Source organism: Enterococcus sp. DIV0167, from assembly GCF_050541555.1.
In the GTDB taxonomy this organism is placed as follows: Bacteria; Bacillota; Bacilli; order Lactobacillales; family Enterococcaceae; genus Enterococcus; species Enterococcus faecalis.
Map to the genome: position 1 here is coordinate 907,672 of NZ_CP172933.1, position 57,671 is coordinate 965,342.

Below are 57,671 nucleotides of genomic sequence, written 5' to 3' on the forward strand. Positions count from 1 at the left end.
CCGTTTAGTGGTGGAAGAAGGGTATCGGTACAAAGAAATTCAGGTGTTGACTCGTGATTTAGATTGTTATGAAAATTTATTAGAACCGATTTTTGCGGAACACGAGATTCCTGTTTATGTCGACCGAGATATGGCTATGGATCGGCATCCTTTAGTCGAATGGATTGAATCTTTATTTGCTATTCATTCGTACAATTATCGTTATCGCGATGTGCTCCGTTTTTTGAGAACGGAATTATTTATGCCAATGAATCAACTCGCTACTTCTGAAGAAAGCTTGACTGATTGGTTAAACCAACGGAACGCTTGGCGCAGAAAAGTTGATATTACCGAAAATGTAGTCCTGGCATACGGCTATGAAGGTTATTATTGGTCGCAAGAAAAAGATTGGGAATTTATTCGGTATGATTTTGAAGCGGAAGAGCAAGAAGATGTCGCTACGATGGAAGAAGAGTCAAATGCGATTCGTCAATCGCTTCAACGGCTGCTACCTAGTTACTTTCAAGCAATGATAAGTGCCAAAACTGGTTTGGAAGCAGCGACCGTCTTCTATCACTTTTTACTGCAAAGTGGTGTGGCAACACAATTAAAAATGTGGCGCTTACAAGCTATCGAAGCAGGTCAACTAGAAACAGCTCGTAACCATGAACAGACTTGGGATGCATTGATGTCGTTACTAGATGAATACGTCACTGTTTACGGAGAAAGTTCGTTTGATTTTACAACGTTTCAAGAAATATTTGTTAGTGGCTTGGAAGGTTTGCACTATAGTAAAGTGCCGACAGCGATTGACCAAGTACAAGTTCGCGCAATGGATTTAACTCGACCTGGCGCTGCCAAGGTTACTTTTGCTATTGGGATGACGGAAGAAATTTTTCCACAAAAGATTGAAAATAAAACACTATTGTCTGATGAAGAACGTCAGGCAATCAATGATACTTTAACGGAAAACCAATATTTACGTGGGACAACCGGACGCAAAATTGCGCAAGAACCTTATGTTGCGTATCTTGTCTTTTCTTCAGCGCGAGAACGGTTATATTTAACCTATCCAAGTGTTAAAGATACCGCTCAAGAAGTCAAACCGTCTCCTTATTTTAAAAATATCCAAAAAGATTTAAACTTGCCCGTTTTTGAAAAAAATGAAACAACTATTTTCGATGATGAAACGACCAGTTTAGCCCATATTAGTACGTATCGGACGTTAATCGGTGAATTAACGCGTTTGAAAAGACAACGGAAAGAAACACAAGAAGGACTGTTGCTTTTCTGGTTAAATATGGAAAAAGCGCTAATGAACCAATCAATTGCGCCGCTAGCCAAGCAAGTTTTCGAAAGTTTAACGCATCAAAATATTCCTGAAAAGATTGATGAGGTCTTAGCAGAACCTTTATATGGTAAAGATATTTATACGTCCGTTTCTCGGATGGAGAGTTTTTATCGGTGTCAATATCAATACTTTTCTCGCTATGGCTTACGTTTGAAAGAAAGAGATGTCTTTGGGCTTTCGCCAGCAGCTACAGGGGAATTTTTCCATGAAGCATTGGATCAGTTCTTTAAATTATTGATTATGAATCAACGGAACTTATCTGAATTAACCGATCAGGAAGTCAATTTATTGGCGGAGGAAGTGCTAAATAGTATTTTAGGGGATGCGCGTTTTTCTGTATTAACGACCTCTAGTCGCATGAACTATATTCGCTATCAATTGAGTCAAACAATTAAAAAAGTCAGTTGGGCGCTGAAACGCCAAAGCCAACGAAGTGGCATGACGACTGTTCAAACGGAAGTGTTATTTGGCCAAATTGCCGCTAAAAAAGGAATTTCTGGTTTGGAATTACCATTAAAAAATCAAGGGAAAATTCATGTTCGGGGAAAAATCGACCGGATTGATCAATTGGTTACCCCCGAATCAACCTATTTAGGTGTGATTGATTATAAATCGAGTCACCGTAAATTTAATATGACAGAAGCGTATTACGGCTTAGCCATGCAAATGCTGACGTACTTGGATGTGGCTTTAATGGATGCTGTACAATTAGTTGGTCAAGAAGCTAAACCTGCTGGCTCACTTTATCTGCATGTACACAATCCTACGTTATCTTATGAAGGCAAAGACGACATTGAACAACAAATGCTTAAAAAATATCAGTTTGATGGTCTTTTGATGAAAGACCCAGATTTATTGGATCATTTAGACACGAGTCTGCAAGCTAAACAAAGTTCGTTGCTGTTTCCAATTGAAGAATCCGCCAAAGAACAAATTAAACCTGGTCGTCGCCAAGAAGATAAATTTGTGACAGAACCAGAATTAGGCGCGTTGCTTTCCCATAACCGAAATAAATTTATTGAAGCGGGAAATCAAATTATTGGCGGCGAAGTTCAACTTAATCCCGCTTATCAAGGCAAGGAACGGATTGCTTGTCGCTATTGTCCGTTTCGAAGTGTCTGTGATTTTGATGTGATGTTAAAAGAAAATAATTATCATCGTATTGAGAATTTATCCAAAGAGGAAATTATGGCGCGCTTGTTAAACAAAGATGAGGAAGGAGCAACCGAAGATGAGTAAAACAATTCCACTACGTCCAGCCAATGAGCAATTCACCGACAGTCAATGGCAAGCGGTGTTTGATGGCGATGAAAATATCTTAGTTTCTGCTTCGGCTGGCTCAGGAAAAACCACTGTTTTAGTCCGCCGTGTCATTGAAAAAGTCAAAAGCGGCGTCGATATCGATCGTCTCTTGATTGTGACGTACACTGAAGCCGCCGCCCGTGAGATGAAAGAACGTATCCAAGTGGCTTTACAAAAGGCAATGAATGAAGAACAAGATCCAGAAAGAAGACGGCATTTTTCTCGTCAAATTGCTCTTTTGCCAACAGCCAATATCAGCACGTTACATGCCTTTTGTTTAACTGTTATTCGTCGTTTTTATTATTTAATTGACATAGATCCAGTTTTTCGGATGTTAACAGATGAAACAGAAACATTGTTATTAAAAGAAGATGTTTGGGATGCATTACGTGAACAATTTTATGCGGAAAATCAAGAAGAATTTTACCAATTAACAGCGAATTTTTCCAATGATCGTAGTGATGACGGACTCACTAACTTAATTTTTTCTTTTTATGAATTTGCCAAAGCCAATCCTGATCCAGAGGCGTGGATTAATGGCTTAACACAAGCCTACGAAGTAGGGGATCAGCTAGGCGAATCAACGTTATTTCAGACGTATTTAAAACCGCTAGCTGTTGAGACGTTACAACGAACTCTTCAGCGTTACGAAGAAATGGTGACCTTAACAGAGGGCGAAGAGAAACTTCAAAAGATTTGGTATTTAGCTCAAAATGAAAAGGAACAAACAAAACAATTTTTACAATTTTTAGAGAGAAATGATTTAGAGAGCGCCTATAATTTGACTGAATTGTTGAGCTTTGACCGCTACCCAACGGTTCGTGCCGAAGAGTTGAAACCAACCGCGGAACAAGCCAAACAGTTACGAGAACAAAATAAAAAAGCGTTAAATGATTTGAAAAAGCAACTGTTTACACTTTCTCCAGATGCCATGAAACAAGTCTTGAAAGAGGCCACGCCCATTGTTCAAGAAATGGCTCACGTGGGGAAACAATTTATGGAGGCCTATGGCGCAGAAAAACGGCTTAAAAATTTAGTGGATTTTAACGATTTAGAACATTATACGTTAGCTATTTTAGCGAAAAATCAGGCAGATGGCTGGCAAGCATCAGAAGCCTCTCTTTACTATCGCGAAAAATTTGATGAAGTGTTAGTCGATGAATACCAAGATATCAATCAATTACAAGAATCTATTTTGTATTGGTTGCGCCGCCCGCTTAGCGCAGAAGGAAACCTTTTTATGGTAGGGGATGTGAAACAGTCTATTTATTCTTTCCGCTTGGCAGATCCTACATTGTTTATTGAAAAATACAATCAGTATGGGCAAGGCAAAGAGGGCAAACGAATTATTCTAGCTGAAAATTTTCGTTCCCGCAAAGACGTTTTAGACTTTACGAATTTAGTATTTAGTCAATTAATGGATGAGCGAGTGGGCCAAATTGCTTACGATGAGTCAGCCGCTTTGGTTCATGGCTTTGATCAATTTTCGGAGGCGGCTGATTATTCAACTGAATTGCTAATTTATGAAAAAAAAGCAACAGAGTCAGTTGAATTTCCAGAATTACAATCCCCTGAGTTGTTGATTGAAGATAAGACAGAAGGGGAACTTTACGTTACTGCTTTGAAAATTCGTGAATTAATTGACCAAAATTTCTTAATTTATGATAAAAAGCTGAAAACGGATCGACCGATTACTTATCAAGATATTGTCTTATTAACGCCTACGAAGAAAAATAATTTAACTATTTTAGATGTTTTTAAATCATTAGAAATTCCAGTTCAAGTCAATGATGCTCAAAATTATTTCCAAGCAACGGAAATTCGTACAATGATTGCCTTGCTTCAATTGATTGATAATCCCTATCAAGACATTCCTTTGGCAGCTGTGTTACGTTCACCAATTGTTGGATTAAAAGAAAACGAATTAGTGCTTATTCGTTTGGCTAATAAGGAAACCAGTTACTACGAAGCATTTTTAACGTTTAATCAAAAGATGGAACCAACCATGGAGGAAGCAGTTGTTCAGGAAAAAACTATACGTTTTGCTGAATCATTAGAAAAATGGCGGGAACAGGCTCGACGCAACCAGATTAGCAACTTGCTGTGGACGATTTATCGTGAAACGGCCTATCTTGATTATGTTGGCGGGTTGCCTGTTGGCAAACAACGCCAAGCCAATTTATATGCGTTGGTGGATCGGGCCGCGGCGTATGAAAAAACAACCTTCCGCGGATTATTTCAATTTGTTCGCTTCATCGAAAAAATGCAAGAAAAAGACAAAGATTTAGCAGAACCAGTCGTTTTAAGTGAAGAGAATGCCGTACGCGTCATGACGATTCACGCTAGTAAAGGGTTAGAATTTCCGGTGGTATTCGTTTTAGATATGACCAAAGAATTTAATGTCAGTGATTTGAATGAACGCTATATCTTTGAAGAAAATTTAGGGGTAGGCATTCGTTATTTACAACCTGAAGAACGAGTTATGTACGATACTTTACCATTTTTGGCGATTAAACAAGTACGATTGAGAAAATTACTATCCGAAGAAATGCGGAAGTTATATGTGGCGTTGACACGTGCAGAACAGAAACTTTTTCTGGTAGGCTCCTATAAAGACCAAGCGGCAATGTGGAAAGAGTGGCTGAAAGTTGGCGATGTAGAAACACTGGTGCTACCAGCTGAAAATCGCTTGCAAAGTAAAAGTAGTTTAATGAATTGGGTTGGGATGACATTGGTACGTCATCAAAAAGCCGATGAATATCAGCAAGAAGTAGTAGTAAGTAACGTTCCGCAAGTCAAGAAGCACCCAGCTAACTTTCATATTCAGTGGTTCAACCAAGAACAACTACGAGCAGCCATTCAGCAATTACAATTGCCAGAAAGACAAGCAGAGGATTTAGCCGAAAAAGCGCAATTATCTGCTGACAAAATCAATCGTGGTCTTGCACGGTTAAGTTTCAATTATCCGTTTGAAGTGGCTACTCGGACCACCAGTTATCAGTCTGTTTCTGAAATCAAGCGAGTATTTGATGACCCCGATAACAAAGAAATTGGTAAAATTGAGATTCGGGAAGACAATACTATTCAAGCGCAACCGTTGATTGTCAATCGAATGATTGAAGGAGATTTAAGTAAGCCTAAATTTTTAGATACGGTTCAAGCGCCCTCAGCAGCTGAAATTGGGACAGCAACTCATTATTTATTACAACTAATTGATTTAAGTAAGCAACCTTCTTACGAGGAAGTGCGAGCTGTTCAAGAACGCTTAGTGGAAAATAAATTGATTTTACCAGCAATTGCTGAAAAAATGAATCTGGAACAAATCGTGGCCTTCTTTGACACCGCCTTAGGAAAACAATTGATTCAACACCATCAAACCGTTAGAAGGGAACAACCTTTTTCTATGCTGATTGAAGCAGAAGAGCTCATTCAAAATTATCCAGAAACGACACAAGATGATTTATTAATTCATGGGATTATTGATGGCTATATCGAATTAGACAATCAATGCATTTTGTATGACTATAAAACCGATCATGTAAAAGGCACCTCTCCCCAAGCGATTTCTGAAATTGTCGAACGGTATCGCGGACAGATGAATCTTTATCGTAGAGCGCTACAAGAGGCGACGCATAAAGAGGTGTCGCACGTCTATTTAATTTTATTAAATGGAGGAGTAATTATTGACATGCAGACAGGAAATGTTGTAGATTTTATAAAGTAGAAAAAATTAGAAGCAGAAACACTTACATTTTGTAAGGAATGTGCTATACTCATTGAAGAGGTGAGGAAGATGGAAAAAGTAAAAACAGAATCGTTTGTACTTTGTCCCAAATTTGAAAAATCATTTTCAATACTTGGTAAAAAATGGAATGGTTTAATTATTGATGTTTTATTAGAACGAGGTCCTCAACGTTTTGGCGAATTAAAAGAAAAAATTCCAATGTTAAGTGATCGTGTCTTAGTAGAGCGATTGAAGGAACTAGAAGCTGAAGGAATTATCACCAAAGCTGTTCGTTGCGGTGAAGGAAATCGCTTAGAATATTTCCTGACCGAAAAAGGCGAAGACTTGCAATTAGCAATGGAACAAATTCAACATTGGGCAGAAAAATGGGTAAAAGACGAAGAATGCAGTTGACCGCAAGCAAAACTTCTTGTAAACTAAACGTAATTAAATAACTAAAAAAACAGTGATGGAAACAAGTAGTTTGAATTGACGTGTTTTAGGGAGAGTCAGCCAGAGACTGGAAGCTGATTTACACAGTCACCAAGCGAAATTCACTTCCTGAGTTTGTTTGTTTTCAAGAAGAAAGCAAACCGGTAATTGCCGTTAAATGAAATGAGTGCATGACAACAATTTGTTATGAATTAGGATGGTAACACGATAGCTCGTTCCTTTGAAAGGAATGGGTTATCGTTTTTTTTAGTTTAAATAAAAGATAGAGGGGAACGCATAATGACATTACAAGCGCAATTAGAAGCTCTTAGAGACAATACGCTCAAAGAAATCGCACAAGTTGCTACTTTAAAAGAATTAAACCAAATTCGCGTAGAAACATTAGGAAAAAAAGGGCCAATCACCGAAGTATTAAGAGGCATGAAAAACCTTTCACCAGAAGAACGACCAGTGGTGGGGGGCTTTGCAAATGAAATTCGTGATTTATTAACAGAAGCAATTGAAGCGCGCAAAGTTGTTTTAGAAAACGAAGCGTTAAATGCGGCACTAAAAGAAGAAAGTTTAGATGTAACTTTACCTGGGAAACAAATGCCTCAAGGCACACGTCATATTTTGACACAAGTTATGGAAGAGATTGAAGATATTTTCTTAGGCATGGGTTATCAAGTAGTGGAAGGATACGAAGTAGAATCGGATCACTATAATTTCGAACGCATGAATCTACCAAAAGATCATCCGGCACGCGACATGCAAGATACGTTTTATATTTCAGATGAGATGTTAATTCGTACGCATACTTCACCAGTTCAAGCTCGAACAATGGAAAAACACGATTTTTCAAAAGGTGCATTACGAATGATTTCTCCTGGGAAAGTATTCCGTCGTGATACAGATGATGCGACACATAGTCACCAATTCCATCAGATTGAAGGCCTTGTTGTCGATAAAAATGTCACAATGGGTGATTTAAAAGGGACGTTAGAAGTCATGATGAAAAAAATGTTTGGTGAAGATCGTAAAATTCGTTTACGTCCTAGCTATTTCCCTTTTACAGAACCTTCAGTCGAAGTAGATGTTAGCTGTTTTAAATGTGGCGGCGCAGGTTGTAACGTCTGCAAACATACAGGTTGGATTGAAATTTTAGGTGCGGGGATGGTTCATCCAGATGTGTTACAAATGTCAGGGATTGATCCAACAGAGTACTCAGGCTTTGCCTTTGGCTTAGGACCAGATCGCGTTGCTATGTTACGTTATGGTGTAAATGATATCCGTAATTTTTATCAAAATGATTTACGTTTCTTAAATCAATTCAAGGTAAAGGAGTAGTTGAAAAATGTTAGTTTCTTATAAATGGTTAAATGAATATGTTAATCTTTCAAACGTTACTCCGCAAGAATTAGCGGACAAAATGTCTGTGACAGGTATCGAAGTTGAGGGCGTTGCTGTACCTGAAGAAGGATTAAAGAAAATTGTTGTCGGTGAAGTAAAAGAATGTGTTCCTCACCCAAACTCTGACCACTTATCAATTTGCCAAGTAGACATCGGTGAAGAAGAATTGTCACAAATTGTTTGTGGAGCACCAAATGTAAAAGCAGGAATTAAAGTCATCGTAGCGTTACCTGGTTCAAGAATTGCAGGAAATCAAAAAATTAAAAAAGGTAAAATGCGTGGCGAAGTCTCTAACGGAATGATTTGTTCGTTAGAAGAGCTAGGATATTCAGATAATGTCGTACCAAAAGCCTACGCTGAAGGGATTTATTATTTACCTCAAGAAGCAGTGAATGGAACACCTGTTTTCCCTTATTTAGACATGGATGATGCGATTATTGAATTATCAATTACACCAAACCGTGCAGATGCATTAAGTATGAGAGGGGTAGCCTATGAAGTTGGCGCAATTTATCGTCAAACGCCTCAGTTTAATGATCCCGAACTCAAAGAAGATGCTTCAGATAACGTGGGAAATTACGTAACAGTGACTGTTGAAGATTCACAAGATGCGCCAGCGTATCAAATTCGTGTTATTAAAGATGTGACGATTGCAGAAAGTCCTCAGTGGTTGCAAAATCGATTGATGAATGAAGGAATCCGTCCGATTAACAATGTGGTGGACGTGACAAATTATATTTTATTATTATTTGGTCAACCATTGCATGCATTTGATTACCAAAAATTAGATAGTAAAGAAATCTTGGTTCGTCGAGCAACAGCAGCAGAAGAACTAATTACATTAGATGGTGAAACACGTCAATTAACAGAAGAAAATATCGTCATTACGAATGGAAAAACGCCTGTCGGCTTAGCCGGTGTAATGGGTGGGGCTAATTCTGAAATCAGTCAAGAAACAACAACTGTGGCTTTAGAAGCGGCATTGTTCAATCCATTGTCTATTCGCAAAACGTCTAAACAATTCAATTTACGGAGTGAATCTTCAAGTAGATTTGAAAAAGGCATCAACCAAGCGACAGTTGGGCTAGCTTGTGATGTGGCAGCCGCAATGATTGCAGAGTTAGCCAACGGAACAGTGGTCTCAGGCACTGCAGTTGGTTCTGAAGTGGACGTTAAAGAAGCGCAGGTAGCTGTGACTTTAGAACGAATCAACCAATATTTAGGTACTTCATTAGATGAAGCAACGGTGAATGAAATTTTTGAAGCACTCGGTTTTGCTTATGAAGTAAATCAAGGCGCATATGAAATTACGATTCCACCAAGACGTTGGGATATTGCGATTGAAGCAGATATTATTGAAGAAGTGGCCCGCATTTATGGATATGATTATTTACCTTCAACATTGCCAAGTGGAGAAACAGTTGCTGGAAGTCTAACCAAAGCACAACATGTTACGCGCCAATTAAAGAGCTTACTGGAAGGTCATGGTACGAGTGAAGCCATCAGCTATGCGTTGACAACAGAAGAAAAATCCCGTCAATTTATGATGAAAGAAAGTCAAACAACACGTTTGCAATGGCCAATGAGTGAAGAGCGTTCTGTGTTACGTATGAACTTAATTTCTGGTTTATTAGATGATGTCGCATACAATGTGGCGCGTAAAAATAATAATATCGCCTTCTACGAAGTAGGACGCGTTTTCTACCAAACAGAAGATCCAACAAAAAATTTACCTACAGAAGAAAATCACTTAGCACTTGCTTTAACTGGTAATACAACGGTTAAAGATTGGCAAACAAAAGCAACAGCCGTTGATTTTTATACAGTAAAAGGCTTAGTGGAAAGTATTGTAGCTGTTTTAGGATTAACAGAAAAAATCAGCTACCAAGCGACAACGGCGATTCCAGAAATGCATCCAGGCCGGACAGCATGGATTTATTTAGAAGATGAAGTGGTTGGTTTTGTCGGACAAGTTCACCCAACGACAGCAAAAGCGTACGATATTCCTGAAACATATGTTGCTGAATTAAACTTGCAACAATTAGTAGCCACAGAAGCAGGCGGGGTTACTTATGAAGCAGTTTCTAAATTCCCAGCAGTTTCTCGAGATATTGCTTTATTAGTCGATGAAACAGTTACTAATCAAGAACTAGTTAAAACTATTTCAGATAACGCAGGTAAATATTTGAAAGAGATTCATTTATTTGATGTATATCAAGGTGAAAAACTAGGCGCTGGCAAAAAATCAATGGCGTATAGTTTAACTTTCGTTAATGCAGAAGCGACATTAGTGGATGAAGAAATTAACCGTTCAATGGAAAAAGTTGAAAAAGCGTTAATTGAAAAACATCAAGTAGAAGTAAGATAAAATAAAAACAGGAAAGTGGGGCATAAGTCGAAATGACTTATGCCCCACTTTCTAAATCTTAAGATAATCAGCTGAACAAAAGCAGCTCCTTCGGAAATAAGCCGAAATTCTCCAAAAATTAAAGAACAATTTTCGGAAATTCCTTCTTATTTCTTGGAGCTAAACACTTTTGTCTCAGCCTCCTGTTTTTAACTACATTAATAACTTTTCGCCCAATTTCGTGAAAGCCAACGTGAAAATTGTGAGATACTAAAGTTAATAATGAAATAAATAAGGGCGACGATTCCGTAAATAGTGAATACTTGTCCTGTTTGTGCGTAGCGCCCCATTAAGATATAAGATTTGCCAAAGAGTTCTTGTAAAGCAATTACGGAATACAAGAAACTTGTATCCTTGATGACAGTAACAAACTGAGAAACGATCGCTGGTAAAACATTGCGAATTGCTTGAGGCAAAACAATATGATAAAGAATTTGCCAATTTGAAAAACCTTGAGAACGCGCCGCTTCAATTTGGCCTTTATCGACCCCATTTAAACCACCACGAATAATTTCCGCTAAAGCAGCGGTGGTAAACACAGTAAAACTCACAATTCCAGCAGGTGTGGATTTGATTTTGAAAATCAAAAAAATAACATAAATCCACAATAAGTTTGGAATATTACGCACCACTTCTACATAAATACTGGCAAGTAACTTCAGTGGTCCATGGGTTTGATTTCGCAAAACGGCTAGAATGGTGCCAAAAATCGTACTCAAAATAATTGAGACGAAGGAAATATAGAGCGTCAATTTTAAGCCGTTAAATAGAAATTGAAAATTATTTGCTGTCAGTAATTGACGCATTTCTTCTGAAAAAGGCATCTGTTTTCCTCCTATCTACTATATGCTTTCTTATTTTTTTCTTCCATTTTTCTAGCCAAATTCGCTAATGGGAAGCAAAGAATGAAATATAAGAAACCAGCAAGCGCAAAGGCGGGAATATAGTTCAAGTTGACAGACGACCAACTATTGGCAGCAAACATTACGTCTGCGCCAGAAATAATGGCAACTGTTGACGTATTTTTAATTAGGTTCACGACTTGATTGGTTAAAGGCGGTAACATAATCCGCCATGCTTGTGGTAAAATCACATACCGCATCGTTTGACCATACGTTAATCCTTGGGAGTAAGCCGCTTCAAATTGCCCTCTTGGAACAGCTCCGATTCCTGAGCGAACCACTTCAGAAATGTAGGCGCCATGATAGAAGCCTACACACAGAATGGCAATCGTAGTAATAGAAAATGAAAGCAGCGGGCTTAGCAGAGGAAAGCCATAATAGACAACGATAAATTGAATCAACAAAGGTGTGTTTTGAAAAAATTCTACATAGACACGACTAATTGCGTGTAAAAGTTTACTTTTGGTCGCTGATAAACTGCCAAAGAAAATACCTAAAGCAAAGGCAACTAAGATCGCTCCTAAAGAAAGCAGAATAGTATAGAGAAAAGCCTGACCAAAAATTCGCCAATCTTGAAATAAAGCCTCCCAACGATATAAGGCAAATGGCCCTTCTTCAAGCCAGGAAATATTGGCTAACAAAAACATAAAAATCCCTCCTAAAATTTTTGATTCTTCAAGTCTTAGGAATGATTAATTTTTTAAGCCCCAGTCTTGATAAATTTTTTCTAGTGTGCCGTCTTTTTCCCATTTTTCAATTAAACCATTTAGATAATCATTTAATTCAGTATTTGCTTTCTTTGTGGTAATTCCATATTCTTGTGGCGAAAAACCATCTTTTAAAATTTCTGTCTTGCCATCCACATAGCCAGATAGGATTGATTTATCCACTGAAAATGCATCAATTCGTTTAGAAGTTAACGCTGTTTTTAATTCTGGATAAGAACCTAATTCTTGATAAGTAAATTTGATTCCTTCCTCTTGCGCTTTTTTCTCTAAGTTTTCTTTTGTCGTAGCAGATTGTGCAACGCCGATTGTTTTTCCGTCTAAATCTTTCATACTGGAGAAGTTATCCTCTTTGCGCACAAGGAAACCAATCTCATCTGTATAATAGGGAGTTGTAAAATTATAAGTCTTTTTACGTTCATCAGTAATTGTAAATGTAGCAATTACCATATCTAGTTCACCATTGTCTAAAAGGGGACCGCGCGTTTTCGCTGTCACGCCCACAAATTCCACATTCTCTTCGCTGCCGGTAATTTCTTTCGCAATCAAGCGTGCAATATCTGGTTCCATTCCTTCATTTTTATTTGTATCAGGATTCATATAGCCAAAATTAGGAATGTCTTCTTTGACACCTACTTTAATTTTCCCCGCTTTTTTTAATTGTTCTACTGTGACCGTTTTGTTTGATGAAGCACTTTTGGAAGTTGAGTCATTGTTGCCGCTACCACAGCCAACAATGATGCCTGCTAATACAAGTAAGGAGAGTCCAGCTAGCCATTTATTTTGTTTTTTCATTGTTCATTCCTCCAATTTTTTGTTTTTTTATTCATTACCCGTTATGAATAATTTTGCTTAGAAATTCTTTTGCACGAGGGTTTTCAGTGCTTGTAAAGAAATGTTCAGGTGTTCCTTGTTCAATAATCTCTCCTTGGTCCATAAAGATTACACGGTCAGCCACTTGACGAGCAAAGCCCATCTCATGTGTGACACAAACCATGGTAATATTTTGTTTGGAAAGATCGACCATTACATCTAAAACTTCTTGAATCATTTCTGGATCAAGTGCCGAAGTCGGTTCATCAAAAAGGATAATCTCAGGATGCATATTTAAGGCACGAGCAATAGCGACCCGTTGTTGCTGCCCGCCAGAAAGCTGCGAAGGATAAGCAGAAGCTTTATCAGCTAAGCCGACCCGTTCTAAATACTCCATGCCAGTACGAACCGCTTCTTCTTTGGGAACGCCCATCACTTTAATCGGTGCTAACGTTAAATTATCAATAATCGTTTTGTGAGCATATAAGTTAAAATTTTGAAAGACCATGGCAACTTTCTGGCGAACCTTTTGAATGGGTGCCTTCGGTTTGGTGATGTCGATGTTATCAATTACGACGGAACCATCATTGACTTTTTCCAATTGGTTCATACACCGAATTAATGTACTTTTGCCAGAGCCAGAGGGTCCGATAATGACAATTTTTTCTCCTTGTTCTACATTTAAAGTAATATCTTTTAAAACGTGATGCTCCCCAAAATACTTATTTACATGTTCTAAAGAAATCATAGGCAGTCTCCTTTGCAATCATTTGGTAGAAAAGATAACAGAGGATTCGGTGAGAAACGTGTTATTTAAATTAAATTAACCAAATGTATTTCTAATTGTATTCTCAATGTTAGGAATTATAACATACAAAAAAATGAATTACTAGTTTTTTAATCGAAAAAGATTTCCTTCAAAAAAAGAAATAAATGAGAGCAAAACAGGAAAAATTGACAATAGTCCTTAAAAAGTAGAAAATAAAGGCAGTGAATAAAAGGCAAAGGTAGGATGAGAATGAGCAATCAAGAAGCCATTGGATTAATTGATTCTGGCGTTGGTGGATTAACTGTTTTAAAGGAAGCGCTAAAACAATTACCAAATGAACGATTAATTTATTTAGGAGATACAGCCCGTTGCCCATATGGCCCACGACCAGCCGAACAAGTCGTTCAGTTTACTTGGGAAATGGCCGATTTTTTATTGAAAAAACGAATAAAAATGCTAGTAATCGCATGTAATACCGCGACGGCTGTCGCATTAGAAGAAATTAAAGCTGCCTTGCCAATTCCAGTTGTCGGTGTTATTTTACCTGGCGCACGAGCAGCCGTTAAAGTCACAAAAAATAACAAAATTGGTGTCATAGGTACGTTAGGGACAATCAAAAGTGCTTCCTATGAAATCGCCATTAAAAGTAAGGCACCAGCAATTGAGGTGACTAGTTTAGCTTGCCCTAAATTTGTCCCCATTGTTGAAAGTAATCAATATCGTTCTTCCGTAGCAAAAAAAATTGTGGCAGAAACACTTCAAGCATTACAATTAAAAGGACTTGATACGTTGATTTTAGGTTGTACCCATTACCCGTTGTTACGTCCGGTGATTCAAAATGTGATGGGAAGTCATGTGACATTAATTGACTCAGGAGCCGAAACAGTTGGCGAAGTTAGCATGCTTCTCGATTATTTTGACATTGCACATACACCTGAAGCAACTACACAGCCCCATGAATTTTATACAACTGGTTCTGCAAAAATGTTTGAAGAGATTGCAAGCAGTTGGCTTGGTATAGAGAACTTAAAAGCACAACAGATTCACTTAGGAGGAAACGAAAATGATTAGACATGATAGTCGTGCACCAAAAGAATTGCGAAAGATCACTATTGAAACCAATGTTTTTAAACATCCAGAAGGTTCGGTGGTTATTTCGTTTGGCGATACCAAAGTAATTTGCTCAGCCACTGTCGAAGAAAAGGTTCCCCCATTTTTACGAGGCGCGGGAACAGGTTGGGTAGCAGCTGAATATAGCATGCTCCCTCGTGCGACGAACACAAGAAATATTCGGGAAAGTGCGAAAGGAAAATTAACAGGGCGAACAATGGAAATTCAACGTTTGATTGGGCGGTCATTGCGAGCTGTTGTTGACTTAGAAAAGTTAGGGGAACGGAGCATTGTTGTCGATTGTGATGTGATTCAAGCAGATGGTGGAACCCGTACTGCTAGTATTACAGGCGCTTTTGTTGCTCTACGCTTAGCAGTTAATCATTTATTGATGACTGGTGCGCTAGCGGAAGACCCAATTAAAGAGCATTTAGCTGCTGTCAGCGTGGGTATTTTACCCGATGGTTATTGTGTGCTGGACTTAGATTACGCAGAGGACTCGAATGCTGCAGTGGATATGAACATCGTGATGACCGAGTCTGGTGAATTTGTGGAAATTCAAGGAACGGGTGAAGAAGCTACCTTCTCAGGAGATGAGTTAAATGCCATGCTCTTTTATGGAAAAACAGGGATTGAGGAATTAATTGCGTATCAGAAAGAAGTGCTTTATGCTTTAGCCTCTGAAGAAGTCCCTTCGCAAGATTCAGAAGAGAAAGTGATTGTCATTGCAACTAGAAATCCTGGTAAAGCGAAAGAGTTTAGTTCAATTTTTGGTGAAAAAGGATATACAGTTAAGACGTTATTAGATTATCCGAATTTGCCAGATGTAGAAGAAACTGGTCGAACATTTGAAGAAAATGCTCGTCTAAAAGCTGAAACAATTGCAGAAATTTTACAGAAACCAGTATTAGCAGATGATTCAGGATTAATTGTTGATGCGTTAGGGGGAATGCCAGGAATCTATTCTGCTCGTTTTGCTGGTGAACCAACTAACGATGCTTCAAATAATGCGAAACTATTGCATGAGTTAACGGGCGTGCCAAAAGAAAAAAGACAAGCGCGTTTCCATTGTACATTGGTTTTTGCTGAACCAAAGAAAGAAAGTCTGGTGGTCGAAGCTGAATGGCCCGGAGAAGTCGGCACGATTCCTCGTGGTGAAGGAGGCTTTGGGTACGATTCACTTTTCTATGTCCCAGAGCTTGGTAAAACGGCAGCTGAATTGTCTGGAGAAGAGAAAAATAAAGTTAGTCATCGTGGACAAGCAGTGGCAAAATTAAAAGAACAATGGGAAGAATGGCTAAAAAAATAGGAGTTGAAACGTATGAAAATCTTGGTAGTAAGCGATAATCATGGCGACCGTGACTGTTTAGTTGACTTAGTGAATCATTATGAAGGACAAGTCGATGCACTCTTTCACTGTGGTGATTCTGAATTAGAACCGACAGATGAACTTTGGCAGAAATTAATTGTAGTCCAAGGAAATTGTGATTTTTATGATGAATTTCCCAAAACTGTGACTAAAAAAGTGGGAGATCAAGTTATTTATATGACACATGGTCATTTGGCCAATGTTAGAATGGGGCTCACGACACTTGCTTTACAAGCGGAAGAAGCAGGAGCGACAATTGCCTTATTTGGTCACACTCATGTACTCGGCGCAGAGCGACACAATAACATTCTCTTTGTTAATCCGGGAAGTATTCGTTTACCTCGTGGACCAGTTCAAGAGAAAACATATGCCATAATTGAAAGTACACCTGAACAATATCTCGTTCAGTACTATAACAAAGAGCACCAACCGTTGGAACGATTAAAGGCAACGTTTACGAAGTAAAAAAGTCGATTTTTTACCTGATAGTAGAACATAAGCCAGCGAGGGAATGTTCTACTATCAATTTTTTATTTTTTAAGAAAGCGTTCTCTTTTTTTGGGGAGAATAGAACAAAACGTTAATTTTCGTTTGTTAAGTTATGAAGAATTTGCGAATTCCAAGACTTTTTTCGCAGAATTAGGTACAATAAGTTACGTGTTAAAGAATTAGAAATGGAGGCAACCCAATCATGATAGGGACTGCTGTAAAAGAATTATTATTAGAAAAACAAGAAACGTTTTTAGTACCTGCCGAAAATGTCGCCAATGTAATGTGTTTAAATCCTTTAAGTCACGCGGCATTAGTCTTATCGCAAGTTCGCTATTCCAAGATTCCTGTGTTAGATAAGGGAGATCGCTTTGTTGGCTTAATCGGCTTGACAGACGTTGTAGATAAAATGTTTGATTTGACTTCAGTGGATTTTGAAAAATTGAATGAATTTACTGTGGCCGATGTAATGGAAGTCAATGTTCCTGTAATTGGTGAATCGTGGGATTTAGAAGAAGTGTTACATTTATTAGTAGATGCTTCTTTTTTACCAGTGGTTGATGATAATCAACGCTTTAAAGGTATCATTACACGCAAAGAAATTTTAAAAGCGGTCAATCATATGGCGCATGAGTTAGAAAAACATCATCTTGTTCTGCCTAAATCAGAAGAAGAAATGAAAGTAATTTAAATAAAACGCAAGAAACTCTTTACTTTTTTCTCATAAATGCGTTATTCTGTATGATAACACGAAGTAAAGGAGTGCTGTGATTGGACGCATATGAGATTATTCAGTATATTGGCGATGCCAAAAAGCAAACGCCTGTTAAAGTAACACTGAAAGGGCAATTAAAAGAAGTCACGTTTCCGGAAACAATTAAGGTCTTTAATAATTGTAAAACTGGGACACTGTTTGGCGATTGGGCTGACGTAAAACCTTTTTTAGAAGCAAACAAAGAAAAAATTGAGGATTATGTTGTAGAAAACGATGCACGTAACTCTGCAATTCCTTTTCTTGATCTGAAAGACATTAATGCTCGGATTGAACCAGGTGCTTTGATTCGCGAAAAAGTTGAAATTGGCGATCAAGCGGTGATTATGATGGGGGCTATTCTAAATATTGGCGCCGTCGTTGGTGCAGGGACTATGATTGATATGGGCGCTGTTTTAGGCGGTCGTGCAACTGTAGGGAAGCATTGTCATATTGGCGCAGGAACGGTTTTAGCTGGTGTCATTGAACCACCAAGTGCCGCACCTGTGGTTATTGAAAACGAGGTTGTCATTGGAGCGAATGCGGTCGTACTAGAAGGGGTTCGTGTTGGTGAAGGTGCCGTTGTGGCTGCTGGGGCAGTAGTTGTGGAAGACGTTCCAGCGCATACCGTTGTCGCAGGCGTGCCAGCAAAAGTAATTAAACAAATTGATGATAAAACCAAGAGTAAAACAGAGATTTTAGAAGAATTACGTAAACTCTAAAAATAAATTAGTCAGTCGCGATGAAGAAACTTCTTCATGGCGGCTTTCGATTACCCCAAAAATGAAGGAGTGGCTTTTGTGGAGCAAGAAGAATTAATTGCGATTAGACGGCAACTACATCAAATACCTGAAATCGGTTTAGAAGAAAAGGAAACACAAGCCTTTTTACTTAATGAAATTGATAAAATGAAGCAACCTTATCTGCAAGTTCGAACATGGCAAACGGGGATTTTAGTCTTCATAGAAGGCAAAAATCCTCAGAAAACTATCGGCTGGCGTGCTGATATTGATGGTTTACCTATTCAAGAGGAAGTGGTTTCTGCTTTTCAATCAAAACGACCAGGGTTTATGCATGCCTGTGGGCACGATTTTCACATGACAATTGGTTTAGGGGTTTTGAAAGAATTAAGTCAACAGCAACCAGACAATAACTTTTTATTTTTATTTCAACCTGCTGAAGAAAATGAAGCAGGGGGGATGTTGATGTATGAAGACCATGCGTTTGGTGAGTGGTTACCTGATGAATTTTATGCGCTTCATGTTAATCCTGATTTGCCAGTCGGAACTATTAGTACCAGAGTAGGGACATTGTTTGCTGCCACTTGTGAAGTGAACATTACCTTAAAAGGAAAAGGTGGACATGCGGCTTTTCCGCATCAAGCAAATGATATGGTCTTAGCGGCCACAAATTTAATTCAGCAAGCGCAAACGATCGTTAGTCGAAATGTTGATCCTGTGATTGGGGCAGTCGTTACTTTTGGGACTTTTCATGCAGGGACTGCCTGCAATGTGATTGCCGAAGAAGCAACTTTATCTGGTACAATTCGCACATTGACAGCAGAAACGAATGAACAAACGCAGCGAAGAATTCGCGAAATTAGTGAAGGTATTGCGCAATCTTTTCAATGTGAAGTAACTGTTCATCTTGATCAGAAAGGGTATTTACCTGTAGTGAATGAGCCAGCATGTACCACGAATTTGATTGAATACATGAGCAAACAAGCAACAGTTCAATTTCAACAAGCACCGGTTGCAATGACAGGTGAAGATTTTGGCTATCTATTGTCTAAAGTCCCAGGCACGATGTTTTGGTTAGGCGTGGCAAGTCCTTATAGCCTTCATTCTGCCAAGTTTGAACCGAACGAAGAGGCGTTATTGTTTGGAGTGGAGGCAGTTAGTGGGTTTTTAAAATCATTGGACAATTAGAAAAACAGCCACCAGATAACTAATAAATATCTGGTGGCTGTTTTTTATTTTGCAATAATGGGCGTATTGGGAATCGTAAAACCGGCCTCTGTTAATGCTTTGATATATTGAGCTAGAAATTCTTCTTTGACCGCAAATTGTTTGCCGTTTAGTACATACATGGTCGTTCGCACCGCAAAGTTGCCATTGCCTAAATCAACCATACCAAAAATATCTGGCCCAGTTTGAATACTTTCGATATACTTTTCTTTTAACGTTTCATTGACTTCTGTAATCACTTCACAAATTTTTTCATAACCTTCTTCAGGATTGATGCGGACATCAATTAACACTTGCATATTGGCACGAGACAGGTTACTGATTGTGGTGATGTTTCGGTTTGGAATAAAATGAACAGTTCCATCAACCGCTTTAATTTGAGTGGTTCGTAATCCGACAGAAGTAACTGTTCCTTCAATATTTAACGCCAATAAGCGAATATAATCGCCTACATCCATTTGTTGTTCTAAAATAATGAAAAATCCGGTAATTAAGTCATTCATGAATCCTTGAGCCCCTAAACCAATGGCAACACCGGCAATTCCCGCTCCGGCTAATAATGAGCCAACAGGCACACCGACAATGGTCAAAAGAGAATAGATGAAGAAAAAGAACAGCGTATATTGAAATGCATTAATAATTAAAGTGTGTAACGTTTTTAAACGGCTTTCACTAAAATGTTGCTTTTTACTATAATTTGCATAGGTGCGATCAATTAAATATTTCCCGATTCGCTGAATAATAAAAAATAGAAAAATTAAAAATAAAATTGATAAACTTTTTTCAATTAAGGTAGCGACAATGGCATCCCAATTAATATTGTTCCAAAAGCGTTGTAGCGCGCTCACTTTTTTTACGGTCGCTTCTGCTAAATCAGGAGCAGAAGAATCGACTGTTTCAGTACTGGCTAAACCAAGTATCAACATAAAAATCCAACTTTCTCTAAAATTTCTTCTTTTAGTATACTAAATCTCTCGGCGAAAGGGGAAGAAAATAGAAAGTTTTTTTTAAGACTTAACATGTTTTTTTAGGAATGTTATAATTTTGTAAATAAATAATATATTTTATAATTTTGTTAAAGGTTGTGAGTGCTGCGTGAAAGTTTCAATTGAATGGGCAAAAAATGATTTACTTTCTAAATTACCTGTAACAATTTTTATTGATGAACGATGTGCCACTCGCTTGACGGCTGACAAGCGACGAACATTCATCTTCCATAATCCAGTCGCTTTACGATTAGGAAGTCGTTTTTTTAGTAGTCAGATAATCGAAGTTGCGGAATCATGTACATTGAAAGTTTCCTTTAATTGGTCCTGTGTTTATCTCTTTTGTATCTGGTTACTTGCAGTTAAACTGTGGATTGGAAGCGTTAGCGGTCGAACAATTGTAGTTGTGGCACTAATCGGAGTGCTGACTTATTGGCGTCGTTATTTATTAAAAATAAAGAAAATGACCTGACAAGTCGTGATTGTTTCGTGAAAGAAGAATGCGTAGTATACTAAAAGTAATGAAAATGAAGGGACTGAAGAAACACATGACTTTGGATAAAACAAAAAAATTAGCAAATGGCAATGAAATGCCACGCCTAGGTTTAGGTGTTTGGCGTGTAGAAGATGGCTCAGAAGCAACAAATTCAGTAAAATGGGCTTTAGAAGCGGGTTATCGCTTGATTGATACGGCAGCCGTTTATAAAAACGAAGTAGGGGTGGGCGAAGGCATTCGTCAATCGGGTATTCCCCGCGAAGAAATTTTCGTGACGACGAAATTATGGAATGAAGATCAAGGCTATGAAAATGCGATTAAAGCATTTGATAAAAGCTTAGAAAAATTAGGGTTAGACTATGTTGATTTATATTTAATTCACTGGCCTGTTGCTGGTAAATATAAAGAATCATGGAAAGCATTAGAAGAAATTTACGCAAGTGGTCGTGCCAAAGCAATTGGCGTTTCCAATTTTCATCAACATCATTTGGAAGATTTATTAACAGAAGCAAATGTTGTGCCAATGGTGGATCAAATTGAATTACATCCTACGTTAACACAAGAACCGCTACGAAAATATCTAGCCGAAAATAAGATTGCCGTGGAGGCTTGGTCTCCTCTAGGACAAGGTAATTTATTATCTGAACCAGTACTAGTGAAAATTGGTGAAAAATATGGTAAATCAGCGGCCCAAGTGATTATTCGTTGGCACTTACAAAATGATATTATCGTGATTCCCAAATCTGTTCACGAAAAAAGAATTCAGGAAAATTTTGCTGTCTTTGATTTTGAATTAACGCCAGAAGAAATAACCGCAATTAATCAGTTAAATAAGGATCATCGTTTTGGTGCAGATCCAGATAATTTTGATTTTTAAGTATGATAGCAAGTAAAAACGGAGGGGCGAAAGACGTCCCTCCGTTTTTGCTATAATTTTTGAACAAAGTAGTTAAAGAGTGCTTGGGATTTGGCATCACGTGCGTACATTAGTTCAGGATGCCATTGAACAGCTAATAAAGGCTGCTGTTCATTTGTTGATTCCACTGCTTCTGCAAGGCCATCAGAGGACCAAGCAGTAACGCGTAAATCTTTTCCTAAAGTATGTAGTGCTTGGTGATGGTACGAGTTGACTTGACCAGTTGTACCATATATGTTTGATAATTGACTGTCTGGTTCAACATCAATACGATGCGTCGCAAAGATTGGTTGAGTGGGTTGTTGTCCGTGCTTAACTGACCATTGAGGATACATCGATAAATCTTGATATAATGTGCCACCTAAAGCAACATTGACTAATTGCATTCCACGACAAACCGCAAAAATAGGTTTGTTTTGTTTTAAGGCTTCTTCAATTAGGGCTAACTCAAACTCGTCACGATCACGATTCGTTTCTTCTAATTTTATATGGGGTTCTTGTCCGTAAAATTCAGGGGCAACATCTTGACCGCCTGCTAAAAGTAGTTTATCAATTTGTTGTATATACGTAGCGGCTAATTCTTTGGGGCCAATTGGCAAAACGAGAGGAACGCCACCTGCGGCTTGAACAGCGCTAACAAAACCTTGTGGGGTGTAAGTCACTTGGTTACCGTGAAACACTTCAGCTGCCTGCAAAAGTTGATTGCCAGCGATTCCAATAATTTTTTTTGTCATAATAACATCACATCCTCAATAAATTCATACGTTCTATTGTAGCACTTTTTTTGAAAAAAGTGTTTGAGAAGAAGTCGAGACAAGTTTTGTCTCGGACAGCTCTCAAACACAAAAAACTCAGTAAGTGAACAAGTGAAACTTTTTAACGTTCACGAATGACTTCGATTTTATAACCATCTGGGTCGACAACAAAGTAATAAGATGGTGCAGTTCCAGGTAAGCCTTTTAAGTCAGTAACAGTTAAGCCAGCTGCTTGATGTTTTTCGTGTAATCCTTCTAAATCATCTGTACTGATGGCGATATGACCATAACCGTTGCCTAAATCGTATGCTTCATGATCATAATTATAAGTTAGTTCTAGTTCGTAGTCGTCTCCTGGTAAAGTTAAATAAACCAAAGTAAATTTATTTTCTGGAAAATCACGACGGCGACTTTCTTCAAAATTGAAGGCTTTTTGATAGAAATCTAATGATGCCTCTAAATCTTTTACACGCACACATGTATGAGCCATTTTCATAGTTAAAAACTCCCTTTCAAACTTAATTATATTTCCAACGTTAATAGTAGCATAGATAAACGTGAAATGTAGAGAAAAACGCTTGGTTTCTGACTTGTTCTAAAGGAATTTCTCAGGTAAAATAGATGAAAAGAGAAGAGGTGCGCCAATGAAAACGCCAACGTTTGGAAAAAGAGAAGAGACATTGACCTATCAAACAAGATATGCTGCATACATTATTGTTTCAAAGCCAGAAAATAACACAATGGTTCTGGTACAAGCGCCAAATGGAGCTTATTTTTTACCAGGAGGCGAAATTGAAGGCACCGAAACGAAAGAAGAAGCAATCCATCGAGAAGTGCTAGAAGAATTAGGAATTAGTGTAGAAATTGGCCGTTATTTAGGGGAAGCTGATGAATATTTTTATTCGAACCATCGCCAAACTGCCTATTATAATCCTGGCTATTTTTATGTAGCGAATACTTGGCGGCAACTTAGCGAACCCTTAGAAAGGACCAATACTTTACACTGGGTTGCACCAGAAGAAGCAGTCCGTTTATTAAAAAGAGGAAGCCACCGTTGGGCCGTTGAAAAATGGCTAGCGGCAGCATCATAAAATAACGAATAACCCTCAATCTATGTTGATTAGATTGAGGGTTATTGTTATTGAAAAGAATGTTTAAATTAAAACCATTTTTTCAATAATTTGAGCGACACCATCTTCGTCATTACTAGTGGTATGCACATCGGCAATTGTTTTAACATTTTCTGTCGCATTGCCCATCGCAACACCAATCCCAGCGTAATCAATCATAGATAAGTCATTTTCATTGTCACCAATGGCCATCACTTCGTCTTTATTTAAGCCTAAATGGTCTGCCAATTTTGCTAGAGCATTGCCTTTGCTAGCATTTTTATTCATGATTTCATAGTAAAAAGGCGTACTTTTAACAGTCGTATATTTTTCGGTAAAATGTAATGGTAATTTTGCAATGGCAGGATCTAAAACTTCCGGCTCATCAATCATCATCATTTTAATAATGTTCATCTCTGGTGTCATTTCATCCACCGTACGATATTTCAAAGGCATGTTCACTAAAGATGCTTCGTGAATCGTATATTTACCAATATTGCGATTGGCAGTGTAAATAGCGGAATCATCAATTGTATGCAAGTGAGCGCCGACTTTACGAGAATACATTTCAATTTCTAAAAAATCCTCATAACTTAAGGTATAGCGTGAAATAATCGTATTATCTTTGGTTGCTTGGACAAGCGAACCGTTGTAGGTAATCACGAAATCATTTTCACCATATAAGGCTAATTCATCCAATTGTTCTTTCACGCCTGGCAAAGGACGGCCTGTACATAAAACAATACGAACGCCTTGCTCATTTGCTTTTTGGAGCGCTTCTTTGACCCGTGGGGTAATCTTGTGTTGTGAATTTAGCAATGTTCCGTCGATATCAATAGCAACTAACTTAATTGACATAGAATCCTCCTAGAAAACCTATTTTTTTAAAACTAACGCACCATTATGAATGTAACTTGAAAACTCACGATACGTCTCATCAAATAAATCGTAATGTTTTTTATTTCCTTGGTCAAGCATTTCTTTAGGGAAATAGAAACGTTCATCTCCTTGACTCTGACCAGCAAGTGCTGCAACTAGGGGACTGACCGTTGCCAATTCCACTAATGAGCCATCTTTTTGCATTAATTCAATTTGTGTACGATGACGGTCTTTATTTGGACGATAAAAATCGTAAGGTAAATCATAGCTTGAATTAATGGCAGTATAATATTTAGGGTTGAAACCAACTTTTTCAATCAATTCCCTTAAATAAGCAATCGTTGCTGCGCTCTCTTTTTCGTTCGTAAAGGTGGCTGACTTCAGAGGCTTACGCATAAGGAAACGTTTGGCTAAATCACCTAGAATTGAATCAGGCACATCCATCCATTGTGTAAAGTACGTAGAGAGGACGCCATCATCCAATTTTAAATATTCTTGTAAGGTGAAGTCCCCTTTAAAGAATGGTACAAGCAGAGAGGCTTGTAAATCATAGTCAAATTCAGGGTTTTCAAATAATTCTTTCGCCCGATGCAATAAATGATCAAGAATCACTTCCATCCCACGAGAAACAGGGTGGAAATAGACTTGGACATACATTTGGTAACGACTAACGATATAGTCTTCCACCGCATGCATCCCATTCATAGCAAAGGCAATGCCTCCTTTGTAGGGTCGAATCACACGTAAAATTCTAGTTAAATCGAAAGTTCCGTATTCCGTCCCTGTAAAGTATGCATCACGTAACAGATAGTCCATGCGATCGGCATCAATTTGACTAGAAATCATTTGCACCACTTGAGGATTTGGGTATTGTTTAGTAATAACGCTGGCGACTTTTTCAGGAAAATCTGCCGAAACACGGTTTAAAATTTGATAGACTTCCGTTTCTGGTGAGGTGATGATTTGGACCGTGATTGCTTCATGGTTTGTATCAAAAATATGCTCGAATGTATGTGAATAAGGACCATGACCGACATCATGTAATAAAGCTGCGCAAAGTGTAATCAGGCGCTCGTCGTCATTCCAGCCGTTTTCACCTAATCGTTCCACAGAGTAGTTACGTTGGAAAATCTCACAAATCCGACGTGTAATTTCGTAAACACCCAAAGAATGGGAAAAACGACTATGTTCGGCACCGTGAAACGTAAAAGAAGAAGTACCTAGTTGCTTAATGCGACGTAATCGTTGCACTTCAGCAGAATTAATAAGGTCTAAAATCACTTGATGTTGGACATGAATATAATTATGGACGGGATCACGAAAAACTTTTTCGATTGGTAATCGTTGCTCTTTATACGGAATCGTCATACGATCTCTCCTTTAATTAAGGCGTTTCGTTGCGCCATTTTTTCCAGCTGGACAGTTAAATTTGTTTGGAACCATTCTGAGGTTATAATTGGTTCGGTTAAGTTTGGATCAATAGATTTTTCAAATTGTTGAGGTAATGCTTCGATTAAACGGGTTTTTACGGCGTCTATTGTTAATGGAGTCTCAATCAGGGTTTCTAAATTTGCCATCACTGCTGGATCAACGGGTGGATAGCCATTTTCACCAAATTGTTCTTGTAAGCCAGCAAGGTAAAAGTCTCGAACCACTTCTCCACGAGCAAGTTGATTGCCGTTAACGCTGATGTAAATCATGACAGCAATACCGTCTTTGACGCGTCGTTGGGCAATCCCAGCAAACTTTTGACCGCCAATACTTAAATCATAAGTACCGGGACAATAGGATGTAGTAATTTCAAAGGCGTCAATCTCTTTCTCCGGAAAACTCTGACGGAGCCAAGCCCACATTAATTCATAAGCCGCATCGATACTTAATTTGTGTTCAGAATTATTTGGTAAAATAAGTGAAACATTTAAAATACCCGAATCGGCAATCACCCCTAAACCGCCGGCATTGCGAACGACTACAGAATAATCGTTTTCTTGCAGAGAAGTGATGCCTTCTTTTAGATGAGGTACACGGGTATCTTTCATGCCAAGAATCATTGCTTGATCCAATTGCCAGAAATGAATGATTGGTTGGTGCTGCATTCCTGAAAAAGTGGTTAAAACATCGGTCAAGGCAAAAGGTAAAAAATAGTCACTGTTTGTTAAACAACCTGAATCAAGGAGCATAAATGATTCAGTGTGAAGGGGAAAAGTTGTGCTCATAAAAAACGTCCTGTCTATTTATAATTACGTCATTTAATACGTTTATTTTCTTACTCTCTCTTATATTATATACAAAAAACGCAAAAAAGCATGTTATATAAACGAATTCTGAAGGAATTCTCTAAAATAGTAAACGGTTTTCTTATTAAATAGATGAAACAAATGCTTGCAACCCGTGAAAAGAGCTTATACAATAAGAAAAGGTACATAAACAAGGAAAAATTGACTTTAGTTGACAAATATATTGAAAAAGTCAACAATAAGAAAGTTATATTTTGGAAAAGGAGTGACCATTATGGATTTATCAACAGGCGTTCCTGTATCGATTCAACTAAAAACGATTGTCCAACAAGGCAACGAACAAAAAGATTTTTTCTTTGACCTAGAAGGTCAATTAGTAAAAATGGGTGATACATTATACATTCGTTACAAAGAAGAATTATTAGAGGATACAGAACCAACCCCCGTAACCATTAAAATTGAACCAGACGGGCATGTTCAGCTGATTCGTGCCGGCGAATTACGGATGCGTTTAAGATTTGGCTATCAGGAAAAATTAGATACAAGTTATCGAACCCCTTATGGCTTGCTACAGATTAGTACGTTTACACATAATTTGCGTGTTAGTTTAAAAGATCAACCAATGTCTGGTAAGATTTTAGTTGATTATGATTTATACTCTCAAACAGAGCGAATCGGAGAATATCATTTAGAATTAGAATTTACTGCATAAATATTGCAGAATAGAATTGATTTTTTTTCAATGTTTTTGTATGATAAGGAGTAGACTGTGAAAGGACGTGTACCTCTTGGAAATTAATGTATTTGAAGGGTTAAACAAAAAAGAATTATCCATGATTGAAGTAGCACACGCTATTTTAGAACAACATGCAGATGTAATGGATTTTTCTGATTTAGTTAACCAAATCCAAAATTATCTTGGCAAGTCTGATAGTGAAATTCGTGACCAATTAGCACAATTTTATACAGATTTAAACATCGACGGTAGCTTTATCTCATTGGGAGACAATCGTTGGGGCTTACGTTCATGGTATCCAATCGATTCAATCGATGAAGAAGTTACACATGGCTTGGAAGAAGACGAAGAAGATGCACCACGTCGTAGAAAACGTAAAAAAGTAAATGCCTTCATCACTAATCCAAACGATGAAGATGTAATTGACTATAACGATGACGATCCAGAAGATGCTGAATTAACAAATGATGATGAAGAAGACATCTTGTACGATGATGAAGAAGATGAAGATGAAGAAATCAAAGCATACAACTCTGACTTACAAGAGATTGGTGCAGATTCAGACGATGATGAAGAAGACATTCCGCAAATCGAAGAAGATTTAACAATCATTGATGACGATGATGTTGAAGATGAAGACGATTTTGATGACGAATATTCTGAAGAGTAAGAAACCAAAAAGCTTGATTCCTAAGAAGGAGTCAAGCTTTTTAGTTGAATGCCCGAGAAAAATGAGAAAATAGAAAAAATTATTTTCTTGAATAGAAGTACTTGACCTGATGTCCGTTTGCTTGTATTATACTACTTGGGCACCTTTAAGAAGGTCAGAAGTTTGAACGAACTTACAAGCTCCCTATTCGTAATGGATAGGGAGCTTTTCTATTTTTGTTTCTTTTTTATTTGGAGAAACGTAAGAGTCTCAAAGTTGTTTTACTTCTCTCTACAAAATATTATCAAAGAAAGGGTTTTTAACTATTATGACAAAATACATCTTTGTTACAGGTGGCGTGGTTTCTTCTATCGGAAAAGGGATTGTCGCAGCATCTTTAGGACGATTATTAAAAAATCGTGGATTAAAAGTAACGATTCAAAAATTCGATCCATATATTAATGTGGATCCGGGGACAATGAGTCCTTACCAACATGGAGAGGTTTTTGTCACAGATGATGGTGCCGAAACAGATTTGGACTTAGGTCACTATGAACGTTTTATTGATATTAACTTAAATAAATACTCAAACGTAACCACTGGGAAAATTTATTCAGAAGTCTTACGTAAAGAACGTAAAGGGGAATACTTAGGTGCAACAGTGCAAGTTATTCCACACATTACCAATGAAATCAAAGAAAAAATTATGCGTGCAGCGAAAATGACGGATGCCGATGTGATTATCACAGAAGTAGGTGGTACTGTCGGCGACATCGAATCATTACCTTTCCTAGAAGCATTGCGTCAAATGAAAGCTGATATGGGTAGTGACAATGTAATGTACATCCATACAACCTTGATTCCTTACTTAAAAGCGGCTGGCGAAATGAAAACTAAACCAACACAACATAGTGTCAAAGAATTAAGAAGTTTAGGGATTCAACCAAATATTTTAGTGGTCCGTACGGAATTACCTGTTTCTCAAAACACTAAAAACAAATTAGCACAATTCTGTGATGTTAATCCGGAAGCGGTAATTGAATCTCGTGATGTTGAAACGTTATACTCCATTCCATTAGCACTTCAAGCACAAAACATGGATCAAATTGTTTGTGATCATTTAAAATTGGATGCACCGGCTGCAGACATGACTGAGTGGCGTGCATTAGAAGAAAAAGTTCTTAACTTGAAAAAGAAAACAAAAATTGCGCTGGTTGGTAAATATGTTGAATTACCAGATGCCTATATTTCTGTTGTAGAAGCATTAAAACATGCTGGGTTTGATTTTGATTCAGATATCGAAATTGATTGGGTTGATTCACAAGAATTAACTGCTGAAAATGTCGCTGAAAGAATTGGTTCAGCAGATGGTATTTTGGTTCCTGGTGGTTTTGGTGATCGTGGAATTGAAGGAAAAATTGAAGCGATTCGTTTTGCTCGCGAAAATGACGTACCATTCCTTGGCATTTGCTTAGGTATGCAAATGGCCTGTGTAGAATTTGGTCGTAACGTTGTGGGCTTAGAAGATGCTGGTTCTGCAGAAACTAATCCTGACGTGACAAATAACATTATTGATTTAATGGCAGATCAAGAAAACATCGAGAATTTAGGTGGCACACTACGTTTAGGTTTATATCCATGTAAATTGAAAAAAGGAACGAAAACTGCGGCAGCATACGGAAATGAAGATGTTGTCCAAGAACGTCACCGTCATCGTTATGAATTTAACAACAAATACCGTCAATTATTTGAAGAAAATGGCTTAGTTTTCTCTGGAGTTTCACCAGATAATCGTTTAGTTGAGATTGTTGAAATTCCTGAAAAACAATTCTTTGTGGCTTGTCAATTCCACCCAGAATTAATTTCTCGTCCAAATCGCCCACAACGCTTAATCAAAGGATTTGTTGGTGCAGCTTTGGCAAATAAAGAAAGTAAATAAGCAAAAATGGACGAAGTGATTCAGTTCACTTCGTCCATTTTTAATCTAAAAAAGTACGGGGCTCATCATGAGCCCCGTACTTTTTATGCTGCTTTATTTTCATCTGGTTTAGAACTACTTTCAGGTGGTTGCGGTGGTTCTTGTGAACTAGAACTTGAAGGTTCAGGTGGTTGTTCTGATGTTGCCGGTTGCTCTGCTGAGGAAGAGCTCGCCGGTTGTTCGGTTGATGGTGGCGCTTCAGAGGAAGAAGGCGCACTTTCTGAACTAGAACTTGATGAACTTTCCGCTTCTTTTGTAGAAGAGGATTCCACCGTACTGCTAGATTCTGGCTGTGGTGCTGAAGAGGTAGTACTTGGTAAAACTTGTACATTTGGTACCTCATAGGCATCTTTCACGTATAATTCATTACCTACCCGCACAACACTGTCTGGCTGCACCCAGTCATCGTTTGAAACATTTTGAGACAAGTAACTCATTATTTCACGATAAACATCCGAGGCAATTCCATAGTATTCTTGATAGATTGGTGTATTTCGATCATTGTATCCAGTCCAAACGGAAACGGCATAGTGTGTTGTATAACCAACAAAGGTACTATCCGGGGCAATTCCTTTTTCTGTTGTCCCCATTCGTGCTAAATCTTCATCAGTATAGTTAGAAGTCCCTGTTTTGGCCGCTTGGATTAAGCCTGGAATGGCGCCGTTAAATCCTGTTCCGCCATTTAAAACATCTTTTAACATATCCGTCATCATATAGGCGGTAGAGTCTTTCATCGCACGTTTACCATCAGGCTGATAATCAACGCTAGTTCCATCATTGAAAACGACTTTGTTTACGTAATACGGTTTGTTGTATATCCCGTTATTGGCGAAAGCCGCATAAGCTGCTGCTAACTTCAATGAGGAAATTCCATATTTATCGCCATCTACATCGCTTGTGTTACTTGAAATGGCATTCGAGGCTTCTAAGTTTTTATAGTCAATTCCTAGCCCTTTAATGAAAGGCATGATGTTTTCTTTACCAACTTCATCAAACGTCTGGACCGCGGTCGTGTTACGAGAACCCATAATCGCACGGCGCATAGTAATGACGCCTTGGTATGTTAAATCAGAGTTGAAGACATCAATGTCGGTACCAGGATATTTCGTTGGTTTATCCACCATGAGGCGACCTGTCGAATAATTTAAATTCTCAATTGCGGGACCATAATCCATGATTGGTTTCACAGTTGAACCAACATCACGTTGGGTGTTAACAGCTAAATTGTTTCCTAATTGCACATCATCAGGAATGTGACGACCACCAATTTGTGCTCGGACCTGTCCAGAGGCAACATCAATAACGGTTGAAGCCACTTGCATTTTATCATCTGGAAACGCAACGTATTGATCACTGTTGACAATATCGTAAAGTTGTTTTTGGGCATTCATATCTAAGTTTGTGTAGATATCTAGTCCGTCTGTGTAAACATTTTTACCAGTTTTTGCTTTCACTTCATTGATTACTTCTTTGACGTAATTATCTACGACTTTTCGATTGTCATCACTGGCTTTTAATGGCACTAAGCCTTCATCGATTGGGGTAGCTTTAGCTTTTTCGTACTCTGCTTTCGAGATTTTTTTATTGTCGTACATTGTGTAAAGTACAACATCCCGACGTTCTTTAGCAGTATCTGGTTTTGTATAGGGATCGTATGAGTTTGGCGCTTGTGGCATTCCTGCCAGTAGGGCCGTTTGTGGTAAATCAAGTTCAGATAAATGTTTACCATAATAATTTTCAGCCGCTGTTTCCATTCCATAAAAACCATTCGCCATGTAGACTTTGTTAATGTAGTAAGTTAAAATTTCTTCTTTTGATTTTTCACGTTCTAAACGAACAGCCATCCATGCTTCTTGTGCTTTCCGTTTCAAGGTTTGGTCAGATTCTTTTGTAGAGAAGTAGGACAATTTAATTAATTGTTGGGTTAAGGTACTTCCGCCTTGTAATCCACCATTTTTGACATTTGAAAGGGCAGAACCGATAATCCGAATCGGATCCACACCAATGTGTTTATAGAAACGACGGTCTTCGACAGAAACAATGGCATCTTTTAATAATTGAGGCACATCATTTGGTTGAATTAATTCACGCTTTTCTGCGCCTAAATCCTCAAAAATTTCATTATTAATATCGTAAAGCTTCGATGAAACTGTCGCATTCAGTTTGTCATCTTCTAATTTTGGGGCTTGTCGTGCATAGAACCAAAAAAGACCAACGCCTGCTAAAAAAGCGACCATCCCAGCGATAAGTAAGCCAAGAAAGATTTTTAAAACAAGCCGTTTTTTCTTTTTCGGCGGTTGTGTCTTTTTCTTGTAACTTGACTTCGATGAGGTGTTGGATGCATGTCTAGCAGCTCGCGAGCCTGAATTTGCGGTTGGCATAAATAGCAACTCCTTTGTTATACTTTCAAAACTTTATGAATCTAGTGTGTCTGAATATATTGTTCCACTGCGTCGAGATAAGGGATTCGCGGTGCGATTCCAAAAGATAATTCAATTCCTTCTTTCTCGATGAGTGCAAGCGGCATAGATTTTTTTCCAGTAACTGCTTGGTTTTTCCAATGCGTTATTAGATTTTCACCACTAAAAAAGAAGCAGCGTTTTAAGCTTGAAAACCATAATAGCACAAAACAAATCCCTTGTTGTGCTATACATTGTTCCATATGATCAATTTGATGTTGATGAAAATTTTTAAAGGGAAAGGACGTGGTATTTTTCGTTTCTTTCGCTTCAAAATCTATGTAACGGCCTTGATATACACCGTTATAATCAGTCGTTGAAGCTTGTCTAAAGTAGGCCTCCTTAATAACAGCCGCACTTCGTTTGGGATAATCTACTTTAACAATTTGAACAGGAGTGGGTTTCTTATGAACGACTGCTTGCTTATTCAATAGATAATATTGATTGCTTTGATTGATCGCTTCTTCGAAATCCATCCCACGATTACCAAATTCAACGGGGCGTTTCTTTTTTACTTGTTTTTTTGGTGATTGTGCTTCATGATGATTATAAGGTATTCCGTTAGGATAATGGAACGTCACGTTTATCACACTCCTAGCCTGTATTATACCAAAAAAAAGACCTGAAAGAAAAGGGATGACTTATGGAAATGATAAAAACCCTCTATGTCACCGGTTATCGCAGCTTTGAATTGGGGATATTTCAAGGAAAAGACCCGAAAATCACAGTTATTAAAAATGTCTTAAAAAAAGAGTTAGCCAGTTATATTGAAGCGGGAGTAGAATGGATTTTGATTTCTGGCAATTTAGGTGTTGAACTTTGGACAGCTGAAGTAGTTGGGGAATTAAAAACGGAATATCCAGAAGTCCAGCTAGGTTTGCTTTATCCATTTAAAGACTTTGGCAATAATTGGAATGAACAAAATCGAGAACTGTTAACGAAAGCGGAAAGTTTGGCTGATTATATCAACTCAGTAAGTCACCAGCCCTATCAATCGCCAGCACAATTAAAAATGCATACAAAATTTCTTTTGGAACATTCTGGGGGCAGCTTACTTATTTATGACAAAGAGTACCCTGGCAAAACGGAGTATTTTTTAAAGGACGCACAACATTTTTCGGAACGAGAACCCTATGATATTCGCTTAATTACAATGGATGATTTACAAAACTCGGTGATTGATTAGAGAATCTGTTTGATTTTCTAGCTATTTTTCGTTACAATAGTATTTGTGGAACTATGAAATTTTCTATCGTAAATAAACAAATGAGGTGTAAACATGGCAAATTTAGTATATAGTCCTAAAGACATTTTACAAAAAGAATTTAAAACGAAAATGATGAACGGGTATGACCCAATTGAAGTAGACGAATTTTTAGACAATGTCATTAAAGACTACGAAGCTTATAATAAAGAATTATTAAGCTTGCAAGAAGAAAACAGCCGCTTAATGGCAAAATTAGACCAATTATCAAAAGCCCAACCAACGCCTCGTGTTGCTCAAGAAGTACCAAAAAGTGCAGCAGTGACCAACTTTGATATTTTAAAACGTTTATCAAACTTAGAGCGTGAAGTTTTTGGTAAAAAGTTAGATGAAACACCTTCAACACCTGTAACGCCTTCTGCACCGTCAATGACTACAGAACCAGCGAATCATGATGTTGATAATGCACAAACACGTCAATTTTAACAAGACAATTTAAGTCAAGTTTTCACGAGGAACAGAAAGCATTTGTTAGAATAGCGGGCACTTGTTGTAGTGTGTAAATTTTTGCTGTTCGTCTAAACAGATTTGTAATTTTCGGGTGATCGCGGTTTGCTTTTGCAAGCTGAGGAAAGTCCATGCTCGCACAAGCTGAGATGCTTGTAGTGTTCGTGCTTAGCGAAATCATAAGCTAAGGTACTCTTTTAGAGTAACGGCAGGAAAAATGACTAAGGTTTCGACTATGTCAAAGTATCCTTGAAAGTGCCACAGTGACGAAGCGATGTGGGAAACTCCATCGGTGGAACGCGGTAAACCCCTCGAGCGAGCAACCCAAACAATGGTAGGGGCGCTCTTCTAAAGGAAATGAACGAGTAGAAGAGGCAGAGTTTACTCTGCAGATAGATGATGACCGTCACCAATTTTTCCTGAAGAATTGGTGATACAGAACATGGCTTATAGAAAATTACAAGTAATTCAGGAAGACCTTCCAACGTAGTTGTGAAGGCTTTTTTTACGAAAAGAATAAAAAAATGTTAAAATAAAGAAACTGAGATAAAAGTAGTAAGCTGTCTGTTCTAAAGAGGCCGGGACAGGACCGTTTAGTTCAGAGAAAGCGGACAATTACAAAAAACAAGCGGAGCAGTAGTCGGCAGGACTGTTAGCTTCAGACAATAAAAAAGAGTCAAGAAGGAGTTTTTATGACGAAAGAAAAAACATTCAAACTTGTTGCAACAGCTGCTAGTGGCTTAGAAGCATTAGTTGGAAAAGAATTGCGTGATTTAGGGATTCCCTGTGAAGTAGAAAATGGCCGGGCCGTCTTTGAAGGCACTGTTGAAACAATTGCTACTGCCAATTTATGGCTACGGACAGCAGATCGGATTAAAATCGTCGTTGGCGAATTTAACGCCTATAGTTTTGATGAATTATTTGAAAAAGTTAAAGCACTTCCTTGGGAAGATTATTTGCCTTTAGATGCAGAATTTCCAGTTGCAGGTAAATCAATTAAGTCAAAATTGTATAGTGTTCCTGATTGCCAAGCCATCACCAAAAAAGCCATTGTTAACCGTTTAAGAGAAGTTTACCATCGTCCAGCGACGGTGCCTTTAACCGAAACAGGAGCTTTGTTTAAATTAGAAGTGGCTCTTCTAAAAGATAAAGTGACGTTGACGTTGGACACGACTGGACCAAGTTTATTTAAACGAGGCTATCGCATTGAAAAGGGGGGCGCACCTCTTAAGGAAAACATGGCAGCTGCTTTAGTGATGTTGACCAATTGGCGCAAAGATCGTCCTTTTTATGATCCAGTTTGTGGTTCTGGAACGATTTGTATTGAAGCAGCATTAATTGGCCATAACATTGCCCCTGGCTTTAATCGTAGTTTTACTTGTGAAACATGGGATTGGGTTGATCCAGCAATTTTTGAAAAAGTACGTAACGAAGCCGAGGCAAAGGCAGACTACGATGTTGAATTAGATATCTGTGGTTCAGATGTTGATGGGCGAATGATTGAAGTCGCACGAGCGAATGCTGAGGAAGTTGGTTTAGGTGATTCAATTACCTTTAAACAATTGGCATTAAAAGATTTTACAACCGAGAAGGAATATGGTGTAATGGTAGCTAACCCGCCTTATGGTGAGCGATTAGGAGAAGAGGAAAGTGTTCGTCGTTTGTATAAAGAAATGGGCCATGTTTTCCGTCCGTTAACTACTTGGAGCAAGTATATACTGACGAGTGATCTTGCTTTTGAAGAATATTATGGTGCCAAAGCTACTAAAAAACGGAAGCTTTACAACGGAGCCTTACGAACAGATTTATTCCAATACTGGGGAACACGTCCACCAAGAAAACCACGGGAAGACTAAGAAAGCTGGTGTAAAAAATGAAGGAAGCTGTATTTTTACAAGAAGTGAAAGAAATTCAATTACTAAAAAATGCCTTGACATTATTAGACTGGGATTCATCAACTGGGATGCCAGAAAAAAGTAGTCCTTTTCGAGGAGAAGTAGAAGGGTATTTAACCGGATTGTATTTTGAACGAAGTATTGGCCCAGTTATTCAAGAAGCATTGGCCTATTTTGAGACACGCCCTGAAGAATTATCTGAATTAGGGAAACTGGTTTTTGAAAAAGTAAAAGAAGAATATGCTTTGAATAAAAATGTTCCAGCTGAACGTATGCAAGAATATGTTAAAGTATTAAACCAAGCACATACAGGTTGGCTAAAAGCACGCGCTGCACAAGATTTCGGCTTGTTAGAAGAAACCTTAACGAAGGTCGTTGCGTTCCAAAAAGAGTTCATTCCTTATTGGCAAAAAGAAGAAAAAACTCCGTATGATGTGTTATTAAATCAATTTGAACCAGGGATGACGGTTGAGAAGCTAGACCAAGTATTCGACCAAGTAAAACAAGGGATTCAAGAGATTCGGACCGTTTTAGCAGAAAAAGGTACGCCGCCTAGAACTGACTTTTTATCTAGAAAAATGACCAAAGAACAACAACGCCGTTTTGTGATTGGTGTGGTTGAACAATTAGGCTATGATTTTTCAAAAGGCCGATTAGATGATACAGTTCATCCATTTATGACAGCTCTAAATCGAAATGATGCGCGGATTACTACGCGCTGGGAAGAAAATAATTTCTCAATGGCAACATTTGGTGTGATTCATGAAGCGGGTCATGGGATGTATGAACAAAATTTTGATCCTAAATTTGACTTTACGCCACTAAGCGAAGGTGCCTCTATGGGGATTCACGAATCACAATCGCTCTTTAATGAAATTATCATTGGTAGCAACCGGGCTTTTTGGCAAAAACAATACCCGTTTTTCCAAGAATGCGCAGAAGGTACTTTTGATGATATTGCTTTTGAAGATTTCTATGCTTCTTTAAAAGAAACGAAAGCAAGTTTGATTCGGATTGATTCCGATAGTCTCACCTATCCTTTGCATATCATTATTCGTTATGAAATTGAGAAAATGTTGTTTAATGGTTCTTTGGAAGTCGCTGATTTGCCAAAAGTGTGGAACGAAAAATACCAAGAGTACTTAGGCGTATCACCTGAAAATGACTTAGAAGGTGTCCTTCAAGATGTTCATTGGTCTGGAGGTAGCTTTGGTTATTTCCCATCTTATGCCTTGGGTTATATGTACGCCGCACAACTATTTCACGCAATGAAACAAGAATTATCTGTTGATGAAATTTTAGCTTCGGAGGATTATTCTGATATCCGTAAATGGTTAACACAACATATTCATCAGTACGGCGCTTCACGTAAACCAAATCAATTAATTTATGATGCAACGGGAGAAGAATTGAATCCTAGTTATTTAATTGATTATATGAAAGCTATTTATTTTGATGTTTATCAAGTGCAATAAGTGAAACAAGCAAGGGGAAGTGGACAACAACAATGTTATCAATTCGTGAATATTTAGAAGCTGGTGAAACAACAATCTCAAACTTACTATTTGATCATTACCAAAAAATTGGTTTGAAAGATGATGAATTTCTCTTTTTACTGCAACTTTTTCGTTCGCAAAATGCAGGCGATTTATTTCCAGACTTAATGGCGATTGCAGAGACGATGGGCAAAACGCCAGATACGATTTATAAGTTGTTAAATCAATTGGTTTCTCGCGGATTTATTCGAATTGAAACACAACAAAACCAAAAAGGTCAAATGATGGATACGTATGATTTACTGCCTGTTTTTCAAAAGCTTCAATTATTTTTACAAACGAGCAAAGAAAAACAAGTTGTCGCAAACCACGAAGATGAAATTAAACAGCTTTACCAAGGCTTTGAAAAAGAATTCGGACGTCCACTTTCACCCATTGAATTAGAAATGATTGGTCAGTGGTTGAACACGGACCATTATTCCCCTGAATTAATCCGGTTAGCGTTGCGAGAAGCTGTTTTAAATCAGGCGTATAGTTTGAAATATATTGATCGTATTTTACTTGCGTGGGAGCGTAAAAATATTACCACCAAAGAACAAGTGGCTGCTGATCAGAAAAAACGAAAAGATTCTATGATTCAAAATGAGATTGAACAACAAGGTCAGACACAAGAAGCGTTACCAAAGGTTACATTACACAATTGGTTAAATCCAGAAGACAGTGAATAAAAAGGAGGTGGGCCATGCTATCAAAAGAGAAAACGATGGAAGCTATTGAAATTATGTATGAGATGTTTCCAAATGCAGAATGTGAATTAAAACATAAGAATCCTTTTGAATTATTAATTGCTGTGATTTTAAGTGCGCAAGCAACCGATGTATCGGTAAATAAAGCGACTCCTGGTTTATTCGCAGCTTTTCCAACACCAGAAGCTTTAGCAGCTGCGCCGGTGGAGGAGATTATTGCTAAAATAAAAACCATTGGCTTATATCGCAATAAAGCAAAAAATATTAAAGCGTGCGCACAACAACTTTTAGAACGTTTCAATGGAGAAGTTCCGCAAACCAGAGATGAACTGGTCAGTTTACCTGGCGTGGGGAGAAAAACAGCCAATGTAGTAATGGGAGATGCTTTCGGCGAACCGGCTTTTGCAGTAGATACACATGTGGAACGAGTGTCCAAGCGCCTTAGAATTTGTAAGCTAAATGCGAATGTTACTGAAGTTGAGCAAACCTTAATGCGTAAAGTTCCGAAAGAACTCTGGGTGAAAACGCACCATACCATGATTTTCTTTGGGCGTTATCACTGCCTAGCAAGAGCGCCTAAATGTGAAGCCTGTCCGCTACTCTATATGTGTCAAGAAGGCAAAGAACGGATGAAAGGGAAATAACATATTTTTCCTAAGGAAGCGAGCCACAAGTCCAACCGACTTGTGGCTCGCTTTCTTTTTTGATTTTTAAGAAACGCAACAAATGATTGCGGTTTCTTAAAAATTGATTTAGTATAGACAGTGTGGTATATACTAGGAAATTTATTTTTTTGAAGAAAGATAGGCGATGAAATGACAGAAAATGCACCCAAATTTAAGCAAATTTCTGCAGAAATTGAAAAGAAAATTCGAGACGGTCTGTATGTAAGTGCACAAAAATTACCTTCAGAATATGATTTAGCTAAAGAATATAACTGCAGTCGCTTGACCATCCGTAAAGCGATTGATGATTTGATCCGCAAAAATATTTTGGTAAAACGACATGGTAAAGGTAGTTATGTGATGTCGCAAGCGAAAATTCAAAGTGGTCGTGCTGGCTTACAAGGTTTTACTGAGGCAGCCAAAGCTTACGGGAAAAAAAGCCAGACAGAAGTCATTTCCTTTGAAGAAGTAGTACATCCCGCTGAGAAAATTCGGGAGGCGCTCCAAGTGGGCAAAAATGAGGCAATTTATGAACTGATTCGCCGCCGAATGTTAGACGGCGAACCAATGACAGTTGAAAAAATTTATTTGCCACAGGCATACGTACAAGGCCATACGAAGCAAGACTTCGAGGGCTCTCTTTTCTGCTTAATCGAGAAGAACGTCGAGATTGCTTATTCGCATCAAGAAATTGAAGCAATCTTAGTTGAAGCGGAAATTTCCGAATTATTGAATGTTCCTGTGGGCCAGCCACTTTTACAAGTCCACTCTATCACCTATGCGCTTGATGCAACCCCCATTTTATATGATGTCTCTTTATATCGAGCAGATCGGTACACATTTAAAAACACACTGACCCGCTATAGCCCGTCTGAAAACAACCAAGTGGAGCTAGGAGGTTCTTGGAACGAATGAAGATCAAAGAAGAAATAGCCGCTCAAAAAGATTTATTTTATGAAGACTTAAACAAAATTATGGAGATTCGAAGTGTGAAAGGGTCGCCTAAAAAAGAGGCCCCTTTTGGCGAAGGACCGAAAAGAGCCTTGGAAGAAACGCTGAAACTTGCAGAGCGTTATGGCTTTCAAACTGAGATTGTCAATGACGTAGTTGGCTATGCGCAATGGGGAACAGCGGAAGAATATCTGGGGATTATTGGTCATTTAGACGTAGTACCAGAAGGTTCTGGCTGGTCAGTGCCGCCCTTTCAATTAACGAAAAAAAATCAACGTTTGTATGGTAGAGGAATTCTAGATAATAAAGGTCCTATATTGGCTTGCCTGTATGGAATGAAATTACTGAAAGAACTTGGTTACCAACCAAAGAAAACCATTCGCTTAATGTTTGGCACGGATGAAGAAAGTGGGAGTGGAGATATCCCCTTATATTTAGAGAAGGAAAACGCACCCGTTTTTGGATTTACTCCAGATTGTAAATATCCAGTAGTTTATGGGGAGCGAGGGATTGTTAATTATGAAATCACAACGACCATCCCAGATGATTCAAGTGAACAAATTGGTCAGATTATAGGTGATCAAGCAAAAGACCACGTACCTGATCAATTAAGTGTGGTGATTGCGGGAAAAACAACGGCAATCACGGGAAAACGTGCTCCTTCCAATGCGCCAGAACTAGGCAAGAACGCGATTACTTTATTGGCACAGAAAATTAGCGAGGAACAGTTAGTCAAAGGAAATTTATTACAGTATTTCGACTGGTTAACCGCTAGTTTTCACGAAAAGCACTATGGCGAAGGAGTAGCTCTAGACTTTAAGGATCAGGATAGTGGGCAATTGATTTTAACGCCCTATGCGTTGGAAAAACGAGGACAGCAATTGGTGTTATCATTGGCCGTGCGTTATCCTGTTTCTATTACAGAAAATGAAGTAACCACGCAGCTAACAAAGGCACTATTTCCAGAAAGTGAAGTGACTGTCATCCGCCGTCTCCCTAGTACGTTGTTTCCAAAAGATGAGCGCAATGTTCAAAAATTAACCAAGGTTTATGAACAAATTACTGGCTTAGATGGGACGCCAGTTACAACTACAGGTGCTACGTATGCTCGCTTTATGCCGAATATCGTTGCTTTTGGGCCGTCATTTCCTGGTCAAAAAGGCATTGCGCATAACCAAGATGAATATATGGATGAAAAAGATTTACTGCTTAATCTGGAAATCTATATGCAAGCGATGATTGCATTAACAGAAGCGTAAAACCAATAGAAGATACACGTATGAGAAGAAGCCAATGTGTTTCGTAGAGGTCGCATACGTGTATCTTTTATTTTTCTGTATAAAATTTCATTTTCAGTATATACAAAACAGTATATACTAGTTTATAATGGTGGAGAAATGTAAGCGTTAACGAAAGGGCGGATGGAAAATGACTTGGGGTGCAATTGCGACATGGCGGATGGCACATGATGGGTTACTAAAAGCTACAGAAGAATTACAACAAGGAGGTGCTGCAGGCACAGCTGTGGAACAATTAATTAAAGAAGTAGAAGACTATCCTTTTTATAAGTCAGTGGGCTACGGCGGTTTACCTAATGAGGAAGGGATTTTAGAAATGGATGCTGCCTATATGGATGGAGATACATTTGCAATTGGTGCTGTGGCAGGAATTACAGATGTTAAAAATCCGATTTCAGTGGCTAAAGCATTAAGTAAAGAGAAGTTTAATAGTTTTCGTGTTGGCGCAGGTGCAACGAAATATTCAATGTTGCACGGTTTTGAAAGAAAGAATATGTTGACAGAACGCGCTAATCAATGGTGGCAAAAGCGTTTAAAAGAAATTCAGGAAAATCAGTTGAACCCCTATGATGGGCATGATACTGTCGGCGCTATTACGTTAGACCAAACAGGATCAATGGCAGCTGGCACTTCCAGTTCGGGACTCTTCATGAAAAAAGCAGGACGTGTTGGTGATTCACCACTGTCAGGTTCTGGTTTTTATGTTGATAGTGAAATTGGTGGTGCTGCGGCTACAGGATTAGGTGAAGATTTAATGAAAGGCTGTCTTTCTTATGAAATCGTTCGTTTAATGGGGGAAGGGCGCTCGCCACAACAAGCATGTGATCAAGCCGTCTATGCTTTTCACGAAAAATTGACTCAACGTTATGGGAAAGCAGGAGCTTTTTCATTAGTGGCCATGAACAAACAGGGAGACTGGGGCGTAGCTACGAATGTGGAATTTACTTTTACGGTTGGTACTGATATGCAGCAACCAGAAATCTATATTGCAAATCCAGGCAAGAATCATACCACAGAGATTCAGCCGATTTCACAAGAATGGTTAGCGGCCTATGAAAAAAGAATCAAAGCACCAATTGAATAAATGAGGAGAGTGAAGGAACATGAGTAAAAAACAAATTTATCTTTTTTGTGATGCAGGGATGTCTACAAGTATTATGGTGAATAAAATGATGGAAGTGGTGGAAAAACATCAAATGCCTTTAATGATTACTGCTTTTCCTATTGCAAGAGCACAAGAAGTGGTTGAAGCAGAGAAGCCTGTTGCTATTTTATTAGGACCACAAGTCCGTTTTTTATTAGAAAAAACAAAAGAACAATTTGCTCCTCAAGGGATTCCTGTCGCTGCAATTGCGCCAGAAATTTATGGCATGATGGATGGCGAAAAAGCATTGAAAGAAGCGCTGCGGTTAATTAAGCAAAATAAAAAATAATAGATAGGAGTGACGACCGTGCAAAAATTTTTGGATTGGTTAGAGCGCGTATTGACCCCTTTGGCAAAAGTGATAGGAGAAAATAAGTATTTAGTAGCGATTCGTGATGGCTTCCTTTTATCAACACCCTTGTTGATTGTTGGTTCGGTCTTCTTATTAATTGCTAATTTTCCTTTGCCACAATGGGATACTTGGATGTCTCATTTTCTTGGTAAAGACTGGGCGACAATGATGTCTGTTCCAGCTAGTGCTAGTTTTGATGTAATGACCATTCTGGCCGTTGTCGGTATTGCCTATAGTTTAGGGAAACAATTCAATGTGGATGCAATGCAAGCAGGAATTATCGCATTGGTTTCATTTTTTATTGTAACGCCTTATCAAACATTATTTACACCGGAAAATAGTTCAAAGGTTTATGAAGTTACTAGTTTACCTTTAAAATGGATGGGTTCCAGTGGCTTGTTTTTAGGAATGATTGTCGCATTAATTGCGACTCGTTTATTTGTGGCCATTGTTCGTAAAGGGTGGACAATAAAAATGCCAGAAGGAGTGCCACCAACAGTGGTTAAGTCTTTTGAGGCCCTGATTCCGAGTTTTTTAGTTGTTACTCTCATGTTTTTAGTCAATTGGCTGGCTGCTTTAACTCCTTATGGTAATTTACAAGATGTTATTTTTGAATTTCTACAAACGCCCTTATTGAGTCTTGGTAATACCTTAGGTGCGATGAGCATTGCTTATTTATTTTTACACTTCTTTTGGTTCTTTGGCATTAACGGAGGTAGCGTGGTTGGCGCAGTCTTTAATCCTGTTTTGCGGGCATTGTCTGTTGAAAATTTACAAGCATTTAAAGACGGTCATGAAATTCCCAACATCATCACTGGACAATTTCAAGATATGTTTGCAACATTTGGTGGCGCCGGTTCCACACTCTCATTAATCATTGTGATGGTCTTATTCTGTAAAAGTCAACGGATTAAAAAGCTTTCGCAACTTTCACTAATTCCTGGTGTTTTTGGGATTAACGAACCAATCATTTTTGGGTTGCCAATTGTTTTAAATCCAATCCTTTTAATTCCATTTGTCTTAGTACCCGCAATTAATATTATTATTGCCTATTTTGCTATGGATTGGGGCTTAGTTCCATTGACGAACGGTATTCAATTGCCGTGGACGACTCCGCCAATTATCTCAGGATTTTTAGTCAGCGGTTGGCAAGGATCAATTCTGCAAGCTCTCTTATTGGTACTAGGAATGTTCATTTATTATCCTTTTATTCGAGTTATGGATGACCAATATTTACGTGAAGAATGGAAAGCACAAGAAGAAGAGAGTGAAGAAATTGATTTTGATTCCTTTGACTTCGATGATTTATAAAAAAGGAGGAAATAGGCGTGAAAAAAATCCTTTTAGTCTTAAACCACAGTTTAGCAGGATTTGGCAGTGATGAACAAGCTCAGCTGAAACCAAGTGGTAAAAAAGCTCCCTTAGGTCCAGGGGTAACATTGCTACCATTTTTACAGAAGCAAGGAGCGGAAATTGTTGCGACACTTTATTGTGGTGACCAATATTATTTGGAAAACGAGGAAGAGGTAGCAAAGAAATTTATTGGCTTTGCAAAAAAGTTTCATGCCGATGCGGTTCTTTGCGGACCTGCCATGCATTATCCTAATTTTGGAGAAATGGCTGCTCGTCTAGCTTGTAAGTTTAATGCTGTAGGCATTCCTGCAATTGCAGCGATGGCAGAAGAAAATCCAGCAGTTAGTCACTATTATCAGCAAGTACCGATTGTGAAGATGCCCAAAAAGGGCGGCATTGGTTTAAATAATTCGTTTAAACAAATGGCGCAATTGGTCGTGGCAAAAGCAAATGGAAAAGAAACCAAACAGTTAGAAGAAACAAGTTGTTTTTAATTGATGATAATCTAAAGAGAAATCCAGAATGAACGCATGATTGTGTTCGTTTTGGATTTTTTGCTTTTGTTTAGCGAATGTATGTTCTATAATAGGGAGGCAGATAGGTGGGATTACGTGAAATCAACGAGAAAAATTGCGGTGCGTCAAGTGGTCGAATTTATTTTAAGGCGGGGAAGTATCGATTCTCGCCATGTGAGTGAACATACACCACAAGAAGGTAGTCGCCTTCATCGAATGCTGCAAAAGGAAGCGGGGAGCCTTTATCAAAAGGAAGTATCTTTAAAAATTGAGGTGCCTTTAAATGGCCATAATTATTGTGTAGAAGGTCGTGCAGACGGCATTTTTGTGAAAGAAACTGGGCAAGTGGTCATTGATGAAATTAAAACATCCGAACCAGCGTTTGAAGAATTGCCGCCAGAAAAGGTCGAATTGTTTTGGTATCAAGCGATGTGTTATGGTCACATGTATTGCCAACAAGAACAACTTTCTGAAATAACGCTGCAACTCACTTATTATCAGACCACCACAAAACAAATCACACGACAAGAACGCCATTTTACAGAAGCTGCATTAGCGGAGTTTTTTACTGATTTGATGAGGCGCTATGAACAGTGGGTAATTTTTAAAGAAGAATGGCGTATTTTGAGAAATAAATCATTAAAAAATCTTAGTTTTCCTTACGGGGAGTATCGCAAAGGGCAACGAGAATTGGCGGTAGCCGTCTATAAAACAATTCTTAGTAAACAGCGGCTCTTCGTGGAAGCACCAACTGGAACAGGCAAGACAATGTCCACTCTTTTTCCAGCAATGAAAGCAATTGGTGAAGAAGAAGGTGAACGGATTTTTTATTTAACAGCTAAGACCATCACGCGGCAAGTGGCTGAAGATGCCGTCAAAGCGCTGTCCGAAAAACAAGCGCAAACTAAGAGTATTACGTTAACAGCAAAAGATAAAATTTGTTTTTTAACTGAACGAAATTGTACACCAGAACATTGCCCGTTTGCTGACGGCTATTATGATCGTTTAAATGAGGGACTGTGGGATTTATTGCAACATGAAAATCATTTAACGAGAGAGGTTATTGAACGGTATGGACAAAAGCACCAATTGTGTCCATTCGAGTTGTCGCTAGATGCAAGTCTTTGGTGTGATTTAATTATTGGCGATTACAATTATCTATTTGATCCAACGGTTTATTTACGGCGCTTCTTTGAAGAACCCCAAAGTGCAGAAGAGAATATTTTTTTAGTGGATGAAACCCATAATTTGGTTAATCGTTCACGGGAGATGTATTCGGCCGCTATTTCTAGGAATGCGGTTTTGCAAATTCAAAAAAGATTGCAAAAAGAATCTGTTCAATTAAAAAGAGCTTGTCAAAAAGTCTTAACTACGTTTGATGATATTGAAGCAATCTGTGAAGAAAAAGACACGGATTTTTTTGCCCAACGTGCGCCAATTGATTCATTAGTTAAACAGATACATCGATTAACAGAAGTAATTGCAGAATGGTTGCCAGAAAATCAACACATTGAGGAATTGGCGTCGATTCTCAGTTTTTATTTTGATTGTTTAAGTTATCTTCGAATCAGCGAGTATTACGACAACGGCTTTTATACGTCTATTTCTTTGCGAAACTATGACTGCGTTGTGAAACAATTTTGTGTCGATCCGGCTTATTTATTGTCACAACGATTAGATAAAGGGAAAGCGAGTATCTTATTTTCGGCAAGTTTAACACCTCTGAATTATTATCAAGAAGTGCTTGGTGGAGGTGAAGAAAGCCTACGTTATCGGATTCCGTATCCTTTTCCAGAAGAAAATCAATTGTTGATGATCGGTAGTCATCTTCAAACAACCTATAAAAACCGTGAAAAAAGTTATCCACAGATTAGTGAACTTTTAGGGAAGTTAAGTGAAACAAAAACAGGCAACTATTTAATTTTCTTTCCTTCCTACGCCTATATGGATGATGTCTATCAAGTATTTAGCCAACGTTACCCGCAAGTAAAAACTCAAATTCAGGGAACGGACTTAAACGAAAAAGAGCGAGAAGCATTTTTAGCTGAATTTAAAGAGAATCCTCAAGAAACTTTCATCGGTTTTTGTGTTTTAGGTGGTATATTTTCAGAAGGAATTGACTTGAAAGGTACCCGATTGATTGGTACGATAATTGTTAGTGTCGGGCTACCACAAATGAACCCAGAGCAAGAACTGATTCGCACGTTTTATCAAGAAGAGCGAGGGCAAGGGTTTCAATTTGCGTATCAAATTCCTGGTATGAATAAAGTCTTGCAAGCGGCTGGACGTGTCATTCGAGATGCGCAAGATAAAGGCTTTGTGTTGTTATTAGACGAACGATTTGAATTACCAAGTGTCCAGCGTTTCTTTCCGCCGCATTGGTTGGCGCATCGAAAGGCAAACACCAATGAACAACTCATTCAACAAGTGAAACAATTTTGGTTAAAAAATAAAGAAAATAAAGGAGGAAACAAATGAAGACCATTTTAGTCCTTCATACAGGTGGGACCATTTCCATGTCGAAAGTAGCAGGAGGAAGTGTTGCCCCGAATGAAAAAAATCCGTTGATGGAACAAGAAGCATTATTTTCTGGCAAGGTTCATTTAGTTGTCGAAGATATTTTTAATATTCCCTCACCACACATGACCTTAGAACGGATGTTTCAATTAAAAGAACGGATTCAAAAAGCTTATTCTGAACCAATTGATGGCGTGGTTATTACGCATGGAACAGATACATTAGAAGAAACAGCTTATTTTTTAGATATAACCTTAGAGAAAAAAATCCCCATTGTTTTAACAGGAGCAATGCGGTCAAGTAACGAAATCGGTAGTGATGGCTTGTATAATTTCATCAGTGCTATTTGGACTGCTTGTTCAGACGAATCGTACGATAAAGGTGTTTTAGTCGTGATGAATGATGAAATTCATACGGCGCGTTATGTGACAAAAACACATACAACGAACGTAGCAACGTTTCGGACGCCAACTTTTGGACCAATTGGAACCATTGCGAAAGAACGTGCTTTTTTTGCGAAAGAGGTCTTACCACAAGAAGTCTGCGATGTTTCTTCTGTGAAAGGAAATGTTCACGTAGTGAAGGCCTATGCGGGGATGGGTGAACGGATGTTTGAATTATTAAACACCCCAGAAACGGATGGGTTAGTAATTGAAGCGCTAGGCGCGGGTAATTTACCGCCAGAAACGCTCCCAGCATTACAAAAAATGCTAGATAACGGGATTCCAGTCGTTTTAGTTTCTCGTTGTTCTAATGGCATCGCTGAAGATATCTATGATTATGCTGGTGGTGGCGTTGGCTTGAAAAAAATGGGGGTCGTTTTTGCCCGTGGTTTAAACGGACCGAAAGCGCGGATTCGTTTAATTGTTGGTTTAAACAGCGAAAAAAATCCTGCAGAGTTAAAAGAATTTTTGGAACAGTAACTAATTTTAAGGAGAAAATAAATGAAGCTGTTTGAACGCATTCATCAAGATACTGAAATTCGACAAATTTATGATGCAATTGGTCAAATGGAAGATGAAGAAGCTGGGTGGGCATACCATAATTGGTTTCATGTAACCAATGTCGTAGCCATGACGGAAATGATTTTGAAACAACTTGCTGTTTCAGAGGAGTATTTAGAGGCGGCAAAAATTGCGGCACTGCTCCATGATGTGGGTGCGCTACAAGGAAAAGCAGGACATGCACTTCGTGGGAAACAATTTGCAGAAGCATATTTTCGTAAGCAAAAGATTTGTTTGCCTTATCAAGAAGAAATTTTATCTTCTATAGAAAATCATAGTAATGGCTTTGATTCGGAAGAGTTAATGACACTAGCGCTAATCATTAGTGATAAATTAGATATTACAACCTCTCGTGTTGCAAAGGCTGGTTATTTCGCGCCGGGAATGCGGCAACTTCAATTTTTAAAGAAAATTGAAATTATGCTTTCAGAACAAGAGGTTTGTGTCTCGTTTACGGCAGAAGAAGAACTGGATTTAGAAGAATTAAATGCGTTTTATTTTATGCCAAAGGTTTTCAAAGCAATTGCCGCTTTTTCAGAAAAAATCCAACGCCGACCAATCGTTTTATTGAATAATCAAGAATGGCCGGTACCAAAACTAAAAAATCCTTCAACTGTTCATTAACAGTTGAAGGATTTTTTTAGCGATAATTATTAAACTCAAGAGCCATTGGTAAATCTAATTCTCGTAAAAGAGCCATGACTTTTTGTAAATCATCCCGACTTTTTCCAGTTACCCGAATTTTGTCTTCTTGGATTTGTGACTTAACTTTAATACCAGAGTTTTTGATAGCTGTGTTGATTTTTTTCGCATTTTCTTTATCAATACCACTGATTAAATCACCATATTGGCGAGCAGTACCGCCTAAGGCTTTTTCACTTTCTGAGAAATGAATATTTTTAATCGGAACATTGCGTTTGACTAATTTTCCAAATAAAATATCCTTCACTTGCTCGACTTTATAATCATCTTCAGCTACGACTACTAGTTTATCGTTTTCCAATTTAATATCAGCAATTGACCCTTTAAAGTCAAAACGATTTTTCAATTCTTTCAAGGCAATTTGAATTGCGTTTTTGACTTCCTCCATATTGACCTCTGAAACTACATCAAAACTTGCTTCTTTTGCAGCCATGTAAAAACCTCCTAAAATATTCTTTGCTTCATCATATCATGAAATAGTAAAAAAGGTTAGGCTAGAATCATTTTGAATAGAGAAATAAGAAGATCAATTTTTAGGGATATCTTCTCGCATTCTTTCATGGAAACGTTGCAAAAAAATTTTTTTCAATGTTCGCTTTTAGCCCCTTTTCTTTTAGGATAGAACCTGTTATTCTAAGTCAGAAGAATAGCGAAGGAGCGAAGAAAAATGAGTCGATTGGTTAGTACTTACCAAAGGAATGAATCGATAAAAAAAATAGCAGTGATGGCGATAACCGCTTTAACTTCTGCGGTCGGTTTGAATTTCTTTTTGATTCCGGCAAAAGTTTTTTCGGCAGGGATGAACGGAATTGCGCAAATCATTGCTACATTATTATATACAAATTTAGGAATCCATATTAATACAGGGATCTTCATTTTATTTTTAAACATTCCCGTCTTCATTCTAGGGTTTGTAAAATTAGGGAAACAATCAACGATTCTTAGTTTCATCAATGTTATTGGTATTTCCGTTGTCACTATGTTTGTGCCAATCGTAACAGTCACTACGAATCCTTTGATGAACGCAATTATGGGTGGTGTCTTAGTCGGCGTTGGCGCAGGGCTTTCATTGAAAATGGGCTTTAACACTGGCGGCATGGACATTATTTCACTGATTCTTTCAAAAACAACAGGGAAAACCGTTGGTAATTTTATGTTCTTATTGAATGGTATTATTGTGCTGTTGGCTGGTTTTGTATTTAACTGGGAAAGTGCGTTGTATACTATTATTTCTATTTACTGTTTGAGTCAGGTGGTCGACATGATTCATACCAGTCACCAAAAAGTCACAGCAATGATTGTCACCACGAGACCAGAAGCTGTTGCCTTAGAAGTTTCTCAACAAATCGCTCGTGGCATGACCTTGTTGCCTTCAATCGGCGGCTATTCAGGTGCAGAAGGTCGGATGATTATGATGGTCATTACTCGCTACGAGCTCTATGATTTAGAACAAGCAGTTTACAGTATCGATGAGAATGCCTTTGTAAATATTTTACCAACACAATCGGTTTTAGGGCGTTTTGCCAATGAAGATGAACAACGGATTTTTCATAGTACAGGAACATTTCCTGAGCTTCAATCCTACAAGGTGAAACGTTATCCACCAAAGAAAAAATTAAAATAGCAAGTCGGCCTTCAGGTCCCAAAGTCTTAACGGGAAAACTGGAGGTTTTTTTATAAAAATGAAGGTTATGTGAAAGAATAGACAAAAATTTTCTGAAAAAGGGAATTTTACTAGAAAAGTGTCAGGAATTCTGCTAAAATAGAACCGTTGGTTAGGGAACACCTAACAAATAAAGTTTTTAAAAACTTAGGAGGAATTTTTTATGCCAGTAGTATCAGGAGCAGAATTCTTAAAAGCAGCACGTAAAGGCGGCTATGCAGTAGGTGGTTATAACACAAATAACTTAGAATGGACACAAGCGATTTTAGAAGCAGCAGAAGCTAAAAAAGCACCAGTTCTAATCCAAACATCAATGGGCGCTGCTAAATACATGGGCGGCTACAAAGTAGCTAAAGACATGATTACTAATTTAGTAGACTCAATGAATATCACAGTTCCAGTAGCAATTCACTTAGACCACGGTGACTACGAAGCTGCTTTAGAATGTATCGAAGTTGGCTATACTTCAATCATGTTTGATGGTTCTCACTTACCATTCGAAGAAAACTTAAAATTAGCGAAAGATGTAGTTGAAAAAGCTCACGCTAAAGGTATTTCTGTCGAATGTGAAGTTGGTTCAATCGGTGGTGAAGAAGACGGAATCATCGGTACTGGCGAATTAGCTGATATCGAAGAATGTAAACAAATGGTTGCTACAGGTATTGACTACTTAGCATGTGGTATCGGTAACATCCATGGTCAATATCCAGAAAACTGGAAAGGTTTAGCATTTGATCACTTACAAGCAATTGCTGAAGCTGTCGGTTCTGATGTACCTCTAGTATTACACGGAGGTTCTGGTATTCCTCAAGAACAAATTGAAAAAGCAATTTCAATGGGTATCTCAAAAGTTAACGTAAATACAGAATTCCAATTATCATTCGCTAAAGCAACGCGCGAATATATTGAAGCTGGTAAAGATTTAGAAGGTAAAGGATTTGACCCTCGTAAATTATTAGCACCAGGTAAAGCTGCAATCATCAAAGATGCAGAAGAACACATTGATTGGTTCGGTTCAGCTAACAAAGCTTAATCAACTAGTTACGTTAAAGACAGCCACAGCACGTGGCTGTCTTTTTTATTTTTTGTTATTTTTTCATTCTATTAAAATACCTGAGAAGTTTTCTTTTTTCTTAAGCTTGATTATGATAGAATGATTGGGTAGTTTATTTAGAAAACGTATATTACAGATAGGTGAGAATATAAATGAAAAAAATCGTAATCAATGGGAATCGTCCATTAAAAGGCGAAGTAACCATTAGCGGCGCCAAAAATAGTGTGGTCGCTTTAATTCCAGCTGCTATTTTAGCAGATTCGCCCGTGACTTTAGATGGCGTTCCTGACATTCAGGATGTTCACTCATTAATTGAAATTTTAGAAATTATGGGTGCTAAAATTACTTTTGAAAATAATACATTAATTATTGACCCAACAGAAGTTGTTTCTGTGCCTATGCCAAAAGGAAAAATCAATAGCTTACGTGCGTCCTATTATTTTATGGGCTCACTTCTTGGTCGATTTGGGGAAGGCGTTGTCGGCTTACCTGGCGGTTGTTACTTAGGACCTCGTCCAATTGATTTACATATCAAAGGATTTGAAGCATTAGGCGCTCATGTAACCAACGAACATGGGGCGATGTACTTGAGAACAGACGAAGCTGGCTTACAAGGAACCCGAATTTTTATGGATATGGTATCTATTGGCGCTACAATCAATGTCATGTTAGCCGCAGTTAAAGCCAAAGGCAAAACGATTATTGAAAATGCTGCGCGTGAGCCAGAAATTATTGATATTGCTACATTATTAAATAACATGGGTGCAAAAGTCCGAGGAGCTGGAACGGACGTTATTCGGATTGAAGGTGTCGAAGAATTACATGGTTGTCGTCACTCGATTATTCCAGATCGAATTGAAGCTGGGACTTATTTAGCTATGGCAGCAGCTATGGGTGAAGGAATCAAAGTTCGAAATGTTATTTATGAGCATTTAGAAAGCTTCATTGCGAAATTGCAAGAAATGGGCGTTAAGATGACAATTGAAGAAGACATGATTGAAGTTCATCCGTCACATGATCTGAAAATGACGACGGTGAAAACCTATCCGTATCCTGGTTTTGCCACAGACTTGCAACAACCGTTAACGCCATTACTTTTAAAAGCGCAAGGAACTGGTGAAATTATTGATACGATTTATGCTCAACGAAATAAGCATATCCCTGAGTTAGTGCGGATGGGGGCTGATGCTTCGGTTGAAGGCAATATGATTATTTTAAATGGCCCAAATCAATTACATGGTGCAGAAGTAGTCGCCTCTGATTTACGGGCAGGTGCGTGCCTAGTCACTGCCGGCTTGATGGCTGAAGGTACGACCACAATTTATAATGTAGAATATATTTTACGTGGGTACGACCACATTATCGAAAAGTTAACTGCTTTAGGCGCTGATATTCAAATGCTAGAAACCGAAGAACAAGAAGGTCCGTTTGAGGTGGATCAATGAGCGACTATTTAACAATGGCTGAATTGGAAAACAGTACGTTAAAAGATATTTATGCGTACGCGAAAGAGTTTAAAATTCCTTATTATAGCCAAATGAACAAAAAAGAATTGTCTTTAGCTGTGATTCGTGCACAAGCTGAGAAGCAAGGGTTTTTCTTCATGGAAGGAATTTTAGATATTGTTTCTCAGGATGGTTATGGCTTTTTGCGGCCAATTAATTATGGACCAAGTGCAGAAGACATTTATATTTCTTCTTCTCAAATTCGTCGTTTCGGATTGAGAAATGGGGACAAAGTAGCTGGCAAGGCGCGTCCGCCAAAGGAATCAGAACGTTACTATGGACTCATGCATGTTGAAAGTGTCAATGGGAAAGATCCTGAAGAAGCGAAAGAGCGGCCACATTTTCCAGCGCTAACACCGTTGTATCCTGAAAAACAATTAACGTTAGAAACAACGGCTGGCAGATTATCAACACGAATGATTGATGTATTTGCCCCAATTGGTTTTGGGCAACGTGGTTTAATTGTAGCGCCGCCAAAAGCGGGAAAAACAAGTGTTTTAAAGGAAATTGCTAATGGGATTACAGAAAATCATCCTGATGTGGAATTGATTCTGTTGTTAATTGACGAGCGTCCTGAAGAAGTGACTGATTTAGAGCGAAGCGTTAAAGGCGATGTGGTTTCTTCAACTTTTGATCAACAACCACAAAATCATACGCGAGTTGCTGAATTGGTTCTGGATCGAGCAATGCGCTTAGTTGAAGACAAACGGGACGTAGTTATTTTAATGGACAGCATCACTCGTTTAGCAAGGGCCTATAATTTAGTGGTCCCGCCTAGTGGTCGAACCTTAAGTGGCGGAATAGATCCAGCTGCGTTTTTCAAACCTAAACGATTTTTTGGTGCTGCTAGAAATATCGAAGAAGGGGGCAGTCTAACTATTTTAGCCACAGCATTGGTGGATACAGGTAGCCGAATGGATGATGTCATCTATGAAGAATTCAAAGGCACAGGCAATATGGAGCTCCATTTATCTCGTGAATTAGCAGAGCGCCGTATTTTCCCAGCAATTGATATTAAAAAATCAAGTACGCGAAAAGAAGAGTTGTTAATGACACCAGAACAACTAGAAGAAACGTGGAAATTGAGAAATAATATGTCAGGAGACTCGCTGGAATATACGGATCAATTCATAAAAATGTTAAAACGGACCCAAAATAATCAACAATTATTTGAAGTTTTCCATGATGTTTCGTTTGGCAAACAAATTAAAAGAAATCCAAAAAGATAATTGCATACCAACTGAAAACATGGTAAGATAGCATTGTTGTATACCGACAAAATAACTCTGATACAGCAAATGGATCAGGGCAAAGGAGCGAAAAAACGTATGAAACAAGATATCCATCCAAATTACCAACCAGTAGTATTCATGGATTCAACAACAGGTTTCAAATTCCTTTCAGGTTCAACTAAAGGATCTTCAGAAACTGTTGAATGGGAAGATGGCAACACTTATCCATTATTACGTGTTGAGGTTACTTCAGACTCACACCCATTCTACACTGGTCGTCAAAAATTCACACAAGCCGACGGACGTGTGGACCGTTTCAACAAAAAATACGGTCTCAAAGACGAAAACGCAAATCCAGACGCATAGTCTTTCAAAACATTGTTATGACAAGGTTTATAGAGGTTTTCCACTGTGGTGGGAAACCTCTATTTTTGTTGGATAGGCAGTTTTAAATTCAGAGAAATTATTTAAATATTATTTTATTTAACTGAAAGTATAGCTAGTCCGTATACCGTATAATTTAAATTATTTGGATAGTATACATATTGTAAAGTGCAATTGTCTTTTTAGAATCTTTAAGGTATAATTTGTTTTAATGAGTTTATATGTAAGCTTTTTCTTTTTAAAGACTTTGATCATATCTTTTTTATAAGAAAACTATTGGTTGTGAAAGGATATAAAAGTGCTAAAACAATTGTACTTAACAGTATTAAGACGGAGACCATACAAACATAAAAAAGTAAAAATTGTGTACATAATGAGTTTCCCAAGAAATGATGGACATTTAATTGAACAATTAGAACAACACTATCACGGAATGATAATAGTACTTTATACAAAAAATTGTCAATCATATGCAGCATCCTTAAACCAAAAAGGCATAAAGACGATACTTTTTGATAAGAAGACTTTGTTGATTACAACGGCGATTTCATACTTGAAGTCAGCCCCTCTGATTTTTGTAGATAATTATTTTCCAGAATTGGCAATTTTAAAAAAAAAGCAAGTAGTTATCCAATTATGGCATGCTAATGGGGCTTTAAAACAGTTTGGCTGGGGTGCTTATCACACGAAACATAGAAGTAGCAAGGATCAAATCAGGTTTCAAAAAGTTTACGATAAAATGAATTATTTTATCGTTAATTCACTAAAAATGGAAGCAATTTTTAGAAACAATTATCGTCTCGAGAATGCTCAATTTTGTCATTTTGGTTCGCCGCGTCTTGCTTATCTTGAAAAATTAGAGGTAGGAGAAACAAATCAGAATAATAAAGTTTTATATGCACCAACTTACCGAGAGGGAATGAATGAAATGATGCTTGTGATAAATCAAGCAATAAAGGCTTTTTCTGCTATGCCAAATTTTCATTTTTATATGAAATTACATCCATCAATCCAGTTAGATGCCATTGAACTACCGAGAAATGTTTCTATTTGGGAAAAGCATATTTTTGAAAGCTTTAGTGAAATAGGCTACTTGATTACTGATTATTCGAGTGTGGTCTTTGAATACATGCATGTTAAAGAGCAACCGAATATTTTATTTTTTTGTCCAGATTTAGAAAAATATGCATTAAATCCTGGAATTGAGCCTGATTTTTTTGAATATTTACCAGGACCGTTAGTTGAAAATGAAAAACAGTTGATTGTGGCATTGTCAAATTTTTCAATAAATAGTTATAAAGATAATATTGCTAGAATTAACGAAGAATGGAATCAATATCAGTCAAAAGAGACCATTAATAAAATAGTAGAGTTGGTAGAGAGAATCTTGGGGGGATTTTGTGAAAAGTAAGGTACGCACTGAATATATTGGGGGATTACCAGTTGACGTATTAACACATCAAGAAATTATGGATGACTTAGAAAGTTATCTCAAAGCTAAAGAGAAAATGATTGTAACTAGCGTTAATCCGCAGATTTCATTGTTAGCATTTGAACATCCAGAAGTTAAGTTATATTTGAAAAGAGCAACTCATCGGATTGCAGATGGGATAGGTGTGGTCAAGGCATCGAAGCTAATGGGTGGGTCTATTCGTGAAAGAGTTACAGGAATTGATGTCATGGATAATTTTTTAGAGTATGCAAATCAACATAAGGAACGAATCTTCTTGTATGGTGCAAAGCAAGAAGTAGTTGAAGCAGCAGCTAAAAATATTCAACGACAATATCCAGGGATTGTTATTAGCGGTATTTTACATGGCTATACAAAGAAAAAACAGCAAGAAATTGTGGAACAAATTAACAAAGCTGAACCAAGGTTTGTCTTTGTAGCATTAGGTTCACCGAAACAAGAGATTTTTTTGGAACAAACAATTGATCACCTGACAGCTAATGTATTTTTAGACGTAGGCGGTACTTTTGACGTATTAGCTGGATCAGTCAAAAGAGCGCCAGAATTTTATATAAATCACAATTTGGAATGGTTATATCGTTGTTTGACAATGAAGAGATACGATCGGTTAATGCAAATTCCTAAATATATTTATTTGACTATTAAGTATCGGAACAACAAGTCTAGGGGGCAGTAAATGATTATTTTGTTTATTTGGGAAAATGACGTAGACACAACTTTTTATATCGTAAAAATAGGGAAAGATGAGAAGTTCATTTTACGAGTACCACCTATTCACAAACTAAGTAAATTTGTTCAAAATAATCAATGGAATAGTTTGATAGAAGAATTAAGAAAATTGTCTTCATATGAAGTAACTGAGTACATAATTATAAAAAAAGCAATGCTTTTTTCGTATCTTTTTGAAGACGATAAAGAAATTGTTATTTCAAATCAAAGCGAGCGGCATCTAATAGATCAAAATGGCAAAGAATGGTTTTTACCAAAAGGAAAAGTTGCTGTAAATCAAGAGGTGCTTGCAGAATATCTTCGTTTTAGTCATTCAGATGCTGAACGTTCATTTGAGCATCAGGAACACATTTTTCGTTTAACGAAAATTAAATTATTAAAAGATAAAAATCCGTTGAAATTGCAAAAGCAGTTAAAACAATTAAAAAAAGCTACAACAACGTCTTTCTCTATAAAATCTCTGAGTAAGTTATTACTAATCTATACTGCTACAGAAAATAAAAAATTTGATCGAAAAACCATCAAAGTCAATCAAGAGTAGCCTTTTTTCTATTCACAAAAATTGATAATTAACGAAGAAATAT

The 57,671-nt window shown here is 37.9% G+C and carries 53 protein-coding genes, 1 other RNA gene and 1 other annotated feature (1 of these 55 running past the window's edge); of the genes, 41 read left to right on the top strand and 13 right to left on the bottom strand.

Features of this window, described 5'->3' with window-relative positions:
• The 5 genes from IGM09_RS04520 to pheT form a co-directional block, all read left to right on the top strand.
• A protein-coding gene (locus IGM09_RS04520; protein WP_033624904.1) for a PD-(D/E)XK nuclease family protein crosses the window boundary here: on the top strand, positions 1 to 2,569 show its 3' portion. The gene continues 1,022 nt to the left of window position 1, outside the view; 2,569 of the gene's 3,591 nt are visible here — the last part of the coding sequence; its start codon lies beyond the left edge, outside the window; its stop codon occupies positions 2,567 to 2,569.
• A complete protein-coding gene (gene addA, locus IGM09_RS04525; RefSeq protein WP_033624905.1) occupies positions 2,562 to 6,356 on the top strand; it encodes a helicase-exonuclease AddAB subunit AddA in 3,795 nt (1,264 codons plus the stop codon). The genes IGM09_RS04520 and addA overlap by 8 nt, the downstream gene beginning before the upstream one ends.
• A 69-nt stretch (positions 6,357 to 6,425) precedes the next feature.
• Positions 6,426 to 6,770, top strand: a complete 345-nt coding sequence (locus tag IGM09_RS04530) for a winged helix-turn-helix transcriptional regulator (protein WP_002358035.1) — start codon at positions 6,426 to 6,428, stop codon at positions 6,768 to 6,770.
• A 43-nt stretch (positions 6,771 to 6,813) separates the two neighbouring features.
• Positions 6,814 to 7,032 (top strand) — a binding site (T-box leader).
• Positions 7,033 to 7,088: 56 nt separating this feature from the next.
• Complete coding sequence (pheS, locus tag IGM09_RS04535) at positions 7,089 to 8,135, top strand: phenylalanine--tRNA ligase subunit alpha (protein ID WP_002358034.1); 1,047 nt, start codon at positions 7,089 to 7,091, stop codon at positions 8,133 to 8,135.
• A 7-nt stretch (positions 8,136 to 8,142) separates the two neighbouring features.
• Positions 8,143 to 10,566, top strand: coding sequence for a phenylalanine--tRNA ligase subunit beta (gene pheT / locus IGM09_RS04540; protein ID WP_033624906.1), 2,424 nt, complete (start codon positions 8,143 to 8,145; stop codon positions 10,564 to 10,566).
• A 197-nt stretch (positions 10,567 to 10,763) separates the two neighbouring features.
• Here pheT and IGM09_RS04545 read toward each other — a convergent pair whose 3' ends face one another.
• From IGM09_RS04545 to IGM09_RS04560, 4 genes are read right to left on the bottom strand one after another with little or no spacing between them, the layout of a single operon-like run.
• The gene (locus IGM09_RS04545) at positions 10,764 to 11,429 is read right to left on the bottom strand and encodes an amino acid ABC transporter permease (RefSeq protein ID WP_002382114.1); all 666 of its coding nucleotides are present in this window, start codon (positions 11,427 to 11,429) and stop codon (positions 10,764 to 10,766) included.
• 11 nt (positions 11,430 to 11,440) lie between these two features.
• Entirely contained in the window at positions 11,441 to 12,154 is a 714-nt protein-coding gene (locus IGM09_RS04550) for an amino acid ABC transporter permease (protein ID WP_002366455.1), read from the bottom strand.
• A 45-nt stretch (positions 12,155 to 12,199) separates the two neighbouring features.
• Positions 12,200 to 13,027 carry a transporter substrate-binding domain-containing protein gene (locus IGM09_RS04555; protein ID WP_002360586.1) on the bottom strand — a complete coding sequence of 276 codons (828 nt, stop codon included), beginning with the start codon at positions 13,025 to 13,027 and terminating at the stop codon, positions 12,200 to 12,202.
• 34 nt (positions 13,028 to 13,061) lie between these two features.
• Entirely contained in the window at positions 13,062 to 13,793 is a 732-nt protein-coding gene (locus IGM09_RS04560) for an amino acid ABC transporter ATP-binding protein (protein ID WP_010715101.1), read from the bottom strand.
• Positions 13,794 to 14,057: 264 nt separating this feature from the next.
• On the opposite strand from IGM09_RS04560, the gene racE reads away from it, so the two are divergent.
• From racE to IGM09_RS04590, 6 genes are all read left to right on the top strand, one after another.
• Positions 14,058 to 14,885 carry a glutamate racemase gene (gene racE, locus IGM09_RS04565; protein ID WP_025192670.1) on the top strand — a complete coding sequence of 276 codons (828 nt, stop codon included), beginning with the start codon at positions 14,058 to 14,060 and terminating at the stop codon, positions 14,883 to 14,885.
• Positions 14,878 to 16,233: a ribonuclease PH gene (rph, locus tag IGM09_RS04570; RefSeq protein ID WP_033624907.1), complete on the top strand. Its 1,356-nt coding sequence runs from the start codon at positions 14,878 to 14,880 to the stop codon at positions 16,231 to 16,233. The genes racE and rph overlap by 8 nt, the downstream gene beginning before the upstream one ends.
• Positions 16,234 to 16,245: 12 nt before the next feature.
• Positions 16,246 to 16,758, top strand: coding sequence for a metallophosphoesterase (locus tag IGM09_RS04575; protein WP_002381991.1), 513 nt, complete (start codon positions 16,246 to 16,248; stop codon positions 16,756 to 16,758).
• Between the two features lie 226 nt (positions 16,759 to 16,984).
• On the top strand, positions 16,985 to 17,473 hold the full coding sequence (cbpB, locus tag IGM09_RS04580) for a cyclic-di-AMP-binding protein CbpB (protein ID WP_002358013.1): 489 nt from the start codon (positions 16,985 to 16,987) through the stop codon (positions 17,471 to 17,473).
• Positions 17,474 to 17,553: 80 nt separating this feature from the next.
• Positions 17,554 to 18,255, top strand: a complete 702-nt coding sequence (dapD, locus tag IGM09_RS04585) for a 2,3,4,5-tetrahydropyridine-2,6-dicarboxylate N-acetyltransferase (protein ID WP_002358012.1) — start codon at positions 17,554 to 17,556, stop codon at positions 18,253 to 18,255.
• A 36-nt stretch (positions 18,256 to 18,291) separates the two neighbouring features.
• A complete protein-coding gene (locus tag IGM09_RS04590; RefSeq protein ID WP_016617864.1) occupies positions 18,292 to 19,461 on the top strand; it encodes an N-acetyldiaminopimelate deacetylase in 1,170 nt (389 codons plus the stop codon).
• A gap of 44 nt (positions 19,462 to 19,505) precedes the next feature.
• On the opposite strand, the gene IGM09_RS04595 is transcribed toward IGM09_RS04590, so the two are convergent.
• On the bottom strand, positions 19,506 to 20,426 hold the full coding sequence (locus tag IGM09_RS04595) for a mechanosensitive ion channel family protein (RefSeq protein ID WP_002382128.1): 921 nt from the start codon (positions 20,424 to 20,426) through the stop codon (positions 19,506 to 19,508).
• A 169-nt stretch (positions 20,427 to 20,595) separates the two neighbouring features.
• Between IGM09_RS04595 and IGM09_RS04600 the strand changes: the two genes are divergently transcribed.
• Together IGM09_RS04600 and IGM09_RS04605 are read left to right on the top strand one after the other, a co-directional pair.
• Complete coding sequence (locus IGM09_RS04600; protein ID WP_033624908.1) at positions 20,596 to 20,958, top strand: hypothetical protein; 363 nt, start codon at positions 20,596 to 20,598, stop codon at positions 20,956 to 20,958.
• Between the two features lie 28 nt (positions 20,959 to 20,986).
• Positions 20,987 to 21,859: an aldo/keto reductase gene (locus IGM09_RS04605; RefSeq protein ID WP_002393437.1), complete on the top strand. Its 873-nt coding sequence runs from the start codon at positions 20,987 to 20,989 to the stop codon at positions 21,857 to 21,859.
• A 50-nt stretch (positions 21,860 to 21,909) separates the two neighbouring features.
• Here the strand turns inward: IGM09_RS04605 and IGM09_RS04610 are convergent, their stop codons facing one another.
• Both IGM09_RS04610 and gloA read right to left on the bottom strand, forming a co-directional pair.
• Positions 21,910 to 22,632, bottom strand: a complete 723-nt coding sequence (locus tag IGM09_RS04610; protein ID WP_002358005.1) for a gamma-glutamyl-gamma-aminobutyrate hydrolase family protein — start codon at positions 22,630 to 22,632, stop codon at positions 21,910 to 21,912.
• A 142-nt stretch (positions 22,633 to 22,774) separates the two neighbouring features.
• Entirely contained in the window at positions 22,775 to 23,149 is a 375-nt protein-coding gene (gene gloA, locus IGM09_RS04615) for a lactoylglutathione lyase (RefSeq protein WP_002358003.1), read from the bottom strand.
• Between the two features lie 148 nt (positions 23,150 to 23,297).
• Here gloA and IGM09_RS04620 point away from each other — a divergent pair, with 148 nt between their 5' ends.
• Positions 23,298 to 23,744, top strand: a complete 447-nt coding sequence (locus tag IGM09_RS04620) for an NUDIX hydrolase (RefSeq protein ID WP_002363716.1) — start codon at positions 23,298 to 23,300, stop codon at positions 23,742 to 23,744.
• A gap of 63 nt (positions 23,745 to 23,807) precedes the next feature.
• Here the strand turns inward: IGM09_RS04620 and yidA are convergent, their stop codons facing one another.
• Genes yidA through IGM09_RS04635 form a run of 3 tightly spaced genes read right to left on the bottom strand, consistent with a single transcriptional unit; the run spans position 23,808 to position 26,821 of the window.
• Positions 23,808 to 24,620, bottom strand: a complete 813-nt coding sequence (yidA, locus tag IGM09_RS04625) for a sugar-phosphatase (RefSeq protein ID WP_002377829.1) — start codon at positions 24,618 to 24,620, stop codon at positions 23,808 to 23,810.
• Positions 24,621 to 24,638: 18 nt separating this feature from the next.
• Entirely contained in the window at positions 24,639 to 26,009 is a 1,371-nt protein-coding gene (locus IGM09_RS04630) for a dNTPase (protein ID WP_002357999.1), read from the bottom strand.
• A complete protein-coding gene (locus tag IGM09_RS04635) occupies positions 26,006 to 26,821 on the bottom strand; it encodes a lipoate--protein ligase family protein (RefSeq protein ID WP_002385999.1) in 816 nt (271 codons plus the stop codon). The genes IGM09_RS04630 and IGM09_RS04635 overlap by 4 nt, the downstream gene beginning before the upstream one ends.
• A gap of 331 nt (positions 26,822 to 27,152) precedes the next feature.
• Here IGM09_RS04635 and IGM09_RS04640 point away from each other — a divergent pair, with 331 nt between their 5' ends.
• The 3 genes from IGM09_RS04640 to IGM09_RS04650 all read left to right on the top strand — a co-directional run bounded on the left by IGM09_RS04640 (position 27,153) and on the right by IGM09_RS04650 (position 30,202).
• Positions 27,153 to 27,590: a DUF1934 domain-containing protein gene (locus IGM09_RS04640; protein ID WP_002382132.1), complete on the top strand. Its 438-nt coding sequence runs from the start codon at positions 27,153 to 27,155 to the stop codon at positions 27,588 to 27,590.
• 76 nt (positions 27,591 to 27,666) lie between these two features.
• A complete protein-coding gene (gene rpoE / locus IGM09_RS04645) occupies positions 27,667 to 28,284 on the top strand; it encodes a DNA-directed RNA polymerase subunit delta (RefSeq protein ID WP_002357996.1) in 618 nt (205 codons plus the stop codon).
• A 307-nt stretch (positions 28,285 to 28,591) separates the two neighbouring features.
• On the top strand, positions 28,592 to 30,202 hold the full coding sequence (locus IGM09_RS04650; protein WP_002357995.1) for a CTP synthase: 1,611 nt from the start codon (positions 28,592 to 28,594) through the stop codon (positions 30,200 to 30,202).
• Positions 30,203 to 30,285: 83 nt separating this feature from the next.
• On the opposite strand, the gene IGM09_RS04655 is transcribed toward IGM09_RS04650, so the two are convergent.
• Together IGM09_RS04655 and recU are read right to left on the bottom strand one after the other, a co-directional pair.
• Positions 30,286 to 32,622 carry a PBP1A family penicillin-binding protein gene (locus IGM09_RS04655; RefSeq protein ID WP_002360569.1) on the bottom strand — a complete coding sequence of 779 codons (2,337 nt, stop codon included), beginning with the start codon at positions 32,620 to 32,622 and terminating at the stop codon, positions 30,286 to 30,288.
• A gap of 41 nt (positions 32,623 to 32,663) precedes the next feature.
• Positions 32,664 to 33,281: a Holliday junction resolvase RecU gene (gene recU, locus IGM09_RS04660; RefSeq protein ID WP_002388848.1), complete on the bottom strand. Its 618-nt coding sequence runs from the start codon at positions 33,279 to 33,281 to the stop codon at positions 32,664 to 32,666.
• A gap of 62 nt (positions 33,282 to 33,343) precedes the next feature.
• On the opposite strand from recU, the gene IGM09_RS04665 reads away from it, so the two are divergent.
• The 16 genes from IGM09_RS04665 to IGM09_RS04740 all read left to right on the top strand — a co-directional run bounded on the left by IGM09_RS04665 (position 33,344) and on the right by IGM09_RS04740 (position 48,971).
• A complete protein-coding gene (locus tag IGM09_RS04665; RefSeq protein WP_002360568.1) occupies positions 33,344 to 33,886 on the top strand; it encodes a DUF1273 domain-containing protein in 543 nt (180 codons plus the stop codon).
• Positions 33,887 to 33,979: 93 nt separating this feature from the next.
• Positions 33,980 to 34,390, top strand: a complete 411-nt coding sequence (gene gpsB, locus IGM09_RS04670) for a cell division regulator GpsB (protein ID WP_002382134.1) — start codon at positions 33,980 to 33,982, stop codon at positions 34,388 to 34,390.
• A gap of 107 nt (positions 34,391 to 34,497) precedes the next feature.
• Positions 34,498 to 34,866: RNase P RNA component class B (rnpB, locus tag IGM09_RS04675), an RNA gene on the top strand.
• A gap of 237 nt (positions 34,867 to 35,103) precedes the next feature.
• Complete coding sequence (locus tag IGM09_RS04680) at positions 35,104 to 36,267, top strand: THUMP domain-containing class I SAM-dependent RNA methyltransferase (RefSeq protein WP_002357989.1); 1,164 nt, start codon at positions 35,104 to 35,106, stop codon at positions 36,265 to 36,267.
• Between the two features lie 17 nt (positions 36,268 to 36,284).
• Complete coding sequence (locus IGM09_RS04685) at positions 36,285 to 37,781, top strand: carboxypeptidase M32 (RefSeq protein WP_033624909.1); 1,497 nt, start codon at positions 36,285 to 36,287, stop codon at positions 37,779 to 37,781.
• A gap of 32 nt (positions 37,782 to 37,813) precedes the next feature.
• Positions 37,814 to 38,530, top strand: coding sequence for a DnaD domain protein (locus tag IGM09_RS04690; RefSeq protein ID WP_033624910.1), 717 nt, complete (start codon positions 37,814 to 37,816; stop codon positions 38,528 to 38,530).
• A 14-nt stretch (positions 38,531 to 38,544) separates the two neighbouring features.
• Positions 38,545 to 39,192 (top strand): endonuclease III, encoded by a 648-nt coding sequence (nth, locus tag IGM09_RS04695; protein WP_002357985.1) that lies wholly within the window; start codon positions 38,545 to 38,547, stop codon positions 39,190 to 39,192.
• Positions 39,193 to 39,363: 171 nt separating this feature from the next.
• Positions 39,364 to 40,128: a GntR family transcriptional regulator, LSA1692 subfamily gene (locus tag IGM09_RS04700; RefSeq protein ID WP_002357984.1), complete on the top strand. Its 765-nt coding sequence runs from the start codon at positions 39,364 to 39,366 to the stop codon at positions 40,126 to 40,128.
• Positions 40,125 to 41,423, top strand: a complete 1,299-nt coding sequence (locus IGM09_RS04705) for a Sapep family Mn(2+)-dependent dipeptidase (protein WP_033624911.1) — start codon at positions 40,125 to 40,127, stop codon at positions 41,421 to 41,423. The genes IGM09_RS04700 and IGM09_RS04705 overlap by 4 nt, the downstream gene beginning before the upstream one ends.
• A gap of 169 nt (positions 41,424 to 41,592) precedes the next feature.
• Positions 41,593 to 42,546 (top strand): N(4)-(beta-N-acetylglucosaminyl)-L-asparaginase, encoded by a 954-nt coding sequence (locus tag IGM09_RS04710; RefSeq protein ID WP_002361636.1) that lies wholly within the window; start codon positions 41,593 to 41,595, stop codon positions 42,544 to 42,546.
• A gap of 19 nt (positions 42,547 to 42,565) precedes the next feature.
• Entirely contained in the window at positions 42,566 to 42,895 is a 330-nt protein-coding gene (locus tag IGM09_RS04715) for a PTS sugar transporter subunit IIB (protein ID WP_002357981.1), read from the top strand.
• A gap of 18 nt (positions 42,896 to 42,913) precedes the next feature.
• Complete coding sequence (gene celB / locus IGM09_RS04720) at positions 42,914 to 44,269, top strand: PTS cellobiose transporter subunit IIC (protein WP_033624912.1); 1,356 nt, start codon at positions 42,914 to 42,916, stop codon at positions 44,267 to 44,269.
• Positions 44,270 to 44,286: 17 nt separating this feature from the next.
• On the top strand, positions 44,287 to 44,805 hold the full coding sequence (locus IGM09_RS04725) for a GrdB-related putative oxidoreductase (protein ID WP_033624913.1): 519 nt from the start codon (positions 44,287 to 44,289) through the stop codon (positions 44,803 to 44,805).
• 36 nt (positions 44,806 to 44,841) lie between these two features.
• On the top strand, positions 44,842 to 47,304 hold the full coding sequence (locus IGM09_RS04730; protein ID WP_033624914.1) for a helicase C-terminal domain-containing protein: 2,463 nt from the start codon (positions 44,842 to 44,844) through the stop codon (positions 47,302 to 47,304).
• The gene (locus IGM09_RS04735; protein WP_002357976.1) at positions 47,301 to 48,266 is read left to right on the top strand and encodes an asparaginase; all 966 of its coding nucleotides are present in this window, start codon (positions 47,301 to 47,303) and stop codon (positions 48,264 to 48,266) included. Before IGM09_RS04730 ends, IGM09_RS04735 begins: the two co-directional genes overlap by 4 nt.
• A gap of 21 nt (positions 48,267 to 48,287) precedes the next feature.
• Entirely contained in the window at positions 48,288 to 48,971 is a 684-nt protein-coding gene (locus tag IGM09_RS04740; protein WP_104846205.1) for an HD domain-containing protein, read from the top strand.
• A gap of 16 nt (positions 48,972 to 48,987) precedes the next feature.
• On the opposite strand, the gene IGM09_RS04745 is transcribed toward IGM09_RS04740, so the two are convergent.
• Positions 48,988 to 49,482, bottom strand: coding sequence for a YajQ family cyclic di-GMP-binding protein (locus IGM09_RS04745; protein ID WP_002357974.1), 495 nt, complete (start codon positions 49,480 to 49,482; stop codon positions 48,988 to 48,990).
• A gap of 234 nt (positions 49,483 to 49,716) precedes the next feature.
• On the opposite strand from IGM09_RS04745, the gene IGM09_RS04750 reads away from it, so the two are divergent.
• From IGM09_RS04750 to IGM09_RS04785, 8 genes are all read left to right on the top strand, one after another.
• The gene (locus IGM09_RS04750; RefSeq protein WP_002381974.1) at positions 49,717 to 50,673 is read left to right on the top strand and encodes a YitT family protein; all 957 of its coding nucleotides are present in this window, start codon (positions 49,717 to 49,719) and stop codon (positions 50,671 to 50,673) included.
• Positions 50,674 to 50,875: 202 nt separating this feature from the next.
• Positions 50,876 to 51,745, top strand: a complete 870-nt coding sequence (locus IGM09_RS04755) for a class II fructose-bisphosphate aldolase (RefSeq protein WP_002357972.1) — start codon at positions 50,876 to 50,878, stop codon at positions 51,743 to 51,745.
• Positions 51,746 to 51,918: 173 nt separating this feature from the next.
• Positions 51,919 to 53,211, top strand: coding sequence for a UDP-N-acetylglucosamine 1-carboxyvinyltransferase (locus IGM09_RS04760; RefSeq protein ID WP_002357969.1), 1,293 nt, complete (start codon positions 51,919 to 51,921; stop codon positions 53,209 to 53,211).
• Positions 53,208 to 54,500, top strand: coding sequence for a transcription termination factor Rho (gene rho / locus IGM09_RS04765; protein WP_002357968.1), 1,293 nt, complete (start codon positions 53,208 to 53,210; stop codon positions 54,498 to 54,500). Before IGM09_RS04760 ends, rho begins: the two co-directional genes overlap by 4 nt.
• 99 nt (positions 54,501 to 54,599) lie before the next feature.
• On the top strand, positions 54,600 to 54,869 hold the full coding sequence (locus IGM09_RS04770; protein WP_002357967.1) for a type B 50S ribosomal protein L31: 270 nt from the start codon (positions 54,600 to 54,602) through the stop codon (positions 54,867 to 54,869).
• 316 nt (positions 54,870 to 55,185) lie between these two features.
• The gene (gene tagB / locus IGM09_RS04775; RefSeq protein ID WP_010823587.1) at positions 55,186 to 56,298 is read left to right on the top strand and encodes a teichoic acid biosynthesis protein TagB; all 1,113 of its coding nucleotides are present in this window, start codon (positions 55,186 to 55,188) and stop codon (positions 56,296 to 56,298) included.
• Positions 56,288 to 57,034, top strand: a complete 747-nt coding sequence (locus IGM09_RS04780) for a WecB/TagA/CpsF family glycosyltransferase (protein WP_002360559.1) — start codon at positions 56,288 to 56,290, stop codon at positions 57,032 to 57,034. The genes tagB and IGM09_RS04780 overlap by 11 nt, the downstream gene beginning before the upstream one ends.
• Positions 57,035 to 57,628 (top strand): hypothetical protein, encoded by a 594-nt coding sequence (locus IGM09_RS04785; RefSeq protein WP_010775745.1) that lies wholly within the window; start codon positions 57,035 to 57,037, stop codon positions 57,626 to 57,628.
• The last annotated feature ends 43 nt before the right edge of the window (positions 57,629 to 57,671 follow it).

Coding starts and splice junctions, on each gene's coding strand:
- rph (WP_033624907.1), top strand. CDS start 14,878: ATGATTAGACATGATAGTCGTGCACCAAAAGAATTGCGAAAGATCACT.
- IGM09_RS04735 (WP_002357976.1), top strand. CDS start 47,301: ATGAAGACCATTTTAGTCCTTCATACAGGTGGGACCATTTCCATGTCG.
- IGM09_RS04610 (WP_002358005.1), bottom strand. CDS start 22,632: ATGACAAAAAAAATTATTGGAATCGCTGGCAATCAACTTTTGCAGGCA.
- gpsB (WP_002382134.1), top strand. CDS start 33,980: ATGGCAAATTTAGTATATAGTCCTAAAGACATTTTACAAAAAGAATTT.
- IGM09_RS04785 (WP_010775745.1), top strand. CDS start 57,035: ATGATTATTTTGTTTATTTGGGAAAATGACGTAGACACAACTTTTTAT.
- addA (WP_033624905.1), top strand. CDS start 2,562: ATGAGTAAAACAATTCCACTACGTCCAGCCAATGAGCAATTCACCGAC.
- IGM09_RS04730 (WP_033624914.1), top strand. CDS start 44,842: ATGATTGTGTTCGTTTTGGATTTTTTGCTTTTGTTTAGCGAATGTATG.
- IGM09_RS04545 (WP_002382114.1), bottom strand. CDS start 11,429: ATGCCTTTTTCAGAAGAAATGCGTCAATTACTGACAGCAAATAATTTT.
- gloA (WP_002358003.1), bottom strand. CDS start 23,149: ATGAAAATGGCTCATACATGTGTGCGTGTAAAAGATTTAGAGGCATCA.
- rho (WP_002357968.1), top strand. CDS start 53,208: ATGAGCGACTATTTAACAATGGCTGAATTGGAAAACAGTACGTTAAAA.
- IGM09_RS04575 (WP_002381991.1), top strand. CDS start 16,246: ATGAAAATCTTGGTAGTAAGCGATAATCATGGCGACCGTGACTGTTTA.
- IGM09_RS04710 (WP_002361636.1), top strand. CDS start 41,593: ATGACTTGGGGTGCAATTGCGACATGGCGGATGGCACATGATGGGTTA.
- IGM09_RS04630 (WP_002357999.1), bottom strand. CDS start 26,009: ATGACGATTCCGTATAAAGAGCAACGATTACCAATCGAAAAAGTTTTT.
- IGM09_RS04665 (WP_002360568.1), top strand. CDS start 33,344: ATGGAAATGATAAAAACCCTCTATGTCACCGGTTATCGCAGCTTTGAA.
- IGM09_RS04590 (WP_016617864.1), top strand. CDS start 18,292: ATGGCGGCTTTCGATTACCCCAAAAATGAAGGAGTGGCTTTTGTGGAG.
- IGM09_RS04655 (WP_002360569.1), bottom strand. CDS start 32,622: ATGCCAACCGCAAATTCAGGCTCGCGAGCTGCTAGACATGCATCCAAC.
- IGM09_RS04685 (WP_033624909.1), top strand. CDS start 36,285: ATGAAGGAAGCTGTATTTTTACAAGAAGTGAAAGAAATTCAATTACTA.
- IGM09_RS04530 (WP_002358035.1), top strand. CDS start 6,426: ATGGAAAAAGTAAAAACAGAATCGTTTGTACTTTGTCCCAAATTTGAA.
- cbpB (WP_002358013.1), top strand. CDS start 16,985: ATGATAGGGACTGCTGTAAAAGAATTATTATTAGAAAAACAAGAAACG.
- IGM09_RS04755 (WP_002357972.1), top strand. CDS start 50,876: ATGCCAGTAGTATCAGGAGCAGAATTCTTAAAAGCAGCACGTAAAGGC.
- IGM09_RS04745 (WP_002357974.1), bottom strand. CDS start 49,482: ATGGCTGCAAAAGAAGCAAGTTTTGATGTAGTTTCAGAGGTCAATATG.
- IGM09_RS04750 (WP_002381974.1), top strand. CDS start 49,717: ATGAGTCGATTGGTTAGTACTTACCAAAGGAATGAATCGATAAAAAAA.
- IGM09_RS04605 (WP_002393437.1), top strand. CDS start 20,987: ATGCGTAGTATACTAAAAGTAATGAAAATGAAGGGACTGAAGAAACAC.
- IGM09_RS04550 (WP_002366455.1), bottom strand. CDS start 12,154: ATGTTTTTGTTAGCCAATATTTCCTGGCTTGAAGAAGGGCCATTTGCC.
- IGM09_RS04760 (WP_002357969.1), top strand. CDS start 51,919: ATGAAAAAAATCGTAATCAATGGGAATCGTCCATTAAAAGGCGAAGTA.
- IGM09_RS04560 (WP_010715101.1), bottom strand. CDS start 13,793: ATGATTTCTTTAGAACATGTAAATAAGTATTTTGGGGAGCATCACGTT.
- IGM09_RS04555 (WP_002360586.1), bottom strand. CDS start 13,027: ATGAAAAAACAAAATAAATGGCTAGCTGGACTCTCCTTACTTGTATTA.
- nth (WP_002357985.1), top strand. CDS start 38,545: ATGCTATCAAAAGAGAAAACGATGGAAGCTATTGAAATTATGTATGAG.
- racE (WP_025192670.1), top strand. CDS start 14,058: ATGAGAATGAGCAATCAAGAAGCCATTGGATTAATTGATTCTGGCGTT.
- IGM09_RS04700 (WP_002357984.1), top strand. CDS start 39,364: ATGACAGAAAATGCACCCAAATTTAAGCAAATTTCTGCAGAAATTGAA.
- IGM09_RS04740 (WP_104846205.1), top strand. CDS start 48,288: ATGAAGCTGTTTGAACGCATTCATCAAGATACTGAAATTCGACAAATT.
- IGM09_RS04690 (WP_033624910.1), top strand. CDS start 37,814: ATGTTATCAATTCGTGAATATTTAGAAGCTGGTGAAACAACAATCTCA.
- IGM09_RS04770 (WP_002357967.1), top strand. CDS start 54,600: ATGAAACAAGATATCCATCCAAATTACCAACCAGTAGTATTCATGGAT.
- IGM09_RS04680 (WP_002357989.1), top strand. CDS start 35,104: ATGACGAAAGAAAAAACATTCAAACTTGTTGCAACAGCTGCTAGTGGC.
- IGM09_RS04620 (WP_002363716.1), top strand. CDS start 23,298: ATGAAAACGCCAACGTTTGGAAAAAGAGAAGAGACATTGACCTATCAA.
- IGM09_RS04650 (WP_002357995.1), top strand. CDS start 28,592: ATGACAAAATACATCTTTGTTACAGGTGGCGTGGTTTCTTCTATCGGA.
- IGM09_RS04635 (WP_002385999.1), bottom strand. CDS start 26,821: ATGCTCCTTGATTCAGGTTGTTTAACAAACAGTGACTATTTTTTACCT.
- pheT (WP_033624906.1), top strand. CDS start 8,143: ATGTTAGTTTCTTATAAATGGTTAAATGAATATGTTAATCTTTCAAAC.
- IGM09_RS04715 (WP_002357981.1), top strand. CDS start 42,566: ATGAGTAAAAAACAAATTTATCTTTTTTGTGATGCAGGGATGTCTACA.
- IGM09_RS04595 (WP_002382128.1), bottom strand. CDS start 20,426: ATGTTGATACTTGGTTTAGCCAGTACTGAAACAGTCGATTCTTCTGCT.
- yidA (WP_002377829.1), bottom strand. CDS start 24,620: ATGTCAATTAAGTTAGTTGCTATTGATATCGACGGAACATTGCTAAAT.
- IGM09_RS04705 (WP_033624911.1), top strand. CDS start 40,125: ATGAAGATCAAAGAAGAAATAGCCGCTCAAAAAGATTTATTTTATGAA.
- IGM09_RS04640 (WP_002382132.1), top strand. CDS start 27,153: ATGGATTTATCAACAGGCGTTCCTGTATCGATTCAACTAAAAACGATT.
- pheS (WP_002358034.1), top strand. CDS start 7,089: ATGACATTACAAGCGCAATTAGAAGCTCTTAGAGACAATACGCTCAAA.